The sequence below is a fragment of the Xenorhabdus stockiae genome (genome assembly GCF_002632825.1).
In the GTDB taxonomy this organism is placed as follows: domain Bacteria; phylum Pseudomonadota; class Gammaproteobacteria; order Enterobacterales; family Enterobacteriaceae; genus Xenorhabdus; species Xenorhabdus stockiae.
This window is the reverse complement of sequence record NZ_NJAJ01000009.1, coordinates 57672-115342: the sequence shown is the minus strand read 5'-3', so window position 1 is coordinate 115342 and position 57671 is coordinate 57672. Positions and strand designations below refer to the sequence as shown.

48 protein-coding genes (2 of these 48 cut by a window edge) are annotated in these 57671 nt (G+C 40.5%); 20 read left to right on the top strand and 28 right to left on the bottom strand.

What is annotated here, in order from left to right:
- The 3 genes from Xsto_RS06325 to ggt all read left to right on the top strand — a co-directional run.
- Nucleotides 1-515 carry the 3' portion of an acyl carrier protein phosphodiesterase gene (locus tag Xsto_RS06325; protein ID WP_099124415.1) on the top strand. It extends 109 nt beyond the left edge of the window, so the window shows 515 of its 624 coding nt (coding positions 110-624); the start codon falls outside the window, past its left edge; it ends in the stop codon at nucleotides 513-515.
- A gap of 155 nt (nucleotides 516-670) precedes the next feature.
- Nucleotides 671-1273, top strand: a complete 603-nt coding sequence (locus Xsto_RS06320; RefSeq protein WP_099108735.1) for a peroxiredoxin C — start codon at nucleotides 671-673, stop codon at nucleotides 1271-1273.
- Between the two features lie 370 nt (nucleotides 1274-1643).
- The gene (gene ggt / locus Xsto_RS06310) at nucleotides 1644-3407 is read left to right on the top strand and encodes a gamma-glutamyltransferase (protein ID WP_099124413.1); all 1764 of its coding nucleotides are present in this window, start codon (nucleotides 1644-1646) and stop codon (nucleotides 3405-3407) included.
- Between the two features lie 106 nt (nucleotides 3408-3513).
- Here the strand turns inward: ggt and Xsto_RS06305 are convergent, their stop codons facing one another.
- From Xsto_RS06305 to phoB, 6 genes are all read right to left on the bottom strand, one after another.
- Entirely contained in the window at nucleotides 3514-4833 is a 1320-nt protein-coding gene (locus Xsto_RS06305; RefSeq protein WP_099108738.1) for a sodium-dependent transporter, read from the bottom strand.
- Nucleotides 4830-5036: a branched-chain amino acid transport system II carrier protein gene (locus Xsto_RS06300; protein WP_099124412.1), complete on the bottom strand. Its 207-nt coding sequence runs from the start codon at nucleotides 5034-5036 to the stop codon at nucleotides 4830-4832. Before Xsto_RS06300 ends, Xsto_RS06305 begins: the two co-directional genes overlap by 4 nt.
- Nucleotides 5037-6130: 1094 nt before the next feature.
- A complete protein-coding gene (gene brnQ, locus Xsto_RS06295; protein WP_099124411.1) occupies nucleotides 6131-7456 on the bottom strand; it encodes a branched-chain amino acid transport system II carrier protein in 1326 nt (441 codons plus the stop codon).
- Nucleotides 7457-8014: 558 nt separating this feature from the next.
- Nucleotides 8015-9355: a branched-chain amino acid transport system II carrier protein gene (gene brnQ, locus Xsto_RS06290; RefSeq protein ID WP_099108741.1), complete on the bottom strand. Its 1341-nt coding sequence runs from the start codon at nucleotides 9353-9355 to the stop codon at nucleotides 8015-8017.
- Nucleotides 9356-9744: 389 nt separating this feature from the next.
- Nucleotides 9745-11046 carry a phosphate regulon sensor histidine kinase PhoR gene (gene phoR / locus Xsto_RS06280; RefSeq protein ID WP_099108742.1) on the bottom strand — a complete coding sequence of 434 codons (1302 nt, stop codon included), beginning with the start codon at nucleotides 11044-11046 and terminating at the stop codon, nucleotides 9745-9747.
- Between the two features lie 98 nt (nucleotides 11047-11144).
- Entirely contained in the window at nucleotides 11145-11834 is a 690-nt protein-coding gene (gene phoB / locus Xsto_RS06275) for a phosphate regulon transcriptional regulator PhoB (protein ID WP_099108743.1), read from the bottom strand.
- A gap of 305 nt (nucleotides 11835-12139) precedes the next feature.
- Here phoB and sbcD point away from each other — a divergent pair, with 305 nt between their 5' ends.
- The 3 genes from sbcD to Xsto_RS06260 all read left to right on the top strand — a co-directional run bounded on the left by sbcD (nucleotide 12140) and on the right by Xsto_RS06260 (nucleotide 17651).
- Nucleotides 12140-13366 carry an exonuclease subunit SbcD gene (sbcD, locus tag Xsto_RS06270; RefSeq protein ID WP_099124410.1) on the top strand — a complete coding sequence of 409 codons (1227 nt, stop codon included), beginning with the start codon at nucleotides 12140-12142 and terminating at the stop codon, nucleotides 13364-13366.
- Nucleotides 13367-13394: 28 nt separating this feature from the next.
- Complete coding sequence (locus Xsto_RS06265; protein WP_099124409.1) at nucleotides 13395-17090, top strand: AAA family ATPase; 3696 nt, start codon at nucleotides 13395-13397, stop codon at nucleotides 17088-17090.
- A 66-nt stretch (nucleotides 17091-17156) separates the two neighbouring features.
- Nucleotides 17157-17651 carry a TIGR00645 family protein gene (locus tag Xsto_RS06260; RefSeq protein WP_099108879.1) on the top strand — a complete coding sequence of 165 codons (495 nt, stop codon included), beginning with the start codon at nucleotides 17157-17159 and terminating at the stop codon, nucleotides 17649-17651.
- Between the two features lie 35 nt (nucleotides 17652-17686).
- On the opposite strand, the gene Xsto_RS06255 is transcribed toward Xsto_RS06260, so the two are convergent.
- The 5 genes from Xsto_RS06255 to Xsto_RS06235 form a co-directional block, all read right to left on the bottom strand.
- Nucleotides 17687-18187 carry a tellurium resistance protein TerW gene (locus Xsto_RS06255; RefSeq protein ID WP_099108746.1) on the bottom strand — a complete coding sequence of 167 codons (501 nt, stop codon included), beginning with the start codon at nucleotides 18185-18187 and terminating at the stop codon, nucleotides 17687-17689.
- 88 nt (nucleotides 18188-18275) lie between these two features.
- Nucleotides 18276-19226, bottom strand: a complete 951-nt coding sequence (locus Xsto_RS06250) for an HpcH/HpaI aldolase/citrate lyase family protein (protein WP_099108747.1) — start codon at nucleotides 19224-19226, stop codon at nucleotides 18276-18278.
- A 13-nt stretch (nucleotides 19227-19239) separates the two neighbouring features.
- Nucleotides 19240-20319: a cysteine protease StiP family protein gene (locus tag Xsto_RS06245; protein WP_099108748.1), complete on the bottom strand. Its 1080-nt coding sequence runs from the start codon at nucleotides 20317-20319 to the stop codon at nucleotides 19240-19242.
- Nucleotides 20316-21107, bottom strand: a complete 792-nt coding sequence (locus Xsto_RS06240) for an HAD family hydrolase (RefSeq protein ID WP_099124408.1) — start codon at nucleotides 21105-21107, stop codon at nucleotides 20316-20318. Before Xsto_RS06240 ends, Xsto_RS06245 begins: the two co-directional genes overlap by 4 nt.
- Nucleotides 21100-22299: a phosphoribosyltransferase domain-containing protein gene (locus Xsto_RS06235; protein WP_099124448.1), complete on the bottom strand. Its 1200-nt coding sequence runs from the start codon at nucleotides 22297-22299 to the stop codon at nucleotides 21100-21102. Before Xsto_RS06235 ends, Xsto_RS06240 begins: the two co-directional genes overlap by 8 nt.
- A gap of 486 nt (nucleotides 22300-22785) precedes the next feature.
- On the opposite strand from Xsto_RS06235, the gene Xsto_RS06230 reads away from it, so the two are divergent.
- The 6 genes from Xsto_RS06230 to Xsto_RS06205 all read left to right on the top strand — a co-directional run bounded on the left by Xsto_RS06230 (nucleotide 22786) and on the right by Xsto_RS06205 (nucleotide 27363).
- Nucleotides 22786-23373 carry a TerD family protein gene (locus tag Xsto_RS06230; protein WP_099124407.1) on the top strand — a complete coding sequence of 196 codons (588 nt, stop codon included), beginning with the start codon at nucleotides 22786-22788 and terminating at the stop codon, nucleotides 23371-23373.
- On the top strand, nucleotides 23373-24527 hold the full coding sequence (locus Xsto_RS06225) for a TerD family protein (RefSeq protein ID WP_099124406.1): 1155 nt from the start codon (nucleotides 23373-23375) through the stop codon (nucleotides 24525-24527). Before Xsto_RS06230 ends, Xsto_RS06225 begins: the two co-directional genes overlap by 1 nt.
- Before the next feature lie 188 nt (nucleotides 24528-24715).
- Entirely contained in the window at nucleotides 24716-25171 is a 456-nt protein-coding gene (locus Xsto_RS06220; RefSeq protein WP_099124405.1) for a tellurite resistance TerB family protein, read from the top strand.
- A gap of 26 nt (nucleotides 25172-25197) precedes the next feature.
- Nucleotides 25198-26268, top strand: coding sequence for a TerC/Alx family metal homeostasis membrane protein (locus Xsto_RS06215; protein WP_099108753.1), 1071 nt, complete (start codon nucleotides 25198-25200; stop codon nucleotides 26266-26268).
- A 26-nt stretch (nucleotides 26269-26294) separates the two neighbouring features.
- Nucleotides 26295-26873: a TerD family protein gene (locus Xsto_RS06210; protein WP_099108754.1), complete on the top strand. Its 579-nt coding sequence runs from the start codon at nucleotides 26295-26297 to the stop codon at nucleotides 26871-26873.
- A gap of 160 nt (nucleotides 26874-27033) precedes the next feature.
- A complete protein-coding gene (locus tag Xsto_RS06205) occupies nucleotides 27034-27363 on the top strand; it encodes a SymE family type I addiction module toxin (protein ID WP_099124404.1) in 330 nt (109 codons plus the stop codon).
- Nucleotides 27364-27456: 93 nt separating this feature from the next.
- Here Xsto_RS06205 and Xsto_RS06200 read toward each other — a convergent pair whose 3' ends face one another.
- The 13 genes from Xsto_RS06200 to mak form a co-directional block, all read right to left on the bottom strand.
- A complete protein-coding gene (locus Xsto_RS06200) occupies nucleotides 27457-28203 on the bottom strand; it encodes an SDR family oxidoreductase (RefSeq protein ID WP_099124403.1) in 747 nt (248 codons plus the stop codon).
- A gap of 34 nt (nucleotides 28204-28237) precedes the next feature.
- A complete protein-coding gene (locus Xsto_RS06195; RefSeq protein WP_099124402.1) occupies nucleotides 28238-29860 on the bottom strand; it encodes an ABC transporter substrate-binding protein in 1623 nt (540 codons plus the stop codon).
- Nucleotides 29861-30082: 222 nt separating this feature from the next.
- A complete protein-coding gene (locus Xsto_RS06190; RefSeq protein ID WP_244590347.1) occupies nucleotides 30083-31723 on the bottom strand; it encodes an ABC transporter substrate-binding protein in 1641 nt (546 codons plus the stop codon).
- 105 nt (nucleotides 31724-31828) lie between these two features.
- A complete protein-coding gene (locus Xsto_RS06185) occupies nucleotides 31829-32605 on the bottom strand; it encodes an ABC-2 family transporter protein (protein WP_244590346.1) in 777 nt (258 codons plus the stop codon).
- Nucleotides 32592-33344 carry an ABC-2 family transporter protein gene (locus Xsto_RS06180; RefSeq protein WP_099124400.1) on the bottom strand — a complete coding sequence of 251 codons (753 nt, stop codon included), beginning with the start codon at nucleotides 33342-33344 and terminating at the stop codon, nucleotides 32592-32594. The genes Xsto_RS06185 and Xsto_RS06180 overlap by 14 nt, the downstream gene beginning before the upstream one ends.
- Nucleotides 33341-34099 (bottom strand): ATP-binding cassette domain-containing protein, encoded by a 759-nt coding sequence (locus Xsto_RS06175; protein ID WP_099108760.1) that lies wholly within the window; start codon nucleotides 34097-34099, stop codon nucleotides 33341-33343. Before Xsto_RS06175 ends, Xsto_RS06180 begins: the two co-directional genes overlap by 4 nt.
- A 605-nt stretch (nucleotides 34100-34704) precedes the next feature.
- Nucleotides 34705-36333 carry an ABC transporter substrate-binding protein gene (locus Xsto_RS06170; RefSeq protein ID WP_099124399.1) on the bottom strand — a complete coding sequence of 543 codons (1629 nt, stop codon included), beginning with the start codon at nucleotides 36331-36333 and terminating at the stop codon, nucleotides 34705-34707.
- A gap of 53 nt (nucleotides 36334-36386) precedes the next feature.
- Nucleotides 36387-38024 (bottom strand): ABC transporter substrate-binding protein, encoded by a 1638-nt coding sequence (locus Xsto_RS06165; protein WP_099124398.1) that lies wholly within the window; start codon nucleotides 38022-38024, stop codon nucleotides 36387-36389.
- Nucleotides 38025-38132: 108 nt separating this feature from the next.
- Nucleotides 38133-39767 (bottom strand): ABC transporter substrate-binding protein, encoded by a 1635-nt coding sequence (locus Xsto_RS06160; RefSeq protein ID WP_244590345.1) that lies wholly within the window; start codon nucleotides 39765-39767, stop codon nucleotides 38133-38135.
- Between the two features lie 252 nt (nucleotides 39768-40019).
- Complete coding sequence (locus tag Xsto_RS06155; RefSeq protein ID WP_099124396.1) at nucleotides 40020-41660, bottom strand: bifunctional metallophosphatase/5'-nucleotidase; 1641 nt, start codon at nucleotides 41658-41660, stop codon at nucleotides 40020-40022.
- A 99-nt stretch (nucleotides 41661-41759) separates the two neighbouring features.
- Nucleotides 41760-43715, bottom strand: coding sequence for a bifunctional 2',3'-cyclic-nucleotide 2'-phosphodiesterase/3'-nucleotidase (locus tag Xsto_RS06150; RefSeq protein ID WP_099108765.1), 1956 nt, complete (start codon nucleotides 43713-43715; stop codon nucleotides 41760-41762).
- A 74-nt stretch (nucleotides 43716-43789) separates the two neighbouring features.
- Complete coding sequence (locus Xsto_RS06145; protein WP_099108766.1) at nucleotides 43790-44965, bottom strand: porin; 1176 nt, start codon at nucleotides 44963-44965, stop codon at nucleotides 43790-43792.
- Between the two features lie 852 nt (nucleotides 44966-45817).
- Nucleotides 45818-46732: a fructokinase gene (gene mak / locus Xsto_RS06140; protein ID WP_099124395.1), complete on the bottom strand. Its 915-nt coding sequence runs from the start codon at nucleotides 46730-46732 to the stop codon at nucleotides 45818-45820.
- Nucleotides 46733-47027: 295 nt separating this feature from the next.
- Here mak and rdgC point away from each other — a divergent pair, with 295 nt between their 5' ends.
- Nucleotides 47028-47939, top strand: a complete 912-nt coding sequence (gene rdgC / locus Xsto_RS06135; RefSeq protein ID WP_099124394.1) for a recombination-associated protein RdgC — start codon at nucleotides 47028-47030, stop codon at nucleotides 47937-47939.
- Between the two features lie 58 nt (nucleotides 47940-47997).
- On the opposite strand, the gene Xsto_RS06130 is transcribed toward rdgC, so the two are convergent.
- Complete coding sequence (locus Xsto_RS06130) at nucleotides 47998-49161, bottom strand: porin (protein WP_099124393.1); 1164 nt, start codon at nucleotides 49159-49161, stop codon at nucleotides 47998-48000.
- A gap of 543 nt (nucleotides 49162-49704) precedes the next feature.
- Between Xsto_RS06130 and Xsto_RS06125 the strand changes: the two genes are divergently transcribed.
- Nucleotides 49705-50343 (top strand): TetR/AcrR family transcriptional regulator, encoded by a 639-nt coding sequence (locus Xsto_RS06125; protein ID WP_099124392.1) that lies wholly within the window; start codon nucleotides 49705-49707, stop codon nucleotides 50341-50343.
- Between the two features lie 93 nt (nucleotides 50344-50436).
- Here Xsto_RS06125 and Xsto_RS06120 read toward each other — a convergent pair whose 3' ends face one another.
- Complete coding sequence (locus Xsto_RS06120; protein WP_099124391.1) at nucleotides 50437-52356, bottom strand: BglG family transcription antiterminator; 1920 nt, start codon at nucleotides 52354-52356, stop codon at nucleotides 50437-50439.
- Nucleotides 52357-52538: 182 nt separating this feature from the next.
- Between Xsto_RS06120 and Xsto_RS06115 the strand changes: the two genes are divergently transcribed.
- The 6 genes from Xsto_RS06115 to Xsto_RS06090 all read left to right on the top strand — a co-directional run bounded on the left by Xsto_RS06115 (nucleotide 52539) and on the right by Xsto_RS06090 (nucleotide 56688).
- Nucleotides 52539-52853 (top strand): PTS sugar transporter subunit IIB, encoded by a 315-nt coding sequence (locus tag Xsto_RS06115; protein ID WP_099108772.1) that lies wholly within the window; start codon nucleotides 52539-52541, stop codon nucleotides 52851-52853.
- A gap of 101 nt (nucleotides 52854-52954) precedes the next feature.
- A complete protein-coding gene (locus Xsto_RS06110; RefSeq protein ID WP_211284294.1) occupies nucleotides 52955-54178 on the top strand; it encodes a PTS transporter subunit EIIC in 1224 nt (407 codons plus the stop codon).
- A 27-nt stretch (nucleotides 54179-54205) separates the two neighbouring features.
- Entirely contained in the window at nucleotides 54206-54568 is a 363-nt protein-coding gene (locus Xsto_RS06105; protein ID WP_099124390.1) for a PTS lactose/cellobiose transporter subunit IIA, read from the top strand.
- Complete coding sequence (locus Xsto_RS06100; protein ID WP_099124389.1) at nucleotides 54555-55991, top strand: glycoside hydrolase family 1 protein; 1437 nt, start codon at nucleotides 54555-54557, stop codon at nucleotides 55989-55991. The genes Xsto_RS06105 and Xsto_RS06100 overlap by 14 nt, the downstream gene beginning before the upstream one ends.
- A gap of 19 nt (nucleotides 55992-56010) precedes the next feature.
- Complete coding sequence (locus tag Xsto_RS06095) at nucleotides 56011-56271, top strand: HPr family phosphocarrier protein (RefSeq protein WP_099120696.1); 261 nt, start codon at nucleotides 56011-56013, stop codon at nucleotides 56269-56271.
- Between the two features lie 30 nt (nucleotides 56272-56301).
- On the top strand, nucleotides 56302-56688 hold the full coding sequence (locus tag Xsto_RS06090) for a cytidine deaminase family protein (protein ID WP_169926595.1): 387 nt from the start codon (nucleotides 56302-56304) through the stop codon (nucleotides 56686-56688).
- A gap of 89 nt (nucleotides 56689-56777) precedes the next feature.
- On the opposite strand, the gene Xsto_RS06085 is transcribed toward Xsto_RS06090, so the two are convergent.
- The gene (locus Xsto_RS06085; protein ID WP_099124388.1) at nucleotides 56778-57149 is read right to left on the bottom strand and encodes a gp53-like domain-containing protein; all 372 of its coding nucleotides are present in this window, start codon (nucleotides 57147-57149) and stop codon (nucleotides 56778-56780) included.
- A gap of 338 nt (nucleotides 57150-57487) precedes the next feature.
- Nucleotides 57488-57671, bottom strand: the final stretch of a protein-coding gene (exbD, locus tag Xsto_RS06080) for a TonB system transport protein ExbD (protein ID WP_099108776.1). It continues 242 nt past the right edge of the window; only the last 184 of its 426 coding nucleotides appear in the window; its start codon lies off the right edge, out of view; the stop codon is at nucleotides 57488-57490.

Genomic DNA, 57671 nt, shown 5'->3' with positions numbered 1-57671 from the left:
ATGTTGTCTCGGGCATTCGACTTCATCGCAGGATAGACAGCCTGACAGATAGTCATCCGCTGGTCATCGAAGCCCGGACTCTATTTCGTAGCGAATATCGGCGCGTAGCTCCTATAACCCTTGATATCATCTGGGATCATTTTCTGTCCAAGCACTGGAACAAACTCGAAAAGAACTACTCCTTGCCTGAGTTTGTGCAGCTAGCGCGCAATCAAATAGAGCCTCACCTCAGTGTTACCCCTGAAAAATTTCAGGAGCTGAATCAATACCTCTGGTCACAAAATCTGCTTATCCGTTACGCTGATCTGACATGCATTGCCAATGTGCTACAGGGTATGGCACGCAGACGCCCTAAATTATCCGCACTGGCAGGTTCTTATCAGGATATCGAAGAGCATTACTCTGATTTTGAAACACTATTCTGGCAGTTTTATCCGCAAATGATGGATCTTGTGATGAACAACAGCCTGCACGGACAGGAAATTTCGCCAGAACCTTGCACTTTTTCCAAATAGCTTTATCTTATGGTAGGCTAAAAGGAATTAAAAATAGATTATTGATAGGTAAAAACTATTATATCAATTGGTAATTTATCCTTTATTGCTATCACTTAATTCCTTATGCTGTAACCCGTTTCCACAAACACCTACAGAATTTTTAGGAGTCAATTATGGTTTTAGTAACCCGCCAAGCCCCTGATTTTACAGCTTCTGCAGTTCTCGGTAACGGCGAAATCGTTAATAACTTCAACCTGAAAAATCACCTGAATGGTCGTCCAGCTGTTATCTTCTTCTGGCCAATGGACTTCACTTTCGTTTGTCCTTCTGAGCTGATTGCTTTCGACCATCGTTATGAAGAATTCCAAAAACGTGGTTTTGAAGTTATTGGTGTTTCTTTCGACTCTGAGTTCGTTCACAACGCATGGCGTAAAACTCCAATCAGCGAAGGCGGCATTGGCGAAGTTAAATACCCAATGGTTGCTGACATCAAACGTGACATCATGAAAGCATACGGCATTGAGCATCCAGAAGCGGGTGTTGCTCTGCGTGGTTCTTTCCTGATTGATAAAAATGGTGTTGTTCGTCATCAGGTTGTTAACGATCTGCCACTGGGCCGTAACATTGACGAAATGCTGCGTATGGTTGACGCACTGCAATTCCACGAAGAACACGGCGAAGTTTGCCCTGCACAGTGGGCAAAAGGCCAAGAAGGTATGGGCGCTTCTCCTGAAGGCGTAGCAAAATACCTGACTAAAAATGCTGACAAACTGTAATCTTCGTCAGTATTCAATCCTTTAATAGCATCACATTGTTAACGGATTTTATAAACCAGCCGCACTGTCGGCTGGTTTTTTCTTATCCATTGTCTTGCAGGCTGCCTCTTTGTTAGTTGCACTCACTTGCCACAATCACACAGTTTTTTTACTTGTTTTTTACTTGTTTTTTACTTGCCGCCGCGAAGTAACTTCAAATCCGAAGTATGCAAATGAAGATTCATTATTAAATATTCCGAATTATTGACTGACACATAGAAAATCATCTTCCAAAAATCCTGAGCTTCCGATAATGTTATATTACAAATAATTAACATAACCTTATAACCTTTTGGGCCTTCCCCTACAGCCCAAAAATCAGGAGGAAAATATGTCCAAAACATGGAAAATTCCGTTCATCGTCGCCTCACTATTCGTTTCATCCTCTCTTTACGCAGCCACCGGACTGGCAGTTGAAGCCAAGCAGGGCATGGTTGTCAGTGCACAACATCTGGCATCCCAGGTGGGTGTTGATATTCTCAAAATGGGTGGTAACGCTATTGATGCCGCTGTTGCTGTAGGCTATGCAGAAGCTGTCGTTAACCCCTGCTGCGGTAATATCGGTGGTGGTGGTTTCATGACCATCCATCTGGCAGATGGTACAGATAAATTTATTAATTTCCGTGAAACAGCACCTGCGGCGGCCAGTGCCGATATGTATCTGGACAAAGACGGTAATGTTATCAAAGGAGCCAGCCTGTACGGGTACTACGCTGTTGGTGTACCGGGAACAGTTATGGGGCTGGATACTGCGCTACAAAAATACGGTACATTAACCCGCGAACAAGTAATGGCTCCGGCCATCAAGCTGGCTCGTGAAGGTTACATCCTGACCCGTGGTGATACCGATATTATGGATACCACAGTCAAACGTTTTGCTCAGGATCCAGAAGCTGCCCGAATTTTTCTGCGTAAAGATGGCACTCCATTCCAGCCCGGAGACAAATTAATTCAGACTGATTTAGCCAACACGCTGGAAATGATTGCCAAGCAAGGACCGGATGTTTTCTATCATGGCAAAATTCCTCAAATCATTGAAGAAACTTCAGAGAAATCAGGCGGGATCATCAAAGCAGCTGATTTTGCCAATTATACTATTACCGAAACAGCGCCCGTTACCTGTAGCTATCGCGGATATAAATTTATCTCTGCGCCTCCACCCAGTTCCGGCGGGGTCACACTATGTGAAATACTGAACATTGTTGAAGGTTATGACCTGAAATCGATGGGGTTCAACTCAGCAGCCTATATTCACACCCTGACTGAAGCCATGCGCCATGCTTACATCGACAGAAACACTTATCTCGGCGACCCTGCATTTATTAAAAACCCGCTTGATCGCTTGTTAAGCAAAAGTTATGCAGAATCCATCCGTAAAGAGATCCAGCCGAACAAAGCGACACCTTCCAAATTGGTGCAACCGGGTATTGGTCCGCATGAAAAACCGGAAACAACGCATTATTCTGTGGTAGATAAAGATGGTAATGCGGTATCAACAACTTATACCATTAATGGGCGCTTTGGCGCTGTCGTTATTGCACCGGGAACCGGCTTTTTCCTCAATGATGAAATGGATGATTTCACCACGAAAATTGGCGCGAAAAACATGTATGGTCTGGTTCAGGGAGCAACCAACTCCATTGCCCCCGGTAAGCGCCCACTATCATCAATGAGCCCGACATTAGTGACCAAAGATAATAAAATTTTTCTGGTTTTAGGTTCTCCGGGGGGTTCAAGAATTATCTCCATTACTTTACAGGCCGCACTGAATATCATTGACTTTGATATGCCGCCACAAGAAGCCGTGAACAGCCCACGTATTCATCACCAATGGCTGCCAGATGAAGTCTATTATGAGCAGCGTGGTCTTTCGAAAGATACCTTAAATCTGCTGGAAAAAATGGGCTATAAAATGGTGGAGCAGACTCCATGGGGTGCAACTGAATTAATCATGATAGGTTTGCCGGGTGCAGCCGGAGTTTCTCCGGTCAACTCATCAGGTAATGACTCTGCTGTTTCAGGCAAGGTCCGCGAAGGATATATCTATGGAGCCAATGATGTACGGCGACCAGCCGGTGCAGCCATCGGCTATTAAAAACAATACCCTCAGCTAAAAAACGCAGTTAAAAAAATAAGGGTGGGCATTCAAATGCCCACCCTTATTTATTTTAGCTATTTTTCAAAGCCACTCAGATAGTGTGTTAGCTAGGCATAAGACCGTGTACTAAAATCACCCCAATGCATAATGGCCCGACATATCTCCATATAAACAGTAAACACTGGCGGCTCCGCGATGGCATATTCTCAGGAATTAAATCATTAGCCTTACGTGACCAGCCAAATACGAGGCAAATGATAATCCCGAACAATGGCATCAGAACATTGGACGTAATGAAATCCAGCATGTCAAAGATGGTTTTTCCACCTAATGTAACGTGACTTAGCGGGCCAAAAGATAAGGAAACAGGGATCCCCATTAACATAATCGATGCCGTAACGACTAAGCTTGCTTTACGGCGCCGCCATTTAAAACGACTCTGAACATAAGCAACAATGTGCTCAAGTAATGAAATTGCTGAGGTCAGTGCGGCCATCAGTAATAACAAAAAGAACGTGACTGCTAGAATTGAACCACCGGGCAGACTCGCAAAATAAATTGGCATTGTCATGAACGTTAAGCCGGGGCCTGCATTGGGTTGTAAACCAGCCGCAGCCAAAGCAGGAAAAATCATCAGACCAGCCAATACACAGACCAAACAGGAGAGGATTACAACCCAGATACTCGACCTACAAATACCTTTGTTACTCGGTAAATAGGAACTATAAGTAATGTGGATACCCAAACCGATAGAAAGTGAAAAGAATGCCAGCCCTAATGCATCTAAAACACCTTTTCCGGTCAATTTATTGAAGTCTGGGTATAAAAATAATTTTAGACCTTCTGATGAGCCGGGTAAGCGGATACCAACAATAATCAGCATTATCATGATCAGGAATAACATTGGCATCATGACCTTAACTGCTTTTTCCAAGCCTTTTTGCACACCAGATAGCACTACGTAACAAGTTAGCCCTGAAAATGCCAGATGTGCAATTATCGGCCACCAAGGATCACTAATGAAATTGGTGAAAATAGATGTCAGTTGAGAGGTATCTGTAATATTTAATTGGCCTGTGCCCGCCATCACCGTATAACCGATGGTCCAGCCACCGACAACACTGTAGAAACTATAGATACACCATGAGCTCAGTACACCTATAAAGCCAACCCATCCCCAGTGTTTACCGAGTAATTTTTTAAACGCATTAACAGCCACTTCACTTGTACTACTGCCCAGTATATTTTCAGCTAACAGGACAGCTAGTCCAATCACAAAACTAAACAATAAAAATACAATCAGAAATGCACCACCACCATTTGTGGCTGAAACATAAGAGAATTTCCAAATGGCACCAATGCCAACGGCAGATCCGGTTGCTGCTAATATATGTCCCAAACGGGAAGTCCATTGTTGACTCATGCTAACCCCCGAACAGATACGGTGCCAGCACATGTATCCAGTTCCACAGCAGTCAGCAAAAGAGCCGCATCAGCGTTCCAAACACGCTCACTTGCCTTCAGGTTAACCATAGATGGGGAAATCGTATCTTCTGCCCCGCGGGATGAGGCAAAGGTCATAAAACCGAATGCCCAAATATCTTTAGATGATAAACAGTATGTCATAATAATTGTTAACTTATTGTTTTAAATACAATTACAGATAAGATAGTAACCAATGCAGTTAATTGAGTTCCACTCGCGAAACTGGATCCTGACCCAACAATCAGTGGTAGCATCATATTCACTAATCCCCGCAAGATACAAAATGATAGCGATAAAAACAGCCACAATCGCCAATAACTATCTCTAGATAAGGTGTCACTTATCCAAACAGCGTTTAAGTGTCTCCATTATCTCGTCGATATTATTGTGTAATGAGTCTGTTAGTATCTCATTTATGTTCTGAATCATCTTGACCCAGAATAGATATGACGGAGCAGTGGATTATCGTAGATAATGCCACGATATACTGTTGGGTGCTACGTTTAGTGTTTTCACTCAATCTAATGAGCCTCACGCTCGTTGCCATCAATTAAAGTAGTGCAAACTCCACCACGTTCGGCATACCTAATGCCGGAAGTCATCAGAAGAAAGCATCGCAATCTGGTAAAATAACTACCTATATATTCCTTAAGTACCTAAATATATATAATTTTTCGTTAATACCAAAAAGGTGATATTTAAGCTCACATTAATATTAAAGAATATTGACTCAATAAATATAATCTGAGTAAACGTATAAAGGTGCCGAAATAGTTACTCTGATTGAGCAAACTCATAGCCCTATCGAATCCGCTCCCCCCCTTGACTAACACGCTATTAATGCTATAAAACTTAAAATTGTCAATTCATTTTTATATCCAACTATATTTTATAGGGGATTAATTTTTATTATTAAACTCATGAATGATTTTCCTGCTTGGAAAAAATTATTAGCATTAATTACCCCATAATGGTATTCAGCCTTACCTTTACACTCACCAGAAAAACTTCAGAACACTCGACAGTAATTACCTTTCTTTCAAACTTTTTACTTACATTATTTTGGAGATTTATAATATCGCTTATCAAGCGAAACAAAATTCTATTTACTGTTCAATAACGCAATTATCTTTTAAAAATAATAGATAACCCATAAAGGTAAAAAGCGGCACAAATTAGTGCCGCTTATCGTTTCTAAAAATAAAATTAACGAATAATAATCGCTTCTATTTCTGCTATACCTCGTACTTTGGAATTTTTCTTTCTGCCACAATAAGGTCATAAATAGCAAATATACCCACCGACGACAAAGTCGGAATTAGCCATGCCAGTCCTTGGTCAGCCAGAGGGAGATGTGTCGCCCATTCCGGCAAAAAATGAACAAGATAATTTGAAGCCTTAGCTGCATCCAGCACCCCAAACATCAGACTCACCAGCATAGCCGGAGCCAGTATCCGGGAAAAGTTATTCCACAAACCACTGGTGAAACTCAATAGTACTAACACAATACAAGGTGGATAAATTGCTGTAAGCACCGGAATTGAAAACGTAATCAAATGGCTCAACCCCAGATTGGAAACCAGCATGGAGAAAAAAGCCAATAATAAAACCATTGCACGATACGACAATGGCAGGTAACGACTGAAGAACTCAGCACAGGAGCAAGTTAAGCCAATTGCAGTCGTCATACAGGCCATAAAGATCAGTACCGCAAGGAGAAAACTGCCATAGTTACCAAAAGTATTCTGAACATAAGCATGTAAGATCACTGCACCATTCTCAGCATTAGGTACTAATGCACCGCTACCTTCACCTAATTTGAAAAAAGAGAGGTAAGCCAGCGTAAGAAAAAGCCCTGCGATTAAGCCTGCATATATGGTGTAGCGAGTCAGTAATGCAGAAGACTCCACTCCTCTGGAACGCACAGTATTAACAATCACAATACCAAAAACCATTGCCCCCAGAGTATCCATAGTCAGGTAACCATTCACAAAACCATTTGAGAATGGCATTTCCTGATAAACATCAGTCGCCGGAATCGGATTACCTGCCGGCCACAATATAGCTGCAATCCCCAGAATAACTAATGCAGACATCTTAATAGGCGCTAATATACGTCCAACATTATCCAATAATTTACCGGGATAAAGAGATATCAGGATCATCAACAGAAAATAGATGACACTGTAAATGAAAAGCGGAAGTTTGCCGCCTCCGGTTATTGGCGCAATACCGACTTCAAAAGAAACCGTTGCCGTTCTCGGTGTTGCAAATAGTGGGCCAACCGCCAAATAACAGACAGTAGCCAATATCAAACCCGCCGTTTTCCCCATGGGAGAACTCAGCGCTTCAATACCGCCACCGACTTTCGCTAGCGCAATAACAGTGATAACAGGCAGACCAACAGCGGTCAGCAAAAAGCCAGCAGCTGCAATCCAAACATTCTCTCCGGCCTGTAAGCCAACCATAGGCGGAAAGATAATATTTCCCGCCCCGACGAATAAGGCAAAGGTCATAAAACCTAATGCCAAAATATCTTTAGATGATAAACGATGTGCCATAGTGATTGATAATATATTATTGTTTAAAATTACATATGAAATGATAAGTGCTATAAACGCGGTTACGAAATGTAAATAAAAAAACCGCTATAAGCACCGAATTTTCATTGGTAAACTGAATTTTTACTTTAATTCTGAGAGGAGCTTATGCTCAGTGATAAGCACATGCTACCCAATCAGAGTAACAACCAGAATCGCCAACAAACAAGTATAAGTAAAGCGTTTATATCGCAAAAAGGCAAGTAGCAAACCAAAAAGCAGAGCAATATTCCAAATTAAATTTCAAACATGGTGGTTACTCTTATCTATAATTGAATGCTTAATATATGATTTTCATTTTCCCATTATTTTTTACTAATAAGTCTGAATTTAAAAAAACACTTTCTAATAATGATTAAATTCACCAGAGTTTTTTTCATTATGAATAAAATTCGGTTTTATATTTACTGATAAGCACAATTATTTTAGTGAAAAAATGAACAACAAAAACACCACAGCATAAATCCATGCTGTGGTGTTTCATTTTCTTATTACTACAAAAACATCAAAATATAATAATCAGCTTTGTCCCTGCTGGATTTCATGCTTTGGGAGTTTGGCTTCTCCCGCAATGCGATCATAAAGAGCAAATACAACCACTGACAGCAGAGTTGGTATTAACCATGCCAGACCTTTATCTGCTAAAGGTAGATGAGTGGCCCACTCTGGCAGCAAATGTAACAGGTAATGAGATGATTTAATGGCATCCAAAATCCCAAACATCAGGCTTACCAGCATAGCAGGGGCCAGAATACGGGTAAAATTATGCCACCAGCGGTTAGTAAAACTCAGCAATATCAGCGCAATACAAGGGGGATAAATTGCCGTAAGTACCGGAATTGAAAACGTAATCAGATGACTCAGCCCCAGATTGGAAACCAACATGGAAAAGAGCCCCAAAAGTAAGACCAGAGTGCGATAAGAAAGTGACAGATAGCGGCTGAAAAACTCAGCACAGGCACAAGTTAAGCCTATTGCAGTTACCATACAAGCAATAAAGATCAGTATCGCAAGGAAGAAACTGCCATAGTTACCAAAAATATTCTGAACATAGGCATGCAGAATAGCCGCACCATTGTCAGCCGTAGGTACTAAGTCGCCACTACCCTCTCCCAGTTTGAACAAAGAAAGGTAAACCAGAGTCAGACAAAATCCTGCAATCAAACCTGCCCACATAGTATAACGCGTCAGTAATGAAGAAGATTTCACTCCTCTAGAGCGTGCAGCATTGACAATAACAATGCCAAATACCATCGCCGCCAGAGTATCCATTGTCAGATAGCCATTCACAAAGCCGTTTGAAAACGGAATCTCCTGATAAGTATCAATGGCAGGAATAGGATGCCCTGCCGGCCATAGTACAGCAGCACCTCCAAGAATCACCAGTGCCGCTATTTTGATTGGTGCCAGAACATGCCCGACGCTATCCAATAACTTGCCCGGATATAGCGAAACCAAAATCACCAGCAAAAAATAAATAACACTATAGATAAAAAGTGGAAGGTCGCCTGAACCTGTTAACGGAGCAATACCCACTTCAAAAGAAACTGTTGCTGTTCTCGGCGTTGCGAATAACGGACCAACAGCCAAATAGCAGATCGTTGCCAGTATTAAACCCGCTGTTTTACCGATAGGAGAACTCAGCGCTTCAATACCGCCACCGACTTTTGCCAGGGCAATAACAGTGATAACAGGCAAACCTACAGCCGTAAGCAAAAAACCAGCAGCAGCGACCCAAACATGTTCACCTGCCTGTAAGCCAACCATAGGTGGGAAAATGATATTTCCCGCACCAACAAACAGGGCAAAGGTCATAAAGCCTAATGCCCAAATATCCTTAGATGATAAACGATGTGTCATAATGATTGTTACATTATTGTTGCTAAAAGAATTGCATATACAATAGGAAATATTGCAAGCACTTGAATTTTCACTGGCGAAACTGGATCCTGATGAAACAGTCAGTAATTAGTATCATATTTACTGATACTTGTTAGATACAAAATGATAGTGGTAATAACAGGTAGAATCGCCAACAACTGCCCACAAGTAAAACTTTTATAGCGTTAAAAGGCAAGTAACAAACCGAAAAGCAGAGCAATATTTCAAACTAATTTCAAAATTAGTGATTATTATCATCTATCATTGATTACACCCTATATGATTTGCACTTTTTTTGCCCACATTGGCTAATAAATCATTTTATTGCCTGTATTATTACCATTTAATTTTATTAACCTTATGATTTTTTAATCAGTTTCTGTATCAGGAGCAATACACTGCAGAGGTAATAAAAAGCTGAATACAGAACCTTTCCCGACCGTACTTGTGATATCAAGATGAGTATTGTAGTGGTGTAAGGCATGTTTCACGATCGCCAGCCCCAACCCGCTTCCACCCGCTCTTCTCGAACGTGAACGTTCAACGCGATAGAAACGCTCTGTCAGGCGCGGTAAATGTTCAGGGCTGATCCCGGGTCCATTATCCTCGACTTTAAACAGCGCTCCATGAACTGTTCTCAACCAACTGACCTCTATGCGGGTTCCTTGTTCGGTATGGTTAATAGCGTTATGGATAAGATTCGACATTGCGCTTCTGAGCTGCTCTTCACTTCCGAGCACATATAGTGTGTTATCGACATTAAATACAATATCATGCTGTTTATCTGCCAATGTCTGTACTTCCTGCTCTAATAAAGCCAGCATAGCCGGAACATCGACCATATTGTGCACATCTACCTTTGAGCCACTCTCAATTCTGGAAAGATGTAGTAACTGACTGACCAGAGAATCCATTCTCCGTACCTGCTCCTGCATAGTACCCACTACTTTCTGACTTGCTTTCCCGCTGAGCTCCTGATCCTGCATCATTTCCAGATAACCCTGTAGCACTGTTAACGGCGTTTTCAGTTCATGACTGGCATTTGCGAAAAAATCACGACGGGAGTTTTCCAACCGTCTTTTTTGCGTGATGTCACGGGCAATCATCAATAATTGATTTTCCGAGTAAGGCATCAACTGAAATTCCACGATATGACCATTATTTAATTCAAGAGAGAGAGGAGAAGTAAAATCACCCGCTACCATATAACGGCTGAAATCAGGGTAGCGAAGAAGATTGAAAATAGACTGCCGATTATCCTCTGGCCAGCGAAACCCTAATAAATGCTGAGCCAGACGGTTACACCAGAAAATATTCCCTTCCACTGTCATCATTACCAAAGCATCCGGCAATGATTCTGCGCCACTGCGGAACCGTTTAATTAATAATGCCAGTTCCCTGCGTCGCTTACGATTACGTTGCTGTAACTGGTAAATACCATAGAAAACTGGTTCCCATCCTCCCCTGCCAGTCGGAGGCAACATACTGCGATCAAGCCAGAGCCAGTCAGATAACTTCAGTAAGTTATAGCCATGCCATACTAATGCCAGAAGTAATGCAATAACCAGTAACCACGCCAGTTGGCCGACAAAGAAAGACAAAATCACTGCGGGCAGACAGAAAATAAATAACCCCAGTACCAGCTTTTTCCAGGATAATCTCTCAAGCACTTAACTCTCTCCAGTACAGGTTTGTTGTTTTTCAAGTTGCCTCATTATTGGCTTCTCAAACTGAATTTATGTAGGTAGCCAAAACCTGACCGGAAAGGTTAATAACGGGTAGAAAAGCGATAGCCTGTGCCACGAACAGTCTGCACCATTTTATCATGTCCACCCATTTCTAGTGCCTTACGCAAGCGGCGAATATGTACATCTACCGTGCGATCCTCTACATAAACATTCGCTCCCCACACATAGTTGAGCAACTGCTCGCGACTATAAACACGCTCCGGGTGCGTCATGAAAAAATGAAGAAGTTTGAATTCGGTTGGTCCCATATCAACACTTTGCCCCTGACTGGAAACACGGTGAGATATAGAATCCAGCATCAGTCCTTCTATATTGATAATATCTTCTGCTGCCATAGGGGAGATACGACGCAATACAGCTTTAACGCGGGCAATTAACTCTCTGGGGGAAAATGGCTTGGTAATATAATCATCAGCACCAACATCAAACCCACGCACTCGATCTTCCTCTTCCCCCCGTGCAGTCACCATCATGACAGGAATATCTTTGGTGGGGTTATTACGCTTCATCTGTTTGATAATTTGTATTCCTGAACCACCTGGTAACATCCAGTCCAACAGGACTAAATCAGGATAAGGTTCAGACAAACACCCTACGGCAGTGTCATAATCTTCTGCTTCAACAGGCTCATATCCGTTTTGCTCCAGAACAAAACAGACCATTTCACGAATTGGGGCTTCATCTTCAACAACCAAAATACGTCTAACCATGGTTAATCCTGTCAGTATGATTGAAGTCAGCAAAATTCACAGTGAACTATTGTGAGTCAATTTTATTACAGTTTTATGAAATAGATTTCATCTTAATCATAAAACTGTAACCAACCTTACGAGGAATTTATCAACCAATTACTCTATTTCATTGCCATTGCGAAGCCGCTCGAAAATCTGTGAATGAAATTATAATTACCCACGACATCCGCAGAACACACATTATAATTAACATCTGAACAGGGCAGGCTGGACGCAAGGACAGCGCAGAGCAGTAACACAGGCAAGATAAGCAGAGCAAAAATATGCGGATTATTCATACGTCAGACTGGCATCTTGGGCAATATTTCTTTACTAAAAACCGTGCGGCAGAGCATCAGCACTTCTTACAGTGGCTTATCAGACAAATAAATGAACATCAGGTTGATGCCCTGATTATTGCCGGAGATGTTTTCGATACAGGTTCTCCGCCCAGCTATGCCCGGGAACTGTACAACAGATTTGTGGTAGACCTACAATCCACTGGCTGTCAGCTTGTCATTCTTGGAGGAAACCACGACTCCGTCGCAACACTCAATGAATCAAAAACCCTGTTCTCTTATCTGAATACCACTGTTATTGCCTGTGCTGAAACTGATACCCAACAGCAAATTAAGGTATTGAATAACAAAAATGGTCAGGCTGGAGCCATTCTGTGCGCTATTCCTTATCTACGCCCGCGAGATATTATGTTCAGTAAAGCAGGCCAGTCAGCCATACAGAAACAACAGGCTTTACAGGATGCCATCTCTGCACATTACCACCAGCTCTACCAACAGGCGTGTAGCTTACGGGAGCAGCTTGGCCAATCTCTGCCGATTATTGCAACCGGGCATTTAACCACAGTTGGAGCCTCCACAACTGACTCCGTGCGGGATATTTATATTGGCACATTGGATGCCTTCCCGGCACAAGCATTCCCTCCTGCTGACTATATTGCTCTGGGGCATATTCACCGCCCTCAGTCTGTCAATAAAACTGAGCATATCCGTTATAGCGGTTCTCCCATTCCATTGAGTTTTGATGAAGTTGGACAAGAGAAAAGTGTCTGTCTGGCGGATTTCAAGGAAGATAAATTCAATCGCCTCACCCTGTTACCTGTCCCGAATTATCAACCAATGCAACTCATTCGGGGTAATCTGCAACAAATAGAAGAGCAATTACACACTTTCAGTGACTATCAGGGAGAGCGCCCTGTCTGGCTGGATATTGAAGTAGCAACGCAGGATTATCTGCATGACATTCAGAAACGTATTCAAACTATGGCTGCGGATTTACCTGTAGAAATTATTCTGTTGCGCCGCAGCAAAAGTGCTCGTCAAATCTCATTATCAGAGAAAAATAAAGAGACGCTGACTGAATTAAGCGTTTCCGAAGTTTTCGAACGACGGCTGGCTATGGCTGAAATTGACGATCAGCCAAAAAAACAGCGCCTGACGACTCTGTTCAGGCAAACATTGTATGATATTACTCAGCAGCGTACACAGAAATAATAGTCAGAAATAACGGTCAGGATGCAGTATGAAAATTCTTAGCTTACGGTTGAAAAATATTAATTCTCTACAGGGTGAATGGAAAATTGATTTCACAGCAGAGCCTTTTGCCAGCAATGGATTATTCGCCATTACCGGCCCAACCGGAGCGGGAAAAACTACGCTTCTGGATGCCATCTGCCTCGCCTTATATCACGAGACTCCCCGGCTCAGTACCATTTCAGCCAATCAGAACGAATTAATGACCCGTCATACCGCAGAATGTCTGTCAGAAGTCGAATTTGAAATCAAAGGTGTTGCTTATCGGGCATTCTGGAGTCAGCGGCGTGCCCGTAATCAGGCTGATGGAAAACTCCAATCACCGAAAGGAGAATTGGCGGATAAAAAAACAGGCAAAATTCTGGCTGACAAAATTCCCGATAAAAAAGAAAAGATTGCTGAAATAACCGGACTTGATTTTAAACGGTTTACTAAATCTATACTCCTGTCACAAGGGGATTTTGCGGCATTTTTAAACGCCGATGATAAAGATCGGGCTGATTTATTGGAAGAACTTACCGGTACAGAAATTTATGGCATTCTGTCACAGGAGATTTATCAGCGCCATAAAGAAGCCCAGTCCGAATTGAATATTCAGCAGGCAAAAGCATCTTCAATTGAATTATTAACAGCAGAACAACTGGAAGAATATCGCAATCAACAACAACGGCTGATTGCCTCAGAAATTCAGCTTGGTCAACAGCTAAAAGATTTACAGGTTGCTGAGCAATGGGTTGTACGGCAGCATGAACTAGAACAGTCACTAACGAACCATAAGTTATCACTGCAACAGACTGAACAGGCTATACAGGATGCTTCTCCTCAGTTACAACAATTGACTGCCAGCGAACCGGCTGAAAAAATCCGACCATTATGGGATGCATACAATCGGGCTTTAACCGAACAACAGCGCCTTGATGAGCAAAGCAGAAAAATCCAATTCGAGCTACAACGACAGGTTGCTTTACTGCAACCTGCCCAACAAAAACAGCTTAATTTGGAACAGGCTCAAAAAGAATATCAACAGCATCATATACAGCAGGAGAAATTGATCTCAGAGCAGGTTACGCCACTCGATCATAAGATTGCTATTCAGTCTAAGGACCTGCTCACGCTGGAAAAAGAAGCTACTGTGCAGAATCAGGAACTCGCTGAAATATCAGCTCAGTATCAACTGGCTGAAAACCAGCACATATCGCTGAATAAAGAACAGAAAGTGTTGGAAACATACGATGAAAAACATCCTCATTTCCGCACTCTCGACAAACAGTTACCGAAATGGCAGCAACTCTTTTCCCGTCAGAAAGAAAAACAGGAACAGATAACCAAGCTCAGACAAAAACAACAACAAATGGCTACTGAGCTTGCCCGTACAACTGAAAACCTGAATAGTTTAAATACAGTTCTGGAAAAACAGGCGGCACAATACCAACCATTACAGAATTCACTTGAACTTGCAGAAAAAAAACTGTTGAGCTTACAAACCCAATATTCACCCGATCAACTACAAAAACAGTTATCAGATTACCAATCACAGCTCAATTCACAAAACCAACTGGAAATTTTTCTGCCTCAAGTCGAGCAAATACAGGCAACGATCTTAACTAATCAAGCGCAATTTGCACAAACACAATCATTACTGAAGCCTTTACCTGATCAGTTAAATACCCTTGAGATACAACTGACAGAAACACAACAACACCATCAGGATTTAACCGCCCGAATTCGTCTGGAACAGCGTATTATTAGTCTGGAACAGGAGCGTAATCAGCTCAAAGAGGGGGAAGCCTGCCCGCTTTGTGGGTCAAATAACCACCCTTTGATTAGTGAATATCAGAACATCACCCTACCAAAATCAGAAGAGCGGCTGAAAATTCTTAGCCAAAAAATAGAGCAGCTACAGGGAGAGCGTTCTGCTTTACAGCAAAAGCAGCAGTTCCAGCAACAACAGGGTGAACAACTACAGCAATCCATAGAACGTTTCACATCTCAGCTGGCAGAAATCACTAAACAATGGCAGTACCATTGCCAACAACTGCTAGCACCCGAATTACCAATGGAAGCTGAATCTGTCAGGCACTTTATTACCCTGCGCCAGTCAGCCTATACCCAATCTCAGAAACAATATGAAATACTGACGCAGGCTGAAAAGCAGTACCAAATTGCAGAAAAAACACTCTCAGCTCATCGTGAACAATCCAAATCAGATGAACAAAAATCAGCATTGGAAAAAGTCAGGCAAGAGTCATATCAGAGGCAATTGAAGGAAAATACGGCTGAACTCCATCAGGCAGAAACAGAATATGCCACAACAACAGAGCAATTAATCAATACATTACACGATACGCCGTTTACACTGCCAGAGCCGCAGGAAGTAGGAAATTGGTTACAACAACGTGAAACTGAATTGAAAAACTATCACAGCTCCCGCGAAAAATGGCAGCAATTGCAGCAGGAACAGGCCGTCCTGCAAAGCAAACTGAATGAACTGGAAAAACAAAAAAGCAGAATAATCAATAAACACCAAATACTGACTGAACAGCAACAACAGCAGAAACAGGTATTGCAGGAAACCCAGCAGCAACGTTATCAATTATTTGGCGAACAATCCGTCAACACTGTACGTCAGGAATTGCAGCAAAAAGCGAGCGAACTGGGTAACGCCTGTACACAAGCCACTGCTGATCTACAACAGTTACAGAATCAGGTAAATCAATTAACGGGTGCTGCGGGTGAAATCACACGAAGCTGCCATATTGCCGAAGCCGCATACAAACAGGCATCCGACACCTTCCAGCAAGGTCTGCAACAACAAGAGTTTCCTAATCAAGCCTCTTTTGAACAGGCTTTACTGATGCCGGAACAACGAGAAAATCTTCAACGGCTGCAGGAACAACTTGCCAAACAGAATCTGCAGGCTAAAACACGGTGCCACGAATCTGAAACCCTGTTACAGCGCCACAGGGAAAAATCACCGTTACTGTTGGAACAGTTTGAACCATCACAACTAGCTGAGTTGTTAAGTAATACCGCCAATGAATTAAAACAAAATAACCAGCAGCAAGGTGAAGTCAAAAACCGGCTCACCAGTGATGCCAACAGTAGACATCATCAGCAAGAATTGTTAGATCAAATAGCTCTCTCACAACAGAATTATGATGACTGGAGCTATCTCAATAACCTGCTCGGCTCTGCGGATGGTGCTAAATTCCGGCGTTTTGCTCAGGGGCTGACACTGGATCATTTGGTACATCTGGCAAATAGCCGGTTAGAAAAATTACATGGCCGTTACTATCTGCAACGCAAACGACAAAACAAAGATGATGTCGGCCTTGAGTTACAAGTGGTTGATATGTGGCAAGCCGATGCTATTCGAGATACCAAAACGCTTTCCGGCGGCGAAAGCTTTCTTGTCAGTCTGGCACTGGCATTAGCACTATCTGATCTGGTGAGCAACAAAACCCAGATAGAATCCCTGTTTCTTGATGAAGGATTTGGCACGCTGGATTCTGAAACTCTCGATATCGCACTGGATGCACTCGATCACCTTAATGCAACCGGGAAAACCATCGGCGTTATCAGCCATGTTGAAGCCATGAAAGAGCGTATCCCTGTGCAAATCAAAGTGGAAAAGATGAATGGATTAGGGGTTAGTAAACTAGAGTCAGAATTCAGGGTTCGTTGATATGTATTAGCTCACACACGATCTTGATCTATAATGCAGCTCCTTTTGCAACATATTCAGAACAACATGGAAAGATTTATTGAAAACACAATGTATGCCTCTCGTTGGCTACTTGCACCTGTTTATTTTGGTTTATCACTGGCTTTATTTGCACTAGCTATAAAATTTTTTCAGGAGATCATTCACGTCCTGCCACATATTTTTTCCATCGCTGAATCAGAGTTGATCCTGACTTTGCTTTCTCTGATTGATATGGCTCTGGTTGGCGGATTATTAGTGATGGTCATGTTCTCCGGTTATGAAAACTTTGTTTCAACATTAGATATCGAAGAGCACAAAGAGAAATTAAACTGGTTAGGAAAAATGGACGCCACTTCGCTTAAAAATAAAGTTGCGGCTTCCATTGTTGCCATTTCATCCATTCATCTGCTGCGTGTCTTTATGGATGCTCGGAATGTGCCGGATAGTAAATTAATGTGGTATGTGATTATCCACCTCACTTTTGTGGTATCAGCATTTGTGATGGGATATCTGGATAAACTCACACGCCATCATCATTAGAAAGAAATCTTACCCGCCCTAATGCCAGTTCAATATTACTTGCTGGCATTAAGGGGCTCCGTTCTTTTTCGTGAATGACCATTCGCGGTTTCTTTCTGTAATTCGTCGATAAACCTATCTACGAACATTTCAACTATCTCACTTCTGCTCGTTCCAAGCCGATTGGATAGCCCGTCTATTTTTCGGATGACAGACATCCGTAATGACAGGGAAACCGGTTTCTTCTTTTCCTTATCAAGGAAAACGTGGCTGGTGGCTTCCTTTAATTCAAAGTTATTATGCTGAGTGAGCAGCTCTTCAATCCTGCGCACCTCTTTTCTGGTCAATAACCCCTTATCTACTAGTTGGTAAGTATTTCCAATTTTGCTAAACCGGATATCAGCACGATAGTGATCCCTTAGTTCCCTTAAAGTACGAGTCAATGTTGGACCAGAACAACTAAGTGCCTCGATCACTTTTACCTTGCTGACAGGTCTTTCATGAGAAAGCAGCAAAGTTAATTTAAAATTTCTGAGTTGTTTGGGGCTAAGTAACATCGTTTTCAATTACCAAGTCAGGAATACGGTAACTTCCTAATATATAAACACAGCATCCAGCATAGCTTCTCATGCTGGTAAATCAATATTAAAGCGAGTTAAAAACCCCATAATTTTCAGTTTCACTTCCTGAACAGACACCATTATATTTCGCCCGTTCCAGAATATTTACAGCCCAGCGCCAGTGTGTAGCCGGTTCACACATTGCGCCCTGAAACTTAAATACCGCCTGCTTTGTATTAAGGATTTTTAAGGCATCAGCATAATCATGGTTGTTCACCATCAATGCCTTATGGATATGTTCTATTTGCCGTGGATGAATAGCTGTTTTCCCGACAAACCCATGAGCAATATCCAATACAAGCTCTTTCTCAAGTAACTCCAGATTATCAATATGCTCACAAACGGGAGCTGTTAAATAAAAACCTCGTGAACCAAAAACAGCCACCAGCATTTTTATCACATACCCCATTGGGCCATCATATAACGTGAGTTCACGCGAACGACGTATCGAAATAAGATTCATCAGATCATTACCACCAACACGTAACGCAATGACCCGCTCGCAGAAAGGGTGAGATTTTAGCTTATCGGCCAAATAGTTCATTTGCTGCACATCAAAAACATCTTCAGTTTCCAATGTCGGCATAACGCCAAGATGCGTTGAAGCAATAATATCCCACCATTCAGGTAATAATGATTGCGTGAATTTAGGCAATACCAGACCCGTGACAAGGCTAAGATCAACAGTATTGACCAGATATCGTCCCATAGACTCATTCCGTGGGCGGATAAAAATCAATGGATAATGATCAGTATTAGCGGCTGAACCCTTAGCCGCAGCCAGTATCTGTAATACAGATACGAGGTTTTCGATAGCGACGGGAATATCCTCTTCTACGACCGAATCCTCCAGACAAATCACCAAAGAACGTAATCCTACCACTTTATTACACAGGATAATTTCCGGAATATCTGGGCGGGTCGCTGGCATATAAAGTGTCGCGCCAAGCTGGTTTGCGAAAGGGTTCTGTTTCATCGGATCACCTTTTTTATGCTACTTTTTTGATAATCGTGACTGCCCGATATTGGCCAATCAAATCACCTACTTCTGTAATGGCAACATTTTTCTGCTGTGCCAGATAAACCAGCAAAGCAACGTCAGGATCATTTTTAGAACGGACAAGTACCTGTTCAGGAACACGCCTCAGCACAGCACGCGTTGCTTCCGCAATTCCCGGTTTGATACGATTAATGCTATTGACCTCATATAAATCAGCAAGAGTGGAAATAACTTTCTTACTTAATTGCAGTAAAACCATTTTCTCCTGAGGCTGCCAATCAGCCGCAGGTATGGTCGCCAAATCCAGATGCCCCCGGCATTCAGCAACAGTATCTACCAGCATTCCACTGCATTCAAACTCACTCAGATGATCACATTTCACACATCCATGCAACCCATTTTCACTCCAGATTGAACGCGATATTAACCCTGATACCGGTGCTCCCATGATCCCAAAAGGAATTAACCAATCATCATCACTGGCTGCCAGCCACGAACATCCACACGGATCGGCCAGTACGACCAAACGGGGAATACCTGAATAACCCGGCCGTCCAGCTAATGAACGGGATAATTCTGCTGTAATCGCACCTTTACCTGTCCAGCCATCCACAAATACCAGACCAGCCGTCCCATGCTGCTGTTCTATATACGAGAGCGCCGTATCATCAATGCCACGATCCCGTATGATACTGATCCCATAGTGATACGAATGTTGCCCCATATCCCGTAAAACCTGATGCAACATCACACCCAGAGGAACTCCCGCCCTGACTAAGCTCACCAGCACAATAGGTGTGTCACCAAAACGTGATACCAAAGCTTTGGCAAGCATAACAACTTCAGTTGCCAGTCTGGTTGCTCCTATTTCCAGTGCTTTATCAAACAGTTCAAGGTGATAAGAGGTCGGTTCTGGTTCCTGACTCAACATTTCAGAATAATGACGGGTGCCAGACTGAATTAACTGTTCTTTAATCTCAACCGGTGTCATTTCAATCTGAACAGGCTTTAGTAAGAAATGAACATCACCGCTGGCGTAAGAGCCAGAAAAAGGAAGAAAACTATTCATTTATTTAGGGTTCCGAATAAAGAAGCCGTTAATGTGTCAGCAAATTGACTGCGTTGAGGGATCGCAAGCCAGTCACACCATTTCATAAACCGATGATCACTTAAGCTATCCCCCATGCCAATAACAGGAAAAACACCTCTCTCATCGTGAAGCCTTTGCAGAAGGTGATGAGTTGCCAATCCCTTATCGACACATTTAGGTAAAAAAGCGAGGTTATTATCGTTGTAGTGAAAATAAAAATCGTCGGCATCAAAAATATCACTCATCACCTGAGTCACTGCTGTAAGCAGCGTCTTAAGCTCTTTTGCCCGATTATGCTTATTACACTTAAACGAAATATAAACAGGGACATCACCATATTCATAGTTAATGCGTGACCATACAGAAAAACCGCCGGATGCTATCAGTCGATTCCCCTGATATTCCAATTCCAGCAATTTATCCCGGTAATGCTGAAGTTCAGCCAACATATGTGACTGCCATACCTGATCCGCATGCCCTTCCGGTGTCAGAAGCACCGCACCGTGAGTGGCAATACGCCATGAAGTGAACGGAAGCTGTACCCGGCTAAGCTGCTCTGTATTTCTGGCTGTCACAGGGATCACTTCCGCATTCGCCAACAGCCAGTCAACCAGCATAGCCTGCTGTTCTGTCATATAACTATGAGGAGCCTGCTGCCTGTCTACAGTCGCTACGCGAAGCGAGGTAATATCCGTCAGATCATTTATTTTACGGCGGGTTTGAAATAACGTATCGTCAAGATCAGTAAAAAATACGGGCTTAATCATAAGTCACAATCTCTATCACTGGAGCAACCAGAGATAATTGCTCCATCAGATTCGGATCAACTGCGGCTTTAGGTGTTTCAAGGCAGAGTAGGACGCGATCAAACTGCTGGTGCGCTACGTTATAAAGAAAATTGGGGATCCCCAGACCATAATTATCCGTAAATGCCATCACAGACTGAATAGCGTGCCCGCAAGAGATAGGAGAACGGGTTGTCGAACCAAACTTCACGGCAGCCCCTTCTTGCTCAAGGCGTTCTGCCAGCAAAAACGGTTGCCAGACAAATTCACTGGAGCCCAGCACCAAGACCTTTTCACCAACGTTAGCCAGGATCTCAGCACCCAGATCATATTGAATATCGTCCAGCCCCAAGCGCCCCCAGTTCTGTGTGCCGATAATATCGACTTTTCCCCGTGCCGTGACATTCACCGCAGGCATAACCGGCACAGGAGCTGAACTATCCGCATCCCATTGCCACTCACCTTCTATCAGGGAAATAACTGAGACAGGAAGCGGGCAGCGTTTTATGATGCTTTGCCCACTCCAGTCCGTCAGAGTCACTGTAATGATATGTTCAATATGTTCCAGCCCGGCACAACGCAATGCTTCAAACAGATTGAGAAAAGTATTGCCAGTCGTTGCTTCATCATCAATCAGAACCAGTGTACGGGCATGGCTTACCCGCTGGCGCAAATGTTCTTCTTTCGGCCAGTAGATCAGATGGTCTGTTGCATGACTATGATTTTCCTTAAACTCACACAACAAATCACCTTCAACCGGATGGCGTGTTGATGTCAGAAATATCGGAGAAGTAACTTTATGCCGGGTTTCCTGAAAAACCCCCGCCGCCAGCCCAACCGCCGTTTCTGCCATCCCGATATAGAGCACCGGTCCGGGAAGATTAACGGGGAATTTATCTGACAACTGCTGATAAACTGTACGCATAATAGACGGACTGACCGGAATATGACGCCCGAGCACTTTGCTGACAAATAAGAATGCCCTTTTCGGATTACGTCGTTCAGCAATATCAAACAACGCTTCCAGAGACGTTTCACCACACTCAGCCGTCACAGTTAATGTTCCGCTGTTTAACTGTTTTTGATAGCTTTGTTTTTGATAACTTGTTTTTTGGTAACTTTGCTTTTTATTCGCCGGGAATGAGTGACGCTGAAGATGATTACATGCGGTCATACAGAAGCCTTTTAAAAGAATTTCAGCAATATCAGGAAGTGAGGCAAAAGCAGTGGTGATTCTTTCATAAAACAAATTTCCCTTTCATAAACCAAATTTTTTTATCCAGACAACGCCTATTGCTAAATAGACGTTAGCCAAATTTGTTACGTCCATTTTCCAGTTCAAATTCGGTGAAATATGCGCCGAAGTCTAGAGCTTAGCCACACTTAATGTCAATCATAATATGATTTTTTAAATAAGAATTTGTTTGACTTTTCTCCATGGAAAAGAAATGATAAAACACGAAGCCAGATTGCTCTCTATCATACATTTAACAGATAGTTGCAATTTGTGAGGATCATAATATGACAGGATTTCAGCTATATATCTGGTCATATTATGATTTTCTACATAAGTGAAATTATCGCAATTCACTGATAGCGATTCACGATAAAAAACAAATCACTTATAAAACAATTCACCGATAAATAAGAGGTGTTATTAATGGTTTCATTGAGTAAAAATCAGTCCGTTTCGCTGACCAAACAGAGTACTTCGCTGGCTAAAATTGATTTTGGTCTGGGATGGGATCCAATAGCTCAAAAAAAAGGCTTCTTGTCACGTTTGTTCGGCGGAGACAGTAATGAAATTGATCTGGATGCCAGCTGCATTCTGCTCGATGCATCCGGCAATTCCATTGACATTGTCTGGTTCGGCCAGCTTAAATCCGAATGTGGTTCGGTAAGGCATAGTGGCGACAATCTGACAGGAGAAGGCGACGGAGATGATGAAGTCATCAGCGTCGATTTGGTTAAACTGCCTGCCAATGTTGAATACCTTGCTTTTACCGTTAATAGTTTTCGCGGTCAAACCTTCAACGATGTTGAAAATGCGTTCTGTCGTGTTGTTGATCAAAACGGCAAAGAGCTGGCGCGCTACCAGTTAAACGAACAGGGTGCTCATACCGGCATTATTATCTCTTCCCTGCGCCGTAATAGCGGTATGTGGGATTTCACCGCACATGGGGTTCCCTGCCGTGGGCGTACCATTGATGATATGTATCCACAAATCGTTGAAACGGTGGTGCGCTGATGAATCTGACTCCGGGGGGAAATGCCCCCGTCTCCGATCAAATGCTGACCATCAGGGTACTTTCAGGTTTAGCAGTCGATGTCTCCGCTTTCCGTCTGTATGCTGATGGTAAGGTGCAGGGCGATCCGGATATGGTCTTTTATGGGCAGCCGGATAATGACGATAACACCATTCGCCTGTCTGGCGGTAATACCAATACCGCGTTTTCCGTTAACCTGCCGGCTCTTCGGCAAGACGTTCAAAAAGTTGCATTCACCGCGACCTGCGACGGCAGCCAGACTATCTCCAGCCTTCGCAGCCTTTCTATTCAGGTCGAACTGAATGGGAGTGTGATTTTACAGGGGCACGTTGAAGTTCAGGGGCGTACAGAAGCCGCATTGATCCTCGGTGAACTTTATCGCCGTAATGGTGAATGGAAGTTTCGTTTTATTGCTCAGGGTTTTAATGGTGGCCTTCAGCCTCTGGCAGAACATTTTGGTGTCGATATTGTCGATGATGCGCCAGCGTCGCCACCAACTCCGGCTCCTGAACCGAAAAGTGTCAATCTGAGCAAAGTTTCTCTGACGAAAGAAAAACCCGCGATCAGTCTGAGTAAACGTGACAACTTCGGTGAGATCCGCGTCAATCTTAACTGGAATCAGGGAGCAGCGCCTGCCAGCCGTGGCATGTTTCAAAACCTGTTTAATACCAGTAAGGGGGTAGATCTGGATCTCGGTGCTTTCGTCCGGCTCCGCGATGGCACCCGTGACGTTATACAGGCATTAGGGAACGGTTTCGGTGCTTATCATAGCGAGCCTTATGTCCAGTTACAGGGGGATGATCGCACAGGCAGTGTTACTGATGGTGAATGGCTCCATATCAATGGTCTTGAGTGGAAAAATATCAGTGAAGTGCTGATCTATGCCTTTATCTACGAAGGTGTACCGAGCTGGAACAATACGGATGGTATTGTCACGATTTACGTCAATGGCCAGCCTCCGATTGAAACCCGTCTGACAGAAGGGCATAACCGCAAAAATATGTGTGCCATTGCCCGTCTTGTTAATGACAACGGTGACATTCAGGTAGAGCGTATCAACCAGTATTTTAGTGGTCATAAAGAGATGGACCAAGCTTTTGGCTGGGGCTTTCGCTGGACATCAGGCAGTAAATAATACGTCCATTTTTATATACCCAATGGATTTCGAATTGCATCGCGGCGGCAAGGGAGGGCATCCCCGGGAGCATAGATAACCGTATATTTATAAAAACGGTGACTGGGGTGAACGATCGTAGCCAACAAAGAGGCAATTTGAAAGACGACGAGTATACATACTCGTTATACAAACTAACGGAGGGACTTATGTCCTTTTTAAACAAAATCAAATCGGCATTCAGTGTAGGCCGCGAAGAGCTGACCAATCAGGTTGGCCGTTTCAAAAACAAAAAATTCATGGAAGGAACTGTTGCTGTGTGCGCGCATGTCGCAATGGCAAGTAACGGTGTCAGCTCTGAAGAAAAACAGAAAATGGTGGGATTCATCAAAAGCTCCCCTGAACTGAAAGTCTTCGATACGACTGAAATTATCGAATTCTTCAACAAGCTGGTCAGCAGCTATGAATTTGATGCTGATATCGGTAAAGGCGAAGCGATGAAATACATCATGGCGCTGAAACAGCAGCCGGAAGCAGCACAGCTTGCTTTACGTGTCGGAATTGCTGTTGCCAAAAGTGATGGCGACTTTGATAACGATGAAAAAAATGCTGCCAGAGAAATATGCACAGCCTTAGGCTTTGTACCGGCAGATTTCGATCTGTAATCACGGATAATTAAGAGGCTTACTTCATGGTATCCACGCACATTGGTTTTCCGATGGAAACCGTTGCTGTATTTATTATTCTGTCGGTTGGTGCGCTCTTTATCGACCTTTTTATGCATCGTCATGATAAGCCGATTTCGCTGCGCAGTGCCGCTCTCTGGTCTGTCTTCTGGGTTGCTGTCGCTTTTGTTTTCGCGGGATTCCTGTTTGTCCATCACGGCGCCGAAGTCGCAAGCCTGTTTATCACCGGTTATGCACTGGAGAAGGTGCTTTCCGTCGATAACCTGTTTGTCATTATGGCAATTTTTTCTTGGTTCGCTGTCCCGGATCGTTATCGCCACCGCGTTCTTTACTGGGGCATAGTTGGTGCCATTGTCTTCCGTGGTATTTTCGTTGCTATCGGGGCAAGCCTACTGACATTGGGACCGTGGGTTGAAATGGTTTTTGCCGCCATCGTCGGCTGGACAGCAGTTATGATGCTGAAAAGTGGTGACAATGATGATGAAATCGAAGATTACTCACAACACTTAGCCTACCGCTTGGTGAAGCGTTTCTTCCCTATCTGGCCGAAACTGCGCGGTCATGATTTCATGCTCACTCAGAAAGAAGTCGATGCAGAGCTGGCAAAACCAGAAAATGCTGATGTAACGATCGGCCGTAAAACCAGTGATCTTAAAAACAATAGTGAAAAAGCGGGGCGTGTCGGTAAAGCGGCTCTTTATGCCACGCCACTGATGCTGTGTCTGGCTGTAGTTGAACTTTCTGACGTCATGTTTGCTTTTGACTCTGTTCCCGCAGTGATTGCTGTCAGCCGTGAACCATTGATCGTTTACAGTGCCATGATGTTCGCCATTTTAGGTCTGCGTACACTCTACTTTGTACTGGAGGCACTGAAAAAGTATCTCGTCCATCTGGAAAAAGCCGTTATTGTCCTGCTGTTCTTTATTGCTATCAAATTGGGGCTTAACGCATCTGAACATATGTTCCACCACGGCTACTCTATTTCGGCGACAAGCAGCCTGTTTGTCGTACTCGGGGTACTGGCTGCCGGTATTATTGCCAGCTTGCTGTTTCCCGAAAAAGAAAAAACAAGCTAAATCCATAAATAAATGAGGAAAAAATAATGGGTGTATCTCTTTCTAAAGGCGGTAACGTTTCTCTGACCAAAGAAGCGCCAACAATGAAAAATGTTCTGATCGGTCTCGGCTGGGATGCCCGCGCGACTGACGGACAGGACTTTGACCTTGATGCTTCAGCGTTCCTGCTGGCAGCAAACGGCAAAGTACGCGGTGATGCTGATTTCATTTTCTACAACAACCTGAAATCTTCTGATGGTTCTATTATGCACACTGGCGATAACCGCACCGGTGAAGGGGATGGTGATGATGAATCACTGAAAATCAAACTGGATCAGATCCCTGCTGATGTAGATAAAATCGTTTTTGTTGTCACCATTCATGATGCTCAGACTCGTCGTCAGAGCTTCGGACAGGTTTCAGGTGCGTTCATTCGCCTGGTTAACGATGACACACAAGCTGAAGTTGCCCGTTATGACCTGACTGAAGATGCTTCGACTGAAACTGCGATGCTGTTCGGTGAACTGTACCGCCACAATAGTGAGTGGAAATTCCGTGCAGTTGGTCAGGGCTATGCGGGTGGCCTGGCATCTGTTTGTGCTCAGTATGGCATTAACGCAGCCTAATTCGCTTTAATTAAGTGATTTAATACAAAACCCTGCCTGATAATATCGGCGGGGTTTTTATTTCCTGAATAAGATTAACACTTCTCACAACATAATTTTCTCACCACTTAAAGTACTGCTAAAGTATTACGAAATCTCCAAATAACACAAGGAACGTCAAATGAGTCTTCATGTTTTATTTCGCCACACTGATATCCCCGAGTTAACCCTCAGTGGCAGCAAACTCAGTGATGCCGGGTTTATTTCTGATTCACTCTTTCATATATCCCAGCACTCAGATGGGATAATTCTTTCTCTGCTTGCCCCCGAGACTGATCTTACTAATCTGATCCACGAAATTGAAAACAAGCCAGAACAGGGAATAGATAATATTCGTGAAAATGGAGAACTCTATCTTGCCGGCGACTGGCTAACTGACAGTCAATTGATAGAGCAACCCATTAATATTGAAATAACGTTCGGGAAAATAATTCTTAAACCTAAGCAATAATGTCAAACTTTTTGTCGCAATCTGCCAGATAACTCAACCGGAAAAATACGCCATTTTCTCCGGTTGAGTTCTTAGTTCCAAAAAAGCGAAAGTCTATTTTCCTCCCGCCAAATCCATAAAATTACCCGTTACATACGATGCATCATCAGATAGCAACCATGCAATCGCTGCTGCGACTTCTTCAGGCTGCCCGCCTCTTTTCATCGGCAGGGAATCTTTAATTCTGTCAACCCTGCCAGGTTCACCGCCATCAGCATGGATTTCGGTATAAATTAATCCGGGGCGAACGGTATTTACCCTTATCCCCTGTGCCGCAACTTCCAGAGATAACCCCGTGGTCAATGTATCTACAGCACCTTTTGAAGCAGCATAATCGATATATTCATAGGGAGCCCCCAACCTTGCCGCTGCTGATGAAACATTAACAATCGCCCCACCCTGTCCCCCATGCCGGAAAGCCATTCTTTTGACTGCCTCTCTGGCACACAGAAAATAGCCCGTGATATTGGTGGCAAACATCTCATTCAAACGCTCAGCAGTTAGCTGCTCAATGGTAGTCTGAGCCTTTAAAATGCCCGCATTATTCACCAGCCCAGTGATATACCCCAGTTCCTTTTCCGCCTTCTGAAACAGAGCCATAACCTGCTGTTCATCGGTTACATCCATCTGAACAGCCAGTGCCGATTGCCCCAGGCTTTGGATCATGTCCACAACTTCCTGTGCGCGTTCTCTGCGAGAGCGATAACTAATGCAAACATGATGCCCTTTCTTTGCCAGATCAAGCGCTGTTGCTTTACCAATACCACGGGAACCACCCGTAATAATTGTGACTTTCTGCATAGGGCTATCTTCCTCATTATTTATGTTGAGTTAATTAATGCTTAATGACAAAAAGATCTTTCGTGGCTGTAAATCCGGATATATTAGCATAATACCCCCCAATATAAGGTTTTACTAACACCGCAGTCACAGCGTAATAAACGGGTGCAATAGGAGCATCTTTTATCAAAATATCAACAGACCTCTGAAAGTCAGCCTGATTATTGGTTTCTCCCGCTTTTTCCACCGAATTATCAAACTCTTTATTTGAATAGAATGAAGTGTTATTACTCTGGTTAGTACTGAATATATTTAAAAAGGATACAGGATTATTATAATCCCCAATCCATCCTCCCCTGACAACATCAAACTTACCCTGATGTTCATTATCCAGCATGACTTTCCATTCTTCGGCTTGTAATTTCGCAATAACACCAAGATTCTTTTTCCACATAGAAGCAGCTGCAATTGCAATTTTTTTATGTTGCTCTGATGTATTATAAACCAGGTTAAATTTAAGCGGATTGTTCTTATTAAAACCTGCTTCAGCTAATAATTCCCGTGCTTTTTTATTTCGTTGTTCTTGTGTCCACGAAGCATATTCCGGTAATTTAAATTTAAACCCACCAATCCCCGGTGGCAGTATGGTATAAGCAGGTATCTGGCCCTGAGCAACAACCCGATTAGCAATAATATCCCGATCCAAAGATAAATTTAAAGCCTGTCTGACTCTGGCATCATTAAACGGATATTTTTTATTATTAAAATCATAATAATATGTACTCAGAAGCGGCGTAATATGAATCTGTCCTCCTATTGTTCGTTTTAATGAAGCAAAGTCTTCTAACGGAATAGTAAATGTCATATCAACCCCTCCGGCTAAATAACGATTTAATTCTGATTTATTTGACGAGATGGGTAGATACGTGACTTTATTAATTACCGTATTTTCATCATCCCAATAATAGTGATTTCTGACTCCAACAACCTTTTCATTAACATGCCATTCAGATAGCTTAAATGGCCCACTAGAGACAAAATATTCAGGTTTTACCCATTTATCACCATATTTTGTCACTACTTTTTCATTAATTGGGTACAGAATCGGAAAGGCTAACATTTGTAGAAAATAACCAACCGGTTTCTCCAATTTAACCTCAACCGTCGCATCGTCCAGCGCTTTAACACCCAATTCTTCCGCTTTCTTCTGGCCATTAAGAATAGCTTGCGCATTGACAACGAAAGCATCAGCAAGATAACTGCCATAAGGAGAAATTGTTGCAGGCTCAATCAACCGCCGCCAGCTGAAAACAACATCATGAGCAGTGATAGGTGTACCATCAGACCATTTGATACCTTTTCTTAAATGAAACACCCACGTTTTATTATCTTTTGTTTCCCAGCTTTCAGCCAATCTGGGTTCAATTTTATTGTTTTTATCCGTTCCGACTAATCCTTCAAAAAAATCATTGATAATATTCAGTGAAACATTATCTTCAGCTTTATCAACATCAAGTGATGCAGGTTCTGCACCATTATTACGAATAACCTCCTGTTTTTCATTCAATTGTATACCGGGTGGAATAACGGCGGCATAGGATGAAGTAATACTAAAAAATATCATAGTCATAGAATAAACTAATATTTCTATTTCTCTATTAATTATTTTATTTAACATGTCATTTTCCTCTATTGCTGTAATGTGATTTTTATTATTAATTAGAAACATTGTCGTGTGCTTTAAATAAGGTATACACATCTATTATTTAATAATAGCACTTGAAAAAATAACATTTTAAAAAAAGCCAATTAATGATTTCGATGATGAATAGCACAGTAAAAAAAGCTGCAACTGAGCCAGATGCAGCTTGAATTCTGATAAGAATAATTATCTTATATTTTAATGTTCTATAATATAAAGATCTTTAGTGGATACATAACCCATAGGGGTAACATAAAATCCACCAACATATGGCTTCACCATTTTAGAATTAACATAATAATAAATAGGAATAACAGGTGAATCTTTAGTTATAATATCCAGGCCTTTCTGCTGATATAATACATCATTAGTCTCACTCGCTTTTTTAATGGCTGTATCATAATCACTATTATTATATAAAGCAGTATTTTTCACCTGCCCTGACATAAACATATTCAGAAAGCTCATTGGGCTATTATAATCGGCAATCCATGCCCTTCTGATAACCTCAAACTTACCCTGATGCATATTATCCAGCATCACTTTCCATTCCTGATTCTGCAAAGTAACCTCTACACCCAGGTTCTTTTTCCACATTGAACTAACTGCAATAGCAATTTTTTGGTGTGATTCATGAGTATTGTAAAGCAAATTAAATTTCAATGGATTGTCTTTATTGAACCCTGCTTCATTCAATAGTACTTTGGCTTTTTCAATACGCTGCTCCTGAGTCCATGAAGCATAATCAGGCTCTGAAAACTCGAAGCCGCCAGTATTGGGGGGAACAAGGGTATAAGCAGGCTTTTGCCCCTGCCTTAATACTTTATAAGCGATCACATCTCTGTCTACCGCTAAATTTAATGCCTGCCTGACTTTAATATTATCAAAAGGTGGTTTTTTATTATTAAATTCATAGAAATAAGTACCAACTTTAGGAGATGTATAAACCTGCTCTCCCATTTTTTCCTTTACCGATTCAAAAGACTCCAGTGGAATGGTGCCAGTAAAATCCACTTCACCAGCCAGATAACGGCTTAAAGCAGATTTTTCAGAAGCAATAACAAGATAATGTACTTTATCTATAACGGTGTTTTTATCATCCCAATATTGTGGATTTCTGACTCCTATGATTTTTTCATTCACCTTCCACTCGGACAGTTTAAATGGCCCATTTCCCACAAAATTACCCGGCCTTGTCCATTTATCACCATATTTTTCAATAGCGTTTTTATTCACAGGTACCATAACGGTATGCGTTAATGCCTGTAAAAAATCACCCATTGGTTTATCCAGACGCACTTCCAAGGTCATATCATCTAATGCTTTTACTCCAAGTTCTTCTCCTTTCTTCTTACCTGTAAGCACATCATTAGCATTGATAATGCTGATATTTTCAAGATAACTACCATAGGGAGATACAATGTCAGGCTCAACCAAACGTCGCCAACTAAAAACAAAATCATGGGCTGTAATCGGTGTGCCATCAGACCACTTAATTCCTTTTCTCAGATGAAAAACCCATGTTTTATTATCACTGGTTTCCCACCGTTCAGCCAACCTTGGCTCAATATTGCCCTGCCTATCGATATAAACTAGTCCCTCAAAAAAATCGTGAATAATATCAAACTCAACATCACTGGAGACTTTATGCACATCCAATGAGGCAGGCTCTGATAGACTATTACGTACAATTTCCTGCTTAGCCGCCAGTTTTGTTCCTTCCGGCACAACAGCGGCGTAAGATAATGAAACATTTCCAAATATTGCTGCAATAACACAAGAGAGTATGCTGATTTTTTTCTTTACTGCTAAATTAGTCATCATTTTTTGTATAGCCATAATAAAGCTCTCCATAATTATATTATCACTTAAACATTCATCATTATATTTCTCTATAAAAAACTGACTTACCTGCCATCTTAAAAAACACTTCAACACTTGTTTTCACGTTACATATTTGGCATATCTTCTGACGCCAATATCAAAAAATAATTTAGCCACAATAATTAAAATTAATGTGATGGCTGACTGAATAAAAAACCACTTCACGCTCATTATCCCATTTGCAACTGAAGCGGGAACGCCAGTTATAAATAAACAAGGAAGTACAAACATCAGAATAATACGTATCAAGCCGTGAAAAGACTGCTCAGGCCTGACTAACACCTTAAAACAAGGGTTAGAATATTTAATACTGACTAAAGCAGATGTCCAGAATATGCTTGTTCTTATGATCCATGTGATCGCTGTCAGGACTAAAACTCCCTCAAAGACCATAATTAAATGTAAAAACACGTACAAAATATCAGTATTTAAATAAATATGAACAGCAAAAAACAATACTAAAGATAAAAATGACAATAAAAAGTGTTCGAATGCAATGCCTGTTGCAACATAAAGAAATTGAGTATTTATCGGCAGTATCAAATGCGGATCTAACTTTAATGACTTAACTTTATTTGTCAGTAAAAAACTTCCTCTTCCGAATAAAAAAAGATAAAAATTATCTACCAAACATACCGTAGTAAAAAAGATAAGAACGAAATCATTAGACAAAATATAATCAGAAGACTTTGAGCCTAAAATGGCATACCAGAAAAAACCCTGCGCCATATAGAAATTAAAATTAATAAAAGCCGCCATCCAAAAATTAAAAGGGCTTTTTTTAGCTTCTGATAAACTATTTTTAAACCCTGTAAATATAATATTAAGCATTGCCATTATACCCTTGATTATACTTTATCATATAACGCCAGATGACACTAAAAATTATCATCAGGAAGAACATTACTAATAAGCCACTCAGTATAAAGTAAAGAGAGATTGAATTTGTTGCAATTTTAACAGGGACGTAAGTAATGTATTGAAAAGGAATATAATTAAAAAACATTTTTATGGTGTCATTAAATACATCTAATGGTATTACGGCACCTGATAATGCCCATGATAACGTATCCTTTACCATAATAAAGGAGTAGGCCCCTCTGAACTTAAAAGCCATACAAGATAATATCATTGTTAAATATAAATTTATAAATAAGCCTATACATAATGCAACCAATAACCATAAAAGGTTTGGCAAGTTACCCTGATACCAGATGATAAAAATAACTAATGGAGACATAACAAACATTCTGGCTAACATCTGCCCAAAAGCATACTCAGAATAATACAGCAATATTGACTTTGGCATGATGATTAATCTATCAACACTACCATCTTCAATATTGAATGCTAACCTCTCCGGAAATCCTGAAATACTTGTTAACTGAAAAATCATCACTGACCATAATATATAAGTGATTATCTCATTACGTGTGTAATGAGCAAAATCACTTGAACCTGTCATTGTACTCCAAAAGGATAATTCAACAGCATACAGTGTTATTATAAGAAAGTAGTAGCCTAATATAATATTCTTAGCTCTGATAGCTTCTATAAAAGAGAATTTAGCAATCACAAGAATAACCTCTCTAAATATATCGCATTCTTTTCCTTGGAATCACATTCATTCAGGTTTACTCTTGATACTTCGCCCTCTTTCAGAAAGATAATATCCTTACAGATATCAGCTATATCTATCATATTATGTGAAGTAATAAGTATTTTACTCTCATTGTTATCAGCATAATCTTTTAAAATACTACGTAATAAAATCTGTGATTCTATATCCAATCCAATCGTTGGCTCATCCAAAATAAGAAGCTTTGGCTTATTCAACATATGTATTAATAAATTAGATTTAACAGACTGGCCTAAAGAACACGTTTTTGCTGGTTTCCTTGCAATATTTCTAAGATTCATCATCTCTATCATGCTCTCAACATGATCTTTATCATAAATACGTTTATATATTTTTGAAAAAAGTTCTATATTCTCATAGAGAGATAACTCCTCCCAGAGCATTGACCGATTTCCAAAAAGGACACCAAGGTTAGATAAAAGCTTTGCAGGACGCCCATATGGAGAGGTGCCAAACACAGTAATATCACCAGAGTTTGGTGTTAAAATTCCCGTAATTAACTTTATTAATGTTGTTTTACCTGCTCCATTTTTCCCCAGCAATCCAATAATTTTCTCATCATTAAATATTTCAATACTTAGGCTTTCAAATAATTTCACCTCAGTTTCATTTGATTTAAATAAATTCTTAAAAAATCCATTCTGGATTTCCCTGTTTCGATAGCTAAAATATAAATTATTTATTTTTATCATATAAATTTACTAATTGTAGTCAGAAATATACATGCCCACTAAATATGTGTGCTCTCTACCCTTCATAACTCAATAAAAACTTATAAAAATTTCAACCCTGCTGGCTGTTTTATAATTCTTGCCAACATCTGATGTCAATGTTTATTTCTTATTGCTATCTGGCCTAATTACATACGTGTGATACTATTCATTACAATATTTTATCATGACCATTATCACCATAATCACCTGATTTAATAAATTATTTATTTTATTGATTGAGAGAGAAATAATTCCCCATTGAATAATAAGAAGCAAAATTAATTCATGATGAAAAATAAAACATGAATTTTTCATCAATTAATAAAAAGAAATAACACCTCTAAAATACAACAAAAACAAATCTAAAAAAACATAATATCTGGTATCAGATATATAAATTAATGTTAAGTTTCACACCTAAGTTATAATTACATGCAAAAATAATTATTTCATATAGGAATTATTTGATTAACAAAAACACAACATTTGTTTTCAAAAACATTATATGCATCACAATTATCATGTAGTATTAGCTCATATCTCCGTGATCAGAGATATGAGCAATCATTTTATTAGAACCGTATTTAGTGTTTAATCACATACATATCTTTTGTCAGATAGTAGCCTCGTGGATCAACATAAACACCTCCAAGATAAGGTTTAATCATTTTATGATTCACAGCCGAATAAATAGGGATAATTGGGGTATCCTCAGTAATAATATCTAGTGCTTTTTGGTAACCCGCTTTATCATTTGTTTTCCCTGATTCCATAACTATTTCATCAAATTGTTTATTTGAATAATATGATGAATTTTGTGTGTGATCTGTAGTGAATATATTGAAATATGTCATCGGGCTATCATAGTCTGCAATCCAGCCATATCTGACAAGATCATATTTACCCTGATATTTATTATCAAGAACTACTTTCCATTCTTGATTTTGTAGGGTTGCCTCAATACCCAGATTTTTTTTCCACATTGAGCTGAGGGCAATAGCCACTTTCTTATGAGCTTCAAGCGTGTTATACAACAGAGTAAATTTAAGTGGATTGTTCTGGTTAAATCCGGCTTCCTTTAATAATGCTCTGGCTTTTTCGACCCGTTGTTCCTGCGTCCAATCAGCAAAATCCGGTTGTTTAAAATCAAAACCGCCAATACCGGGAGGTAGGAAAGTATAAATAGGCTTTTGCCCCTGCCCTAACACTTTATCAGCGATAATATCTCTGTCTATTGCCAGATTTAATGCCTGCCTGACCCGAATATCAGTAAACGGTGCTTTTCCGTTATTAATTTCATAATAATAAGCGCCCAGTCTGGGAGAAACATGCACTTGTTCCGGATATTTTTTCTTTAATGATGCGAATGAGTCCTGTGGAATTGTCAGCGTGATATCAATTTCACCTGCCAAATAACGGTTCAAATCAGATTTTGCTGACTCTAAAGCAAGGTACGTGACTTTATTAATAACAACATTTTTATTATCCCAATAATAGGGGTTTCTGATACCCACTATTTTCTCATTGACTATCCATTCAGATAATTTGAATGCGCCGCTACTAACAAAGTGTTCAGGCTGTATCCATTTATCACCATATTTTCTGACCACTTTTTCGCTGACAGGAACCATGACAGGATGAGCCAGTCTCTGTATAAAATCCCCGATAGGTTTATCTAACTTCACTTCGAACGTATAATTATCCAATGCTTTTATGCCTAATTCATTAGCACTCTTTGTGCCTTTAAGCACATCTTTAGCATTCATTACCGCAGCATCAATCAGATAGTTTCCATAAGGTGAGCCAACTGCCGGATCAAGTAAACGCTGCCAGCTAAAAACCACATCATGGGCAGTGATAGAAGAACCATCAGACCATTTAGCATCCTGTCTTAAACGAAAGACCCAGTTTTGATTATCCTGAGTTTCCCAGCTAGTTGCTAATAAGGGAGCAATATTACCTTGTTTGTCGGTATACACCAGATTATCGAAAAAATCATAAATAATATTAAAATCGGTATCACTTTCAACTTTATGCACATCCAATGAAACAGGTTCACTACCATTATTACGTACCACTTCCTGCTTTTCCGCCAATTGTGTTCCGGGTGGAATAATGACCGCATGGGATACAGTGACTACACCGGCTAATGTTATTGCAGCCAAACAGGATAATTGTTTTATAGCTCTATTTTTAATATTTTTTATTTTCATTGTTTTAATCCTGCAAATGGGATGAGAGCCTATTAAGACTCTCTATCTGTTTATTAATGTTTTATGACATAAAGATCTTTCGTTGAAATATACTCCATGGGAGTAGGATGAAAACCACCAATATAAGGTTTTACCATCTTATTACTCACGTAGTAATAAATAGGAATAACAGGTGTGTCATTGGTTATGATATCCATTGCATTTTGATAATGTTTTATGTCGTTAGTTTCCCCTGATTTAAGGACCATTTGATCAAAATCACTATTTTCATAGAGCTGGATATTATTACTATTGCCTGTTACGAAAATATCCAGAAATGACATCGGGCTATTATAATCTGCTACCCATGCATACCTGACTATATCAAATTTACCCTGATGCATATTATCCAGCATGACTTTCCATTCCTGATTTTGCAGTACAGCATTCACATCAAGATTTTTTTTCCACATTGAACTGACTGCTATAGCTATTTTTTTATGAGTTTCTCTTGTGTTATAAAGCAAATCAATTTTTAGTGGATTATTTTTATTGAATCCGGCTTCATTTAATAATTCTCTGGCTTTTTTAATCCGCTGTTCTTGTGTCCACCCTGCATATTCAGGCGGAATTAAATTTAACCCACCAATATTAGGAGGAAGGACATTATAAGCCGGTAACTGCCCCTGCCCCAAAACCTTATCGGCAATAACATCTCTGTCAATGGCTAAACTTAATGCTAACCTGACCCTGACATCATTGAATGGTGGTTTCTTGTTATTAAAAGCATAATAATAAGTGGATAGCATAGGAGTAATATGCATCTGATCGGGAATTTCTTTTTTTAATGATGCAAAGGCATCTAATGCGATTGTTTTAGTTATATCAATTTCACCTGCAAGGTAACGGTTCAGATCGGCTTTTTCAGATACGATGGTGACATAAGTCACTTTATTAATGACTGTGTTTTTATCATCCCAATATTGAGGATTTCTGACCCCAACGACCTTCTCATTCACTGTCCACTCAGACAGTTTAAAAGCACCGCTACCAACGAATGTTTCTGGCTGCGTCCACCTATCACCATATTTATTGACTGTTTTTTCACTGATAGGAACCATAACCGGATGAGTTAACATTTGTAAGAAATACGCGACTGGCTTATCCAATTTCACTTCCAATGTAGAATCATCCAGCGCTTTTACCCCAAGCTCTTCGCCTTTTTTCTTACCCAGTAATACATCATTCGCATTTGTCACATGAGCGGTTGCAAGATAACTACCATAAGGAGAACCCATTGTCGGCTCAAGTAAACGCCGCCAGCTGAATACCACATCATGAGCGGTAATCGGCGTGCCATCAGACCATTTAATACCTTTTCTTAAATGGAAAACCCATGTCTGGTTATCCTTCGTTTCCCAGCGCTCCGCCAATCTGGGTTCGATATTACCTTTTTTGTCGGTATAGACCAAACCATCAAAAAAATCATGAATGATATCTAACTCAGTATTACTTTCTACTTTATGTACATCTAATGAAGCAGGAAATGAGCCATTATTACGCACGATTTCCTGTTTTTCTGCCAACTCTGTGCCGGGTGGCACAACAGCCGTCTGAGCAGAAAAACCGATACTGCCTAATGCAATGGCTATTGAGCAGGTTAATACTTTCGATGTTGTGTTTTTTATCATTCCAGAAATTATTTTCTGCATCGTTTGGTTACCCCCATTATTATATTTTTACTTTTTTTACGTTAATTATTTTAATTAGATTTTTAATTCAGAAATAGCCTATTACAAGCAGGCTATTTCTATTGAAGATTAATGTTTAATAATATAAAGATCTTTTGTCATAATATGTCCCAATGGGCTAACAAACAGGCCGCCGACATAAGGTTTGACTAATTTAACACGGACGAAGTAATAAACTGGAATGGCAGGTGAATCATGGGTAATAATATCAAGTGCTTTTTGATAGATTGCTTGCTCATTAGTTTCATCTGCCTTTAATACTAACTTATCAAATTCTGGATTACTGTATTTTGTTATATTATTTGTGTTTCCTGTCATGAAAATTTCCAGAAAGGTAAATGGGCTATTATAATCTGCCTGCCAAGCATATCTGCCAACTTCAAAGTTACCCTGATACAGCGATTCTGTCTGCGATTTACTTTCCTGATTTTCCAGAATAGCATCAACACCGAGGTTCTTTTTCCATATTGAACTGGCAGCAATAGCAAGTCTTTTATGAGCATCAGAAGTGTTATATAAAAGTTTAAATTTCAGTGGATTACCTTCATTAAAACCCGCTTCATTTAATAACGCTTTAGCTTTTTCAACGCGCTGCTCCTGCGTCCACGAAGCATAATCAGGATGTTTTAATTCCATCCCTCCACTACCCGGAGAAACTACATGATAAGCTGGTTTTTGGCCTTGCCCTAGCACCCTGCCAGCAATTACATCCCTGTCCAACGCTAAAGTCAGTGCCTGTCTGACCCGCACATCGTTAAATGGGGGTTTTTGCGTATTGAAAAGATAATAAGAAACACTCATTATCGGTTTAATATGGAATTGATCACCCAGTTCTTTTTGTAATTTAGAAAAGAAATCTGTTGGCCCACCATTAGAAATATCAAGTTCTCCTGCCAGATAGCGATTAAGATCCGCCTTATAATCAGATATTGGCAAGTAAGTAACTTTATTAATTATGGTATTTTTATTATCCCAATAATGAGGATTTCTGACACCAACAATTTTCTCATTCACGACCCACTCAGAAAGTGTAAAAGGCCCGTTACTGACAAAAAATTGTGGCTGTGTCCATTTGTTACCATGTTTTGTAACAACCTTTTCATTAAGTGGAGACATAACCGCATGTGCCAACATTTGCAAAAGGCCTGCTTTTGGTTTTTCCAGTGTGACTTCTAAAGTTTTATCATTCAGGGCCTTAATACCGAGTTCTTCCGGTTTTTTCTTACCGGATAATACAGCCTGTGCATTGGTAATATTAGCCTGAACCAGATAACTCCCATAAGGAGAAACAGTATCCGGTGTCACCAACCGCCGCCAAGTGAACACCACATCATGGGCAGTTACCGGTGAACCGTCTGACCACTTCGCCTCTTTTCTTAAATAAAAAATCCATGTTTTATTATCTGTAGTTTCCCAACGTTCGGCTAAAGCAGGGATAATTTTTTCTTCTTTGTCAGTATCCACTAGACGTTCAAAGAGATCCACTAAAATATCAAATTCACTGCTACTGTCTGATTTATGCGGATCCAAAGAAGCGGGTTCGGAAAAATTATTGCGGGTGATTTCTTGCTTTTCGGCTAATTGGGTTCCGGCAGGGACTACAGCAGCGTAAGAATATGTGGCACTTCCCAGTATAAGACTTACAGAACAGGTTAATACTCTGGCAATTTTATTTTTTATTAGCCTTGCCATTATTTTTTGCATATTAGCGCTCTCCATAACTGTTTTTATTATTTATTCAATATCTCATTTATTATTACTACCTTAATTATTATTACGTTATAAATATTACGTTTATAAGTAATACATTCACTTAATTTGAAAAGATTAAAAATATAAGTGCAATGCATAACAATTAGCATTGCACTTATTATTTAAAACAGCAGAAAGATTACAGTACCTGTTTGATGGTGATTTTATCTACAGTAATTTTTTGTATTTACAATCACCATCACATTATTGGCTACTTATATCCGTGATTCTGTCTTTTTTCGGGTAAGCAATCGGTGATTTCTCGGCAAAATATTTCACCACCGCATCCACATCAGGAACACTGTATACCGGATCGGTGCCTTCTTTAAATACGGAGAAATTACTGCCTCCGGTTGCCAGATATTCGTTAGCCGCTACACGGTACTTGGCTTTCATATCAACTGGCTTGCCATTAATCTTCATAGAGCTGGCGATCACACGCTGCCCTGCCGGTTTTGAGCTATCCCACGAGTATTCAAGAGAATGAGATACCGCCATCACACTTGGGCGCGTGCGATCCCACTGTTGTTCCAACGCGCGCTTGATCTGTTCACCGGTCAGCGTCTTAGTCACCATCACATTAGAGAACGGCTGCACGGTGTAAATCGCGTTATAAGTGACATCCCCTGCATCCATTGGCGCACGGATACCGCCATTATTTACGAAGGCAATCACAGCACCGCCACTCTCTTTTGCCGTTGTGGCATACAGGTGCGCATCAGCGATCACTTTACCCAATGCAGATTCACCACCGGATGTCGGTTTCTTATTCAGATCACTTTCCAGTTTCCCGATCACGCGATTTGCCAAAGGCGTCGCTATTTTTTCGTAAGAAGATAATAACTCCGTCACTTTCGGGTCTTTGCCATATTTATAGTTATCAACCCAAATATTTTTTGCTTTGAAATCAACAACGTCTTTGGTGGTTTTATCCAGTTTCAGATCCAGCTTAGTGAGCAAAGCACCATTAGCCTGAGCAGAAGTGACAGATTTACCATTAATCACGCAGTTATAAGCCTGATGAGTATGGCCGCTGATCACGAAATCCACTTCTTGATCCAACTGATTGACGATATCGATGATTTTTCCGGTTATCCCATTGCAGGCATTAACATCAACACCAACACCACCAGCGTCACGTCTTTGCATTGCGCCTTCGTGGATCAGCACCCCAATGGCTTTTACACCCTTTTTCTGCAATTCTGGCACCAGCGCATTGATAGTTTTAACTTCATTGGAAAAGCTCAGACCAGCCGTTCCCTGAGGTGTGACAATTGCCGGTGTACCTTCCAGTGTCAGGCCAATAAAGGCCACCGGAATTCCTTCAAATTCTTTGATGACATATTCCGGAAATAAGGTTTTACCGGTTTCATTAACTGTGACGTTAGCCGACAGATACTGAAACCCAGCGCCTTTAAATGGTGCTGGCCCCTGACAACCTGTTACCGGATGGCAGCCACCATTCTGTTTACGCAACAGCTCAGTTTTACCTTTATCAAATTCGTGATTCCCCACCGAAGTGGCTTCCAGACCGGCAAGGGTCAGAGCTTCAATACTGGGCTCATCGTGGAACATCGAGGAGAGCAACGGGCTGGCACCAATTAAATCACCGGCGGCAACCACGATATTATTCGGGTTATCCTGTTTCAGCTCTTTAATCAGCGTTGCCATATGTTCGATACCGCCGGACTGATTTTTAGGTGCCTTCAACGCGCCATGAAAATCATTCAGACCCAGAACTCGTACATCCACGATATTTGATGATTCATTAGCCGGCTTGGTTGCACACCCTGCCAGCAATGCTGTGCCAATTACAATCGGAAGTAATTTATATTTATAATTCATCTCATTATCTCTTTAAATCAGCTATCAAAGTGTAACCGTCATCTTTCAGGTTACAGCCCAAAGCTGCAACCTGAAACTTATAGGCAGTACAATTAAGCGTTATTTTTTATCAGTCAGATCAATTTGATAAATGGCAAACCCGACATCGTCATTTTTCAGGTATTTCACCGGATATTGGGCATGTTCTTTAATAAATTTCGCTGCTTTTTCTGATGGAGATGTTTCAAAACGGATATCCAGTTGCTTATCTGTCTTGATTGGCAGGAATGACCAGTTATTTTCTGCCTGTGTTGATACCACACCCTGCTCTTTGGTTGTTCTGGAAATATAAGCTGCCAGAACGGAGCGGTTTTCATCCGGTGAAGCAAATGCGATGTGATCTTCTCCGGTTCCGGCAAATTTACCGCCGTAACCACGGTAGTTATTGGTGGCAATCAGGAAGGTGGCTTTTGGATCGATAGGTTTACCCTGATAAGTAACATCCTTGATACGGTTCGCATCTTTATTGATAAGCTGGCAATCCGTATCGTATTTCGCGGGTTGAGTCAGATCTACCTTATAGTTGACGCCACTAATAGTATCGAAATTATAAGTACGGAAACCATCCCAGTTCAGTAATTCCTGTGGCTTGGTAGAGTTCGGATCGATCTGGTTATACATACCCACTGAGCATTCCAGCCATTCAGTAACATCAGCACCACTCGCTTTGACTACAACTAACGTGTTCGGGTAGAGATACAAGTCTGCGGCATTGCGGAATGTCAGATCACCTTTTTCTACTTCAACGAAGTCAGCAGGAGCATTTTTACGTCCACCCGCTTTGAATGGTGCTGCGGCTCCCAGAACCGGTAAGTCAGCCAGATCAGGATCGCCTTTGATAAAGCGTTTGGTGTAATCAACCTGAGCGTCATTGACGATCTGAACCGTCGGATCACTCTGGATCAGGGCAAGGTAACTGTACATATTGGCAGAGGCTTTACCAATGTGCTTACCAACAAAATCACGAGTTCCCTGATTAGCTTTATCGATAATCGCTGCCAGCTTATCATCACGCTCAACCAGTGCTTTCTTATGGGCTTTATCGTAGATAGGGCGCGCTTCTGCTTTAGCAGATTCCACTTTCCATTCACCACCGTCGTTGTTGATAACCATATCAACAACGCCCAGATGATCTCCCCATTGGCCCGGCATTACCGCTGGAATGCCATTGACTGTGCCGTTAGCCACATCGACACCTTTAATCCCGGCATACTCTTTATTTGGGAAAACACCGTGAGAATGACCGAACATGATGGCATTGATGCCAGGAACTTCGCTCAGGTAGTAAACCGAGTTTTCCGCCATCGCTTTATAGGGTTCCTGCGAGAAGCCGGAGTGCGGAATGGCAATAATCAGATCTGCACCTGCTTTTTTCATTTCAGGTACGAATTTTTTCGCCGTTTCGGTGATATCGTTGACAACGACTTTGCCATCCAGATTCGCTTTATCCCAGATACTGATCTGTGGCGGAACAAAACCGATATAACCGATCTTAATCGTGTGCTCTTTGCCTTCCCGATCTTTAACCGGAGTATCGACAATAATATAAGGGGTAAAATAATTTTTACCGGTTTTGGCATCCATAACATTGGCGTTGACATAAGGGAACTCAGCTCCCGCTATCGCCTGTTTCAGGTAATCCAGACCAAAATTGAACTCATGATTACCGAAGTTACCTACGGTATAACCCATGGTGTTCATAAGTTGGTGAGCCGGGTGAACTTCACCCTGTTTCAGCCCTTTTGCCGCCATATAATCTGCCATCGGGCTACCCTGAATCAGGTCACCGTTATCAACCAGAATGGCATTGGTCACTTCAGATTTGGCTGCTTTAATCAGGCTTGCAGTACGAACCAAACCAAACTGTTCAGTCGGTTTATCCTTAAAGTAATCGAAATCAATCAGGTTGCTATGAACATCTGATGTTTCCATAACCCGTAAATCAACGGTCGCTGCATTGACATTAAATGCCACCAACATTGCCAGTGCTGAAATTTTCAACCCATGCTTCAACATGTTATACCCCTTTGTAGAGAGGAGAACCGGTAAAAGCTCTCCCATAACATTTTTCTTAGAAAGAATTTATTCAATTAAAAAAACAAACGTGCACCGGTTTCCAGAATGGTCTGTTTCTTATCTCTGTAAACCGGGTTGTCACTGCGGGCATCATCATATGCCGCTTCAACAAACAGACGTATGCTATTGTACTGAGAAACAGAAAAACGTTTATCTAAACCAACGGTGTAAGTCTGTTTTTTATAGTTGAATGTGTTGGAATCACCGTCACGCAGGTAATAACCTGCATACATGCCGCTTTCAATTTTATCCCAGTGCCATTTCGCACCCAGGCCATACAGGTTTGCTTTCCAGTTTCCTTTGACGGAATTGGAACTGAGTTTACTGTTTCCGCCTTCCTGATAAATCATGCCTGAGTTGCGGGAACGTGCCTGTCCGTAATCCACACCAACAGAGAATTCACGTCCGGGGAAGTAATATTCCATACCAAAAGCCAGTAAACTGTCTTGTGGGGAAACATCAGCAACTTTACGCTCGCCACCCGCTATTTTTCGGTGTGCTTCTCCCGTTGCCGCGGAGTAACCAGCATCAAATTTCAGGCCAAACTTTGATTCATAGAAACCAACAACAGAATAGGCGTGGCGCAAATCACCATGCTGGCGATCTTTATCTGAACCGGATTTACCACTGTAAGTGGCAGCAAGCTTAAAGCCTTCATAACTGTTGGTCTGAATAAAAATTGTTTGCGGCAGGCGGGTTACGAAATTGTTTTTGCCCACCCCGTCATTGCTGTAGCCTGTTGCACGGCTCAGGACATCACTGAAATAAAATACGCCTGTGTTGCCATAGCCGTAGCTGGATTTTTTTACCCAATCAATAGGAATATAAGTCCGGCCTAATTGAATCTGGCCATAATCACGATGGGATGCGCCGATATAACCAAGACGATTGTACATTTCAAAACTGGTTTTAGAATTATCGCTATTTGATCTTTGAGTATCTGAACCCCATTCCATTTTACCAAATACGCGAATATCTCTGGTTAATTGATGACTACCACCAATACCAATGCGGCTGCCATCATCGCGAATATTGATATCGCGATCCTGACTGGTGGTTTTTGCCTTCAGACGAAACTGCCCAATCAAATCGACTTTGGTTCCCTTGTCATTGTAAACCGTAACGGCACCAGCGCTGCCAGAAATAACCAATAATCCAATTAATGCAGCCAATGGCTTCATGCTTTTCATAATAAGACACCCACAAAGATTAATTTTTAGGTAATACGTCCCGCTATCACGAACTGTGCGCAATATATTCAGGGCAATAAAAACCCGTCACTATTTTCGTGAAAATAAAAGACGTGTTTAAAAAATGATAGAATCAGTATTATTGATTATTATTTCTAATGAAATTTCCTCGTTAGAATATTTATAACATGCCATATTTAACCAGCAATAAGATTAAAAAATGAAAGTGAAAAATAAAAAACAGGAGAATTAAATCTCCAATATCATGTTGTACTACATTGATGTATTAAGTTCGTGTGCTGTATTCATCCCATTACACGCATTTATAATAACTAAAGAAAACAATGTTTTTCGTGAAGGGGTGCACACTAATTAAAACAGGTTAGAAAAAATTTACACTAATATGTGACATGAATCATAAAACAGCCTTTCATCGTTTAAATATCATCATTACAGACTATTTTTACCACAGCACAAAAAATGTATTCTTTATATTAATTTTTATTATTCACAATTTAATAAATCGATTTTTTTATAATCTATAAAAACTCATAAAATTAAATTCAATGAATATATTTAATCAACCTCAATCGAAATATATTTTTATTATTATAAAAAACATATGATTAATAATACGCATTGATTGCACTTTTATTTTTGTTATTACCCGTAACATAGAAATACAACTCATGCATTAAATTGAAAATTTAACTTAAGTCAGGTTAAGGTAAAATTTATTTTTTTACACGCAATCAGCCAAAGACAAAAAGAAATGTCTTATACATTATGTTTATTCATCGGTCTAAATGGTATGCCCTTCATCTTTCAGAAAAAATAAAGGGCAATATGCGGTTATTTATGAGAATGAGGCCATAACCACGCAGCTCCGCGCACTCCACTGGAATCACCATGCAGCGCTTTTTTGATAGGTGTTGCACACTCGCCACCAAACACCCACTCGCTGACTAATCCGGGCAGAGTCTGATAAAGACGATCAACATTACTCATACCACCGCCCAAGACAATAACATCGGGATCAAGCAAGTTAACGACCTGTGCCAATGCCCTCGCCAGACGTCTTTCATAACGCTGGATAGCCAGTTCTGCGATTTTATCCCCTTGTGCCACGGCCTCCATGATTTCATGGCCTTTTTTGTGTATACTACTGGCGCGGAAATAATCTCTCATAAAGCCGGTTCCCGATACAAACATCTCGGTACAACCAGGTTTACCACAGAAACAACGCACCTCTTCCTGATATGCACGGTCTTCATCATCCATCCACGGCAACGGGTTATGACCCCACTCTCCAGCCAGACCATTTCCACCCGCATGGACTCTGCCATCAAATGCCAGACCCGAGCCACAGCCAGTCCCGACAATAACCGCAAATACCATTTGTTTACCTGCCGCCGCACCATCAGTCGCTTCTGATACAGCCAGACAGTTCGCATCATTAGCAACCCGGACTTCGCGCCCTAACAGGGCAGAAATATCTCTGTCCAGTACCTGATCATTCAGCCAGACAGAATTGGCATTTTTAACTTTTCCGGTAAAAGGTGAAATTGCACCCGGAATACCAATCCCGATTGTTCCTCTCTGACCAGTTGCCTGTTCTGCGTCTGCTATCAAACCGGCAATCGCAGCCAAAGTCTGCGGGTAATCGTTGCGGGGAGTATCTACCCGCTTACGAAACAGCTCTTTTCCCTGATCGCCCAATGCGATCACTTCAATCTTGGTTCCACCAAGATCAATACCTATACGCATAGCTTACCTTTTTCTCTGTGGTTAACCGTTAGCTGAATTTTTCAGCCTAACTGGATCGTGTTGTTACAGGATCATTGCCTGAGCAGCATTAACAATCAAGAACTATAACGTCACTTTGTTTTAGGAATTGGACGTTTGTTTTCAGAATTGTGCATAAACAACAAAAAGAAAACCTACAAAACGACGGGGATGAATTGCTAGGGCTTCACCGCATGATTCGTTATCATGCACAGCTACGCTTTTCAAATAACGTTTATATGACGTTTGTCACAATGCATAAATATGGGGTAACCGCATGTTATGGTTCAAAAATTTAATGATTTACCGTTTAAACCGAGAAATATCGCTTTCTGCGGATGAACTGGAAAAACAATTAAGCCCACTGGCATTCACCCCATGTGGCAGTCAGGATATGATGAAAACAGGCTGGGTTCCGCCAATGGGTGCTCATGGTGAAGCACTAACACATGCAGCAGGTAATCAGATCCTGATCTGTGCACGCAAAGAAGAAAAAATGTTGCCTTCTCCGGTCATTAAACAGGAACTTCAGGCCAAAATTGCCCGTCTGGAAGGAGAACAACACCGGAAATTAAAAAAAACCGAGAAAGACTCGCTGAAAGATGAAGTGATTCATACTTTATTGCCAAGGGCATTCAGCCGTTTCAGCCAGACTTATATCTGGATAGATACTGTTAACCATCTGATTATTGTTGATTCCGCCAGTGCCAAGCGCGCTGAGGATAATCTGGCATTGCTCAGAAAAACGCTGGGTTCATTGCCTGTCGTTCCTCTGACGTTTGCTGATCCTATTGAGTTAACATTAACTGAATGGGTTCGTTCAGGAGACCTGCCTGCGGGTTATGCTCTGATGGATGAAGCAGAATTGAAAGCCATTCTGGAAGAAGGTGGAGTTATCCGCTGTAAGAAACAGGAGTTAGTATCTGACGAAATAGCAACGCACATTGAATCCGGGAAATATGTCACCAAACTGGCGCTGGACTGGGAAGAACGGATTCAGTTCATGTTGTCAGATGATGGCTCTTACAAGCGTATAAAGTTCAGCGAAACATTACGTGACCAGAATGACGATATTGATCGTGAAGATGTCGCCCAGCGATTTGATGCCGATTTTACGCTGATGACGGGTGAGTTAAGTGCGCTGATAAAAAATACGATTGATGCTCTGGGTGGTGAAGCAGAAAGCTAATTTATATCGGGTAGAGCCTCAATGACAGCACCATTGAGGCTCATTACTTCAGCTATTATCAGAAACGATATACGAGGCCAACACCCATTACGTTATCAGTATTAAGCTTAGTTGCTTTTGTGAAAGCATTATCTTTCAGAAGATTAATCTGATATTCAGCATAGGTGCCCAGATTTTTGTTGAAATTATAAGATGCACCGACAGAAATATACTTCACCAAATCTTCAGAATTTTTGTTTGTTAACAGATTATTCTCACCCAGATCCTTACCTAAATCTTTACCTTTGGAGTAAACATAAGCAATCCCCGGACGCAGACCAAAATCAAATTGATACTGAGCGGTTAACTCGATGTTTTCAGTTTTGTTTGCGAACATCACGCGGTTATCCACTGAGCTGCCAAATCGGGTCAGGTTACGCGCTTCTCCGTACATAGCGGCCAGATAAACGTTATTTTTATCGTATTTTGCTGATACCAGCCAGGCTTCTGCTTTGTTCCCTTTTGCCAGCACCTTAGCTGATGCAGTACCGTTTTTCTGATCTGTAGTACGGTTAGAATTGCCATAAGAAGCAGCTACAGTAAAACCATGCCCCAAATTATAGGAGCTGGAAAGACCGACACCATCACCATTCTGCCGCGCAATATCATTACGGGTATTTAGGGTTCCGCCATCATTCTTAGCCTGATATTGCAGGGCGAAATTCAAACCGTTTACTAACCCGAAAAAGTCAGTATTACGATAAGTTAACAACCCTGTTGCACGGCCCATCATGAAGTTCTCAGTGGCGGCCATACTATCCCCACCAAACACAGTCATCATATCTGTCAGAGCGTTAGCATCATAGACAACACCAAAGTTACGCCCATAATCCAGTGTGCCGTACTCACCCAGTTTAAAACCGACAAAAGCCAGACGCGTTCTTGCAAATTGGCTGCTTTCAACTTCAGTTCTACTGGCACCCATATTGAATTCCCAGCGCCCATACCCGGAAATAGAATCTGTAAGCTGGGTAGTTCCTCTAATACCAATACGACCAAAGGAATTATCCCCTGCTTCTTTGCTTTTTGATTTAGCAAAATAACGCTGAACTTCAGCTTTGCCATATAAATCTATTTTATTACCATCCTTATTATAAATTTCAGCCGCATTTGCAGTCCCAGTTATAAAACAAGCCGGAATTGCCATTGCTATTGCCATTGCTATTACGTTGTGTTTTGTCATTATTATGGTCCTCACTTGTATTGTTATTTTACCTTTTGCCACCGCCATGAAATACACTTTCTAAGAAACACTTATTCAATAAAGAAATTTCCCAAAAGATTAATTAGGCGGATTAACATTTAGCAATCTTTGTTACTTTATGGTTAATTTTGTAATTAGCAATAGCGATACTAAGATCCAATTTAACCTTTTGCTAACAAAATTTATCCAAAAGTGCTATCCTGTGAAGCAGGTCACGTAATGAGCAGAGATTCAATACTCTAATAGCATCAATTATGTCAATTAGTTATTAAAAACAGTAAGTTATAAAAAATCAGGCCAGTAATGAAAAAGAGACGATATAACTCTAAACAGCATTTTTCACTGTTAAGTATTATGGGCCACATGATAATCACTTATTGTAAATATTGACAACTGCCGAAGAGTTCTGTATTTCGTGGAAATTGGGATATTTCCTTTTATTCCGAGGGAGCATTCCTTATATTTTTAAATGAACAACGCCAATCCAGTACAATAAATATTAACAACCTATAAGGTGCTAAAATGGCAGAAAACTACCCGCGAGCACGAGGCAGACCAGCAATTCCAGAATCAGAAATACGCCAAAAAATTCATGATATTACTCTTTCTCTCTTGCTAAATCAGGGCTATAACAAAACAACCATGGATGTTATTGCCCAAAAAGCTAAAATCGCCAAAAAAACACTTTACCGTTTTTTTAAAAACAGAGAAGAACTAATTGAGCAAGTTGTATTAGACTGGCAAGATAATTCCCCTCCATCTCTAACCAAAAATGCCAGTACTTCCCATCAAGTGATAATATTATTAGAAAAATATTTAAAGGATATTTCTGATAAGTATTTGTCTGAAAATGAAGTGGGGTTATTTAAATTATTACAGTCTGATTTCCCTCATCGCAATACTTTACTGGAAAAGTATCAAAAAAGCGGTATCGAAAACAGTAAAGTTATTTTAGAAAGCTGGTTAAACAATCAACATGAGCAAGGAGTGTTAAATAAGTTTAATTATAATACTTTCAGTGAGCTGGCTATTTCCATGGTCATTTCTGAACCACTTAGGAAAATGGTATTAGGGCTGATCCCGCCTTTACCAGAAACAGATGTTTCACCACAGATTACAGCAATAATAAAATTAATATCTATTGGTTCAGATAAGAAATAAACCTTTCCATTCTAATTTTATTTCACAGCAAAAGAATTGGCGTTGAGGTTATAATAAAAATCAACGCCTGCTTTTTAATAATTAACAAAATCCTCATCTTTCAATATCAACATTATCACCTGATCTGATGAAGATTCTCCGAAACTGTTCAAAGCAAGTTATTTTATTTAGCTGATTAATCATTTCATCCTGACTGAAAACATCCAATAACGCATCATAACACTCCGCAAAACACGCCCTGTCGATTCTGTTTATCGCAATCAAAAAAACAACATGTACACGCTCACTTTCCCCCCAGAGAATACCTTTTGGGCTGATAGCGACTGCAACACCGGTCTTTATCGCATCCATCTTTGCTGAATGCGGTAATGCCAGCATACCAAACGCAGTTGAAGAAGCGCTTTCCCGCTGATAAACATAGCTGACAAAATCGGCCTCAGTATAGCCCTTTGCAAACATAGTCTGGCAGAGCACATCGATAAGTTCATCCCTATGCTGAAAACCGGGTTCAAACCAGAACAATCCAGGTTCAAAAAACAGGTCAAAATTACGTTGTAGCGCTCTTCTTTTCCTGTTCGCATTAGCGATATCAATTTTACCAAGCAACTGTGCACGCCTATCTCGCATCTGAAAAGGAGAGATACACACTGTTTCATATTTATGACTGAAAGGAATATTTATAGTTGTAATCAATAACTCAAATTCAAAACACTCCAGTTCAGAAGGCTGTGATATTATTTTAATAATATTTATTTCATCACCAAAATCACGTAATAACTGGTGGTATATTTTGTTTTCAATGCCCTTATAGCCCGGACATAAAAGTACTGTCTGTACTTTGTGGCCTTTAGTTTTTTGTCGTTCAAATTCAGCACCAACATGTAAAGCAAGAAAAGAAATCTCATCTTCATTCAGTTTATTACCAAAAAACTCATTTAATTGTAAGGAAATAAAAACAGCGATATCAAAAACAGTACGACATTCTTTTTTTATCATATCCAACATAGGGTTTCTGGTATGAACATTGTGCTGCAAGCGTATTTTCAGACCTGCAATATGCAAACAGAATAATGAAATAAAATCATCCGTTGCTAAATTAATCAAATAATGCTCTGCTACCGATTCAGCGAGCTGTCTGGAAAGCTGATATAAATCCGCTTTGTCTGATTCAATTAATTTACTTTTCCCTGTCTGAGTAATATTGGTATTGATTTTCAGTAAGGTGTAACAAAATTTTCTCTCATTCTCTTCTATAGGAGTATTAAAAGTATCTTGTAACCTGTCACACAGCTCTTCTGTTATTGATTTTAATCCCTGATTTTCTTCTATAAAGGCCAATTGGTTTTTTAAATACTTGCCATAATTTAATCGCTTGAGCAGTATCAAAAAGCGCAGCACAAGATTTGTATATGAGAGTTCATAAACAGAGTAGCCCCGATTATTAAATACCTGCGCAATAATATCAGATATAATTTCAACCTGCTGTTCCCCGAATAATATTACCAATTTTTTCAAATCCAGAGTTCTGTAGTCTGCCTGCTCCATGATGGTATGATAGGCTAACTCTCTTAAGTCCAGCTCAGAGCCTATAATTTCAAAGCGGTTATTTTTGCATAAGAACCTGACATTAAATTTTTCAAAGGAACCATTCATTTTATATATCACTGATTTTAAAGTTGAATCACTGATATATAAATCTGCACTGAGATCATAAATTTTATTACTTTTCCTGAATAACAGAATAGACTTAATCAGATAACATGCTCTTTCCTGATAGGTTCTCGGAAAATCACTGAGTTTTTGCTTCAATTTAAGATTTGAATCAGATGATAAAACATACCCTGAACGTCCGGAGATAATGATTTTACTCCTGTAGGATTCATTAATTTCCAGCACATAGTTTTTGACAGTTCTGATTGAAACATTTAAAACCTGAGATAATTTAACGGCTAAAACCGGGTTATTTTGTTCCATTAAGTAATTCAATAATTCTTTCTGCTTAGGCCTTAGCATTATAACCCCCCTGTTAAATGAACAAGTAACGCTTAAAACTTACAAATTAAACCAATTAAAAAAACAGAAAATTGCCCTCCTCAAGTGAAAACAGATAATTGAATATTAAATCCGAATTTAAGATAGTAGTTTATATATCCGAAAACAAAAATCAATTAGCGACAAAATAATGAGGAGTTTATATGAAAACCATTTTTATTATGTTGTGTTGTGGTGCTGGTATTTCCAGTGGAATGCTGGCTACAAAAACCAGAAATGCTGCCAGAAAAAAAGAATTATCCGTTACTGTTGAAGCCAGAAGCGAAAGCGAAGTTACTGAGTATTTTTCAGTAATCGATATTTTATTTCTTGGCCCTCATTATGCCTCCCAACAAGAAGAATTCCAGAAACATGCTGATATTTATAATATTCCCGTCATTGTCGTACCACAAAATATCTATGGCAAACTGGATGGCGAGGCATTGCTGGAATTAGCTATAGCCACACTAAACAAATAAATTGAATCATTAACATTATTATTTACAGCACCGGGGTTTTTTATTTATATCCAATTGATGGAAGAGAAAATAATAAAGAGAGATGCAAAATGAAAGCATTTATGTCGTGGTTATCTGATTCGTTTGCACCAGCGATGCAAAATTTCACTAAACGACCATGGGTTGCTGCTATTTCTGGTTCCATGCAGAAAAACATCCCGTTTATTTTAGCGGGTTCACTGATATTTTTTTATAATGTATTTCGTTCTTATCTTCCTTTTTTACCCAATCTTGGTCGAATAGCTGAATATTCCTTTGGCATGCTCGGCTTAATTACAGCGTTTATGATTGCCAATCAGATGATGGAAAAACTTCATCATTTTCGTTATACCCTGATTGCCGGCCTGACGTCCATTTGTGTTTATATGATGTTCATTAAGCCAGAGTTTTCTGACGGTAATATGATTGTTAGTTTTGAACGATTCGGCCCTGCGGGAATTTTACTGGGGATTGTCACCGGCCTGTTTGTTTCCTATCTTTTCCACTTATACACAAAAATAGGTTTTCTGAAAGACAGTACTCTACCTGATTTTGTCACTGGCTGGATACACGCCATTATTCCGATTCTGCTTTCTATCGGAATCGGAACATTATTAGTATTCACCTTTGAAATTGATATTTTCTCCCGCCTGCTTTACCTCTTTTCACCTATTGCTGCATTCGGTCAGACACTGCCGGGCTTTATATTGATGGCATTAATTCCGGCTATTGCATTCTCAATGGGGATTTCCGTCTGGACATTTACTGGCCTGCAAATGCCTATTTTTATGCTTGGTATCAGCACCAATATTACTTTGGTGGCGGCAGGTCAGGCCCCGACCAATATTGTGACTTATGAAACCATGTATACAGCGGCGTTGATCACAATGGGTGGAACCGGTGCCACTCTCGCATTGAATCTTTTAATGCTGTTTTCAAAATCCAGAGATCTTAAGGCAACAGGTTATATCTGTATCGGGCCTTCGTTTTTCAATATCAATGAGCCACTGGTGTTTGGTACACCAATTGTGCTCAACCCACTGCTCATGCTGCCGATGTGGATTAATGCGATCACCAGCCCGATCATTATCTGGGTGTTTATGCGCTCCGACTGGCTGAATATCCCTGCCAAAATGATTCAGGTCGGTCAAATACCAGCCCCGTTTTCCAGCGTCATGATTACTGAGGACTGGCGAGCAATCATCTGCTATTTGGTGCTAATGGCCGTGTTCCTCGTTACTTGGTATCCCTTCTTTAAAGTGTATGAGAAAAAACGCATTGAAGAAGAAAGCCTCAACGCAGCATAAACGACTCTACTACAAGGAAAAACAATCATGAATAGTGAGGAAAATATCTTAATTGCTATTTCTATGGAAATTATTCTCGATGCAGGTAATGCCAGAGAAAAAAGTGAAAAAGCAATGAAATTCGCTCGTAATGGCGATTTTGAAAATGCTCGCATATATATGGAAAAAGCACGAAAGATGATGTTGTCAGCTCATCAAACACAAACTGATGTTATTCAGAAAGAGACTCAGGGCGATGATATTAAATTAAGTCTGCTATTTATTCATGCTCAGGATACGTTAATGACGATACGCAGCGAATTACTCCTGAGAGAAGAAATAATTGGTTTATATAAACACATTAAAAGTGTGAACGATAATAAAGGAAAAAATCATCATGACGAAAAATAACACGCTATTTCCTGAAATGTTTCTCTGGGGAGCAGCAACCAGTGCTTATCAGGTTGAAGGCGCAGCAGAAAAATATGGTAAGAAATTATCACAGCAAGATATTCTCAATAATAAACCAGGGTTAGCTGATTCCCATATTACCAGTGATCATTATCATCGCTATAAAGAAGATGTTGCATTAATGAAAGAGCTGGGATTAAAAGCCTATCGTTTTTCTATCGCATGGTCGCGTATTTTTCCTGATGGCATCGGGAAACCCAATGATGAAGGCGTACAGTTTTACCATAATCTTATCGATGAATTATTAGAAAATGGTATTACCCCAATCCCAACACTTTATCATTATGATATGCCAATGGCTTTGGTGGAAAAATATCATGGCTGGATTGACAGGCAAAGTGTCAATGATTTTGCCTACTACGCTGAATTTGTTATCAGAGAATATAGCAAGAAAGCCAAGTACTGGCTGACGATTAATGAACAAAGCATTATCGTACAATTCTGGACGAAAAAATGTTTTATCCCTGAACAGTATCTCGATAACGAACAGATTAAATATCAGATAAATCATCACATGAATCTGGCTCACGCCATCGCCTGTAAATTAGTCCATCAATGGGTGCCGGAAGGTCAGGTTGGGGCAGCATTGGGATATTCAGCTATTTATCCGTTGACCAGCAAACCAGAAGATAATCTGGCAGCTCAGAATGCCAATGATCTGCGTAATTACTATTTCACCGATATTTATTTGAAAGGCGAATATAATCAATCCGCTTTGATCTACCTGAAAAGCCAGGGGCTGGCACCTAATATTGAAGATGGGGATATGGCGTTAATCAAAGAAGGATATTCTGATTTTCTGGCTCTCAATTACTATTGCAGCCATGCAGCCGCCGCCGCACCAGCAGGTGCTCAGAGGCGCATGGATGGCTTTAATCCGACAGGTATCAAAGGGCAAATGGACGGTTATGAGATCCAGCCTGATTACTATCAGATCCACAAAAACCCACAGCTTGATACTACCGACTGGGATTGGTCTATTGATCCGCTTGGGCTTGAGTATCTATTACGCGATTTATATACCCGTTATCAAAAGCCATTAATGATCACCGAAAATGGTTTTGGCGCTGATGATATTCTGGAATCTGATGGCACCATTCATGACAGCTATCGCATTGATTATCTGAAACAACACTTACAAGCGATTAAACGGGCAATGGATTCCGGCGTTGTCGTGCTTTCCTATAACCCGTGGAGTTTTATTGATCTTCTTTCCACCAGCAATGGTTACAAAAAGCGGTATGGTTTTGTTTACGTCAACCGCACTGATGACGATCTCAAAGATCTCGCCCGTTATAAGAAAGATTCGTTTTATTGGTATCAGAACGTTATCCAGACACGTGGTGGTTCATTAACTGAATGACGAAGGGATAGATAAAGTCATGATCGAATATTCCGTAATAGTAACAGCCCCTTCGGGGCTACATACCCGGCCTTCGGCACAACTCTGTAATTTAGCCAAGACTTATAGTGGCACAGTAGAAATTATCAGAGGAGATAAAGTTGCTAATTTAAAAAGCATGTTCAAAATTATGTCGATGGGAATTAAAAATGGCATGGAAATTATTGTTCGGGTAGAAGGAGAAAACGAAGAGGAAATGGCGAAATCCGTTGTTGATCTTATTCGTAGTATTAAAGAGTAAACTTTATTGTTTATTTATTGGAAATAAATTATGGTCTCTTTTGATGAAATGGAAAGTATTGCACACCAGCTTATTTCTCCGACACAATTAAATAAATATATTAAATATGGTCACGTCGCTGCGGCCATTCAGTGTGAATCCGGCCATATTTATACCGGAGTGAGTATTGATACTTCCTGCTCTATGGGATTTTGTGCAGAGCACGGTGCCATCGCCGATATGATAAAACATGGAGGGAACCGGATAATTAAAGTTATCGCGGTTAATAAATCTGGCGATATTATCCCTCCTTGTGGTCGTTGTCGCGAATTTATCAGCCAGATAAATCGGGAGAATATACACACCGAAGTGAAAGTTAATAAAGAGGTGGTTTTATCATTAGGTGAATTATTACCGTTTGATTGGAAAAACATTTAGATAATTTCATCATTATTTTACAATTTAAAAACAACTGCCAAAAAAATATGGCAGTTGTTTTAATGTTTTAATTTATACTAAAATATAAATTAATAACCTATAACAAGATATTGACCATTGATAGGAGTAGATTCCAGAATCTGATACTCCTTACCATCGTAACTAAAACTTCTACCAGCACACCAAGCTCTGAAACTATCTAAAGTACCATCAGGATATACCGCTGCAGCCATAGGAACAACCAATCCTTCTGTATCTACAATCTGAATATTTAAGATGACTTTTTTAAAAGGTATAGGTAAATTGACTTTATTTTCAACCAGTGGTTTAAATCTATGAATTCCCCATTGAATAATCAAACCGCTAGGTAATTCCTGATAACCACCATTTATAGATATCTGAGTAGGAAGATTGGCATTTCCACCGGTGGCAAACGCTTTAAAATCATTCTGGTTACTCATATTTTCTCCTTGGATAAATAAGAACACTGACCTAAATAGATTTAGTATTAAAATATCGACACAGGAAACAAAAATGGAGCAACTACAGTTATTCACTTAATCAAATACAACTGGAGATGTTAATTATATCATGACAGAGAATTAATTATTAATAAAACATCACTCCATTAATAATTAAGATGAAACCATTTTAATTAATCATTGTAGATGTAAGAACAGAAATATAAAACCAACATTAATCGATTCATTAATGATTTATTCTCACAAATGGAAAAAACCTGCCCGAATTTATTATTCGGGCAGGTTTTATTATTCATACAGAATTAATTTTGTAGCGTTTATTTCGCTTCTACCGCTTCCATTCCGACCAGTCCCACTTTGAGGTAACCCGCTTTACGCAGAGAGTCCATGACACTCATCAGAGTTTCATAATCCACGCTTTTATCCGCCTGGAAGAAAATCGTGGTCTCTTTATTGGACTGAGTTGTCTGATCCAAGACTGAAGAGAGCGAATCACGATCA

Excerpts from the sequence above, each read along its gene's own strand:
- Xsto_RS06320 (WP_099108735.1), top strand. The coding sequence starts at position 671 with ATGGTTTTAGTAACCCGCCAAGCCCCTGATTTTACAGCTTCTGCAGTT.
- ggt (WP_099124413.1), top strand. The coding sequence starts at position 1,644 with ATGTCCAAAACATGGAAAATTCCGTTCATCGTCGCCTCACTATTCGTT.
- Xsto_RS06305 (WP_099108738.1), bottom strand. The coding sequence starts at position 4,833 with ATGAGTCAACAATGGACTTCCCGTTTGGGACATATATTAGCAGCAACC.
- Xsto_RS06300 (WP_099124412.1), bottom strand. The coding sequence starts at position 5,036 with ATGACATACTGTTTATCATCTAAAGATATTTGGGCATTCGGTTTTATG.
- brnQ (WP_099124411.1), bottom strand. The coding sequence starts at position 7,456 with ATGGCACATCGTTTATCATCTAAAGATATTTTGGCATTAGGTTTTATG.
- brnQ (WP_099108741.1), bottom strand. The coding sequence starts at position 9,355 with ATGACACATCGTTTATCATCTAAGGATATTTGGGCATTAGGCTTTATG.
- phoB (WP_099108743.1), bottom strand. The coding sequence starts at position 11,834 with ATGGTTAGACGTATTTTGGTTGTTGAAGATGAAGCCCCAATTCGTGAA.
- sbcD (WP_099124410.1), top strand. The coding sequence starts at position 12,140 with ATGCGGATTATTCATACGTCAGACTGGCATCTTGGGCAATATTTCTTT.
- Xsto_RS06265 (WP_099124409.1), top strand. The coding sequence starts at position 13,395 with ATGAAAATTCTTAGCTTACGGTTGAAAAATATTAATTCTCTACAGGGT.
- Xsto_RS06260 (WP_099108879.1), top strand. The coding sequence starts at position 17,157 with ATGGAAAGATTTATTGAAAACACAATGTATGCCTCTCGTTGGCTACTT.
- Xsto_RS06255 (WP_099108746.1), bottom strand. The coding sequence starts at position 18,187 with ATGTTACTTAGCCCCAAACAACTCAGAAATTTTAAATTAACTTTGCTG.
- Xsto_RS06250 (WP_099108747.1), bottom strand. The coding sequence starts at position 19,226 with ATGAAACAGAACCCTTTCGCAAACCAGCTTGGCGCGACACTTTATATG.
- Xsto_RS06245 (WP_099108748.1), bottom strand. The coding sequence starts at position 20,319 with ATGAATAGTTTTCTTCCTTTTTCTGGCTCTTACGCCAGCGGTGATGTT.
- Xsto_RS06240 (WP_099124408.1), bottom strand. The coding sequence starts at position 21,107 with ATGATTAAGCCCGTATTTTTTACTGATCTTGACGATACGTTATTTCAA.
- Xsto_RS06235 (WP_099124448.1), bottom strand. The coding sequence starts at position 22,299 with ATGACCGCATGTAATCATCTTCAGCGTCACTCATTCCCGGCGAATAAA.
- Xsto_RS06230 (WP_099124407.1), top strand. The coding sequence starts at position 22,786 with ATGGTTTCATTGAGTAAAAATCAGTCCGTTTCGCTGACCAAACAGAGT.
- Xsto_RS06225 (WP_099124406.1), top strand. The coding sequence starts at position 23,373 with ATGAATCTGACTCCGGGGGGAAATGCCCCCGTCTCCGATCAAATGCTG.
- Xsto_RS06220 (WP_099124405.1), top strand. The coding sequence starts at position 24,716 with ATGTCCTTTTTAAACAAAATCAAATCGGCATTCAGTGTAGGCCGCGAA.
- Xsto_RS06215 (WP_099108753.1), top strand. The coding sequence starts at position 25,198 with ATGGTATCCACGCACATTGGTTTTCCGATGGAAACCGTTGCTGTATTT.
- Xsto_RS06210 (WP_099108754.1), top strand. The coding sequence starts at position 26,295 with ATGGGTGTATCTCTTTCTAAAGGCGGTAACGTTTCTCTGACCAAAGAA.
- Xsto_RS06205 (WP_099124404.1), top strand. The coding sequence starts at position 27,034 with ATGAGTCTTCATGTTTTATTTCGCCACACTGATATCCCCGAGTTAACC.
- Xsto_RS06200 (WP_099124403.1), bottom strand. The coding sequence starts at position 28,203 with ATGCAGAAAGTCACAATTATTACGGGTGGTTCCCGTGGTATTGGTAAA.
- Xsto_RS06195 (WP_099124402.1), bottom strand. The coding sequence starts at position 29,860 with ATGTTAAATAAAATAATTAATAGAGAAATAGAAATATTAGTTTATTCT.
- Xsto_RS06190 (WP_244590347.1), bottom strand. The coding sequence starts at position 31,723 with ATGGCTATACAAAAAATGATGACTAATTTAGCAGTAAAGAAAAAAATC.
- Xsto_RS06185 (WP_244590346.1), bottom strand. The coding sequence starts at position 32,605 with ATGGCAATGCTTAATATTATATTTACAGGGTTTAAAAATAGTTTATCA.
- Xsto_RS06175 (WP_099108760.1), bottom strand. The coding sequence starts at position 34,099 with ATGATAAAAATAAATAATTTATATTTTAGCTATCGAAACAGGGAAATC.
- Xsto_RS06170 (WP_099124399.1), bottom strand. The coding sequence starts at position 36,333 with ATGAAAATAAAAAATATTAAAAATAGAGCTATAAAACAATTATCCTGT.
- Xsto_RS06165 (WP_099124398.1), bottom strand. The coding sequence starts at position 38,024 with ATGCAGAAAATAATTTCTGGAATGATAAAAAACACAACATCGAAAGTA.
- Xsto_RS06160 (WP_244590345.1), bottom strand. The coding sequence starts at position 39,767 with ATGCAAAAAATAATGGCAAGGCTAATAAAAAATAAAATTGCCAGAGTA.
- Xsto_RS06155 (WP_099124396.1), bottom strand. The coding sequence starts at position 41,660 with ATGAATTATAAATATAAATTACTTCCGATTGTAATTGGCACAGCATTG.
- Xsto_RS06150 (WP_099108765.1), bottom strand. The coding sequence starts at position 43,715 with ATGTTGAAGCATGGGTTGAAAATTTCAGCACTGGCAATGTTGGTGGCA.
- Xsto_RS06145 (WP_099108766.1), bottom strand. The coding sequence starts at position 44,965 with ATGAAAAGCATGAAGCCATTGGCTGCATTAATTGGATTATTGGTTATT.
- mak (WP_099124395.1), bottom strand. The coding sequence starts at position 46,732 with ATGCGTATAGGTATTGATCTTGGTGGAACCAAGATTGAAGTGATCGCA.
- rdgC (WP_099124394.1), top strand. The coding sequence starts at position 47,028 with ATGTTATGGTTCAAAAATTTAATGATTTACCGTTTAAACCGAGAAATA.
- Xsto_RS06130 (WP_099124393.1), bottom strand. The coding sequence starts at position 49,161 with ATGACAAAACACAACGTAATAGCAATGGCAATAGCAATGGCAATTCCG.
- Xsto_RS06125 (WP_099124392.1), top strand. The coding sequence starts at position 49,705 with ATGGCAGAAAACTACCCGCGAGCACGAGGCAGACCAGCAATTCCAGAA.
- Xsto_RS06120 (WP_099124391.1), bottom strand. The coding sequence starts at position 52,356 with ATGCTAAGGCCTAAGCAGAAAGAATTATTGAATTACTTAATGGAACAA.
- Xsto_RS06115 (WP_099108772.1), top strand. The coding sequence starts at position 52,539 with ATGAAAACCATTTTTATTATGTTGTGTTGTGGTGCTGGTATTTCCAGT.
- Xsto_RS06110 (WP_211284294.1), top strand. The coding sequence starts at position 52,955 with ATGTCGTGGTTATCTGATTCGTTTGCACCAGCGATGCAAAATTTCACT.
- Xsto_RS06105 (WP_099124390.1), top strand. The coding sequence starts at position 54,206 with ATGAATAGTGAGGAAAATATCTTAATTGCTATTTCTATGGAAATTATT.
- Xsto_RS06100 (WP_099124389.1), top strand. The coding sequence starts at position 54,555 with ATGACGAAAAATAACACGCTATTTCCTGAAATGTTTCTCTGGGGAGCA.
- Xsto_RS06095 (WP_099120696.1), top strand. The coding sequence starts at position 56,011 with ATGATCGAATATTCCGTAATAGTAACAGCCCCTTCGGGGCTACATACC.
- Xsto_RS06090 (WP_169926595.1), top strand. The coding sequence starts at position 56,302 with ATGGTCTCTTTTGATGAAATGGAAAGTATTGCACACCAGCTTATTTCT.
- Xsto_RS06085 (WP_099124388.1), bottom strand. The coding sequence starts at position 57,149 with ATGAGTAACCAGAATGATTTTAAAGCGTTTGCCACCGGTGGAAATGCC.